Source organism: Pontibacter sp. GD13, assembly GCF_058216355.1.
In genome coordinates this window covers 172,440-230,110 of sequence record NZ_JBYZMQ010000005.1, presented here as the reverse complement: position 1 = coordinate 230,110, position 57,671 = coordinate 172,440, and the positions used below count along the sequence as shown (strand labels likewise).

At 51.2% G+C, this 57,671-nt stretch carries 46 protein-coding genes (2 of these 46 cut by a window edge); 12 read left to right on the top strand and 34 right to left on the bottom strand.

The features are described 5' to 3' along the window. Positions 1–244: the 5' portion of an ABC transporter ATP-binding protein gene (locus AC4BAN_RS09775; protein WP_490564212.1), read on the bottom strand. It extends 668 nt beyond the left edge of the window; only the first 244 of its 912 coding nucleotides appear in the window; it begins with the start codon at positions 242–244; its stop codon lies beyond the left edge, outside the window. Positions 245–500: 256 nt separating this feature from the next. On the opposite strand from AC4BAN_RS09775, the gene AC4BAN_RS09770 reads away from it, so the two are divergent. Beyond that, the gene (locus AC4BAN_RS09770) at positions 501–899 is read left to right on the top strand and encodes a GtrA family protein (RefSeq protein ID WP_490564211.1); all 399 of its coding nucleotides are present in this window, start codon (positions 501–503) and stop codon (positions 897–899) included. A 1-nt stretch (position 900) separates the two neighbouring features. Here the strand turns inward: AC4BAN_RS09770 and AC4BAN_RS09765 are convergent, their stop codons facing one another. Further along, a complete protein-coding gene (locus AC4BAN_RS09765; protein ID WP_490564210.1) occupies positions 901–2,535 on the bottom strand; it encodes a glycosyltransferase family 39 protein in 1,635 nt (544 codons plus the stop codon). Between the two features lie 122 nt (positions 2,536–2,657). Between AC4BAN_RS09765 and AC4BAN_RS09760 the strand changes: the two genes are divergently transcribed. Next, positions 2,658–3,527, top strand: coding sequence for a glycerophosphodiester phosphodiesterase (locus tag AC4BAN_RS09760; protein ID WP_490564209.1), 870 nt, complete (start codon positions 2,658–2,660; stop codon positions 3,525–3,527). A 73-nt stretch (positions 3,528–3,600) separates the two neighbouring features. Continuing rightward, positions 3,601–5,364, top strand: a complete 1,764-nt coding sequence (aspS, locus tag AC4BAN_RS09755; RefSeq protein ID WP_490564208.1) for an aspartate--tRNA ligase — start codon at positions 3,601–3,603, stop codon at positions 5,362–5,364. 403 nt (positions 5,365–5,767) lie between these two features. Here aspS and AC4BAN_RS09750 read toward each other — a convergent pair whose 3' ends face one another. From AC4BAN_RS09750 to nuoK, 4 genes are read right to left on the bottom strand one after another with little or no spacing between them, the layout of a single operon-like run. Continuing rightward, complete coding sequence (locus AC4BAN_RS09750; protein WP_490564207.1) at positions 5,768–7,150, bottom strand: NADH-quinone oxidoreductase subunit N; 1,383 nt, start codon at positions 7,148–7,150, stop codon at positions 5,768–5,770. 45 nt (positions 7,151–7,195) lie between these two features. Then, the gene (locus tag AC4BAN_RS09745) at positions 7,196–8,647 is read right to left on the bottom strand and encodes a complex I subunit 4 family protein (RefSeq protein WP_490564234.1); all 1,452 of its coding nucleotides are present in this window, start codon (positions 8,645–8,647) and stop codon (positions 7,196–7,198) included. A gap of 15 nt (positions 8,648–8,662) precedes the next feature. Beyond that, positions 8,663–10,627, bottom strand: a complete 1,965-nt coding sequence (nuoL, locus tag AC4BAN_RS09740) for an NADH-quinone oxidoreductase subunit L (RefSeq protein ID WP_490564206.1) — start codon at positions 10,625–10,627, stop codon at positions 8,663–8,665. A gap of 42 nt (positions 10,628–10,669) precedes the next feature. Beyond that, the gene (gene nuoK, locus AC4BAN_RS09735; protein ID WP_490564205.1) at positions 10,670–10,999 is read right to left on the bottom strand and encodes an NADH-quinone oxidoreductase subunit NuoK; all 330 of its coding nucleotides are present in this window, start codon (positions 10,997–10,999) and stop codon (positions 10,670–10,672) included. Between the two features lie 244 nt (positions 11,000–11,243). Between nuoK and AC4BAN_RS09730 the strand changes: the two genes are divergently transcribed. Beyond that, on the top strand, positions 11,244–12,287 hold the full coding sequence (locus AC4BAN_RS09730; RefSeq protein ID WP_490564204.1) for a DUF6929 family protein: 1,044 nt from the start codon (positions 11,244–11,246) through the stop codon (positions 12,285–12,287). A 93-nt stretch (positions 12,288–12,380) separates the two neighbouring features. Here AC4BAN_RS09730 and AC4BAN_RS09725 read toward each other — a convergent pair whose 3' ends face one another. From AC4BAN_RS09725 to AC4BAN_RS09665, 13 genes are all read right to left on the bottom strand, one after another. Further along, entirely contained in the window at positions 12,381–12,899 is a 519-nt protein-coding gene (locus AC4BAN_RS09725) for an NADH-quinone oxidoreductase subunit J family protein (protein WP_490564203.1), read from the bottom strand. A 4-nt stretch (positions 12,900–12,903) separates the two neighbouring features. Beyond that, positions 12,904–13,413, bottom strand: coding sequence for a NuoI/complex I 23 kDa subunit family protein (locus tag AC4BAN_RS09720; protein WP_490564202.1), 510 nt, complete (start codon positions 13,411–13,413; stop codon positions 12,904–12,906). A gap of 86 nt (positions 13,414–13,499) precedes the next feature. After that, complete coding sequence (gene nuoH, locus AC4BAN_RS09715) at positions 13,500–14,567, bottom strand: NADH-quinone oxidoreductase subunit NuoH (protein WP_490564201.1); 1,068 nt, start codon at positions 14,565–14,567, stop codon at positions 13,500–13,502. 2 nt (positions 14,568–14,569) lie between these two features. Then, positions 14,570–15,550: an NADH-quinone oxidoreductase subunit G gene (locus tag AC4BAN_RS09710; protein ID WP_490564200.1), complete on the bottom strand. Its 981-nt coding sequence runs from the start codon at positions 15,548–15,550 to the stop codon at positions 14,570–14,572. Positions 15,551–15,714: 164 nt separating this feature from the next. Beyond that, positions 15,715–17,061: an NADH-quinone oxidoreductase subunit NuoF gene (gene nuoF / locus AC4BAN_RS09705; protein ID WP_490564199.1), complete on the bottom strand. Its 1,347-nt coding sequence runs from the start codon at positions 17,059–17,061 to the stop codon at positions 15,715–15,717. A gap of 158 nt (positions 17,062–17,219) precedes the next feature. Continuing rightward, entirely contained in the window at positions 17,220–17,753 is a 534-nt protein-coding gene (locus AC4BAN_RS09700) for an NADH-quinone oxidoreductase subunit NuoE family protein (RefSeq protein WP_490564198.1), read from the bottom strand. Positions 17,754–17,824: 71 nt separating this feature from the next. After that, positions 17,825–19,069 carry an NADH dehydrogenase (quinone) subunit D gene (nuoD, locus tag AC4BAN_RS09695; RefSeq protein WP_490564197.1) on the bottom strand — a complete coding sequence of 415 codons (1,245 nt, stop codon included), beginning with the start codon at positions 19,067–19,069 and terminating at the stop codon, positions 17,825–17,827. 63 nt (positions 19,070–19,132) lie between these two features. After that, complete coding sequence (locus tag AC4BAN_RS09690; protein WP_490564196.1) at positions 19,133–19,639, bottom strand: NADH-quinone oxidoreductase subunit C; 507 nt, start codon at positions 19,637–19,639, stop codon at positions 19,133–19,135. A gap of 4 nt (positions 19,640–19,643) precedes the next feature. Further along, on the bottom strand, positions 19,644–20,195 hold the full coding sequence (locus AC4BAN_RS09685; protein ID WP_490564195.1) for an NADH-quinone oxidoreductase subunit B: 552 nt from the start codon (positions 20,193–20,195) through the stop codon (positions 19,644–19,646). 82 nt (positions 20,196–20,277) lie between these two features. Further along, positions 20,278–20,658 carry an NADH-quinone oxidoreductase subunit A gene (locus AC4BAN_RS09680; protein ID WP_490564194.1) on the bottom strand — a complete coding sequence of 127 codons (381 nt, stop codon included), beginning with the start codon at positions 20,656–20,658 and terminating at the stop codon, positions 20,278–20,280. Positions 20,659–20,870: 212 nt separating this feature from the next. Beyond that, positions 20,871–22,505: an L-glutamate gamma-semialdehyde dehydrogenase gene (pruA, locus tag AC4BAN_RS09675; RefSeq protein WP_490564193.1), complete on the bottom strand. Its 1,635-nt coding sequence runs from the start codon at positions 22,503–22,505 to the stop codon at positions 20,871–20,873. A gap of 124 nt (positions 22,506–22,629) precedes the next feature. Further along, positions 22,630–23,331 carry a YjjG family noncanonical pyrimidine nucleotidase gene (locus AC4BAN_RS09670; RefSeq protein ID WP_490564192.1) on the bottom strand — a complete coding sequence of 234 codons (702 nt, stop codon included), beginning with the start codon at positions 23,329–23,331 and terminating at the stop codon, positions 22,630–22,632. Positions 23,332–23,451: 120 nt separating this feature from the next. Continuing rightward, a complete protein-coding gene (locus tag AC4BAN_RS09665) occupies positions 23,452–23,838 on the bottom strand; it encodes an ArsR/SmtB family transcription factor (protein ID WP_490564191.1) in 387 nt (128 codons plus the stop codon). A 75-nt stretch (positions 23,839–23,913) separates the two neighbouring features. Between AC4BAN_RS09665 and AC4BAN_RS09660 the strand changes: the two genes are divergently transcribed. After that, positions 23,914–24,579, top strand: coding sequence for a peptidase associated/transthyretin-like domain-containing protein (locus tag AC4BAN_RS09660; RefSeq protein WP_490564190.1), 666 nt, complete (start codon positions 23,914–23,916; stop codon positions 24,577–24,579). A gap of 401 nt (positions 24,580–24,980) precedes the next feature. Beyond that, positions 24,981–26,327 (top strand): NAD(P)/FAD-dependent oxidoreductase, encoded by a 1,347-nt coding sequence (locus tag AC4BAN_RS09655; RefSeq protein ID WP_490564189.1) that lies wholly within the window; start codon positions 24,981–24,983, stop codon positions 26,325–26,327. Positions 26,328–26,513: 186 nt separating this feature from the next. Here the strand turns inward: AC4BAN_RS09655 and AC4BAN_RS09650 are convergent, their stop codons facing one another. The 7 genes from AC4BAN_RS09650 to AC4BAN_RS09620 all read right to left on the bottom strand — a co-directional run bounded on the left by AC4BAN_RS09650 (position 26,514) and on the right by AC4BAN_RS09620 (position 35,075). Then, a complete protein-coding gene (locus tag AC4BAN_RS09650) occupies positions 26,514–28,856 on the bottom strand; it encodes a M1 family metallopeptidase (RefSeq protein ID WP_490564188.1) in 2,343 nt (780 codons plus the stop codon). 57 nt (positions 28,857–28,913) lie between these two features. Further along, complete coding sequence (locus tag AC4BAN_RS09645) at positions 28,914–29,507, bottom strand: HupE/UreJ family protein (protein ID WP_490564187.1); 594 nt, start codon at positions 29,505–29,507, stop codon at positions 28,914–28,916. Between the two features lie 182 nt (positions 29,508–29,689). After that, on the bottom strand, positions 29,690–30,088 hold the full coding sequence (locus AC4BAN_RS09640) for a hypothetical protein (RefSeq protein ID WP_490564186.1): 399 nt from the start codon (positions 30,086–30,088) through the stop codon (positions 29,690–29,692). A 173-nt stretch (positions 30,089–30,261) separates the two neighbouring features. Further along, complete coding sequence (gene clpB, locus AC4BAN_RS09635) at positions 30,262–32,880, bottom strand: ATP-dependent chaperone ClpB (protein WP_490564185.1); 2,619 nt, start codon at positions 32,878–32,880, stop codon at positions 30,262–30,264. A gap of 200 nt (positions 32,881–33,080) precedes the next feature. After that, complete coding sequence (locus AC4BAN_RS09630; RefSeq protein WP_490564184.1) at positions 33,081–33,464, bottom strand: GxxExxY protein; 384 nt, start codon at positions 33,462–33,464, stop codon at positions 33,081–33,083. Positions 33,465–33,550: 86 nt separating this feature from the next. Continuing rightward, on the bottom strand, positions 33,551–34,234 hold the full coding sequence (gene nfi, locus AC4BAN_RS09625; RefSeq protein WP_490564183.1) for a deoxyribonuclease V: 684 nt from the start codon (positions 34,232–34,234) through the stop codon (positions 33,551–33,553). 160 nt (positions 34,235–34,394) lie between these two features. Continuing rightward, complete coding sequence (locus AC4BAN_RS09620; RefSeq protein ID WP_490564182.1) at positions 34,395–35,075, bottom strand: hypothetical protein; 681 nt, start codon at positions 35,073–35,075, stop codon at positions 34,395–34,397. Between the two features lie 145 nt (positions 35,076–35,220). Between AC4BAN_RS09620 and AC4BAN_RS09615 the strand changes: the two genes are divergently transcribed. Next, positions 35,221–35,901: a dienelactone hydrolase family protein gene (locus tag AC4BAN_RS09615; protein ID WP_490564181.1), complete on the top strand. Its 681-nt coding sequence runs from the start codon at positions 35,221–35,223 to the stop codon at positions 35,899–35,901. A gap of 148 nt (positions 35,902–36,049) precedes the next feature. Further along, a complete protein-coding gene (locus AC4BAN_RS09610; protein ID WP_490564180.1) occupies positions 36,050–36,688 on the top strand; it encodes a phosphoribosyltransferase in 639 nt (212 codons plus the stop codon). A gap of 2 nt (positions 36,689–36,690) precedes the next feature. Here the strand turns inward: AC4BAN_RS09610 and AC4BAN_RS09605 are convergent, their stop codons facing one another. Continuing rightward, entirely contained in the window at positions 36,691–38,052 is a 1,362-nt protein-coding gene (locus AC4BAN_RS09605) for a GDSL-type esterase/lipase family protein (protein WP_490564179.1), read from the bottom strand. A 387-nt stretch (positions 38,053–38,439) separates the two neighbouring features. On the opposite strand from AC4BAN_RS09605, the gene AC4BAN_RS09600 reads away from it, so the two are divergent. Beyond that, on the top strand, positions 38,440–40,665 hold the full coding sequence (locus AC4BAN_RS09600; protein ID WP_490564233.1) for an NADP-dependent isocitrate dehydrogenase: 2,226 nt from the start codon (positions 38,440–38,442) through the stop codon (positions 40,663–40,665). Between the two features lie 112 nt (positions 40,666–40,777). On the opposite strand, the gene AC4BAN_RS09595 is transcribed toward AC4BAN_RS09600, so the two are convergent. Further along, a complete protein-coding gene (locus tag AC4BAN_RS09595) occupies positions 40,778–40,972 on the bottom strand; it encodes a hypothetical protein (protein ID WP_490564178.1) in 195 nt (64 codons plus the stop codon). A gap of 757 nt (positions 40,973–41,729) precedes the next feature. On the opposite strand from AC4BAN_RS09595, the gene AC4BAN_RS09590 reads away from it, so the two are divergent. Beyond that, positions 41,730–42,278, top strand: a complete 549-nt coding sequence (locus AC4BAN_RS09590) for an REP-associated tyrosine transposase (RefSeq protein WP_490564177.1) — start codon at positions 41,730–41,732, stop codon at positions 42,276–42,278. 182 nt (positions 42,279–42,460) lie between these two features. On the opposite strand, the gene AC4BAN_RS09585 is transcribed toward AC4BAN_RS09590, so the two are convergent. The 3 genes from AC4BAN_RS09585 to AC4BAN_RS09575 all read right to left on the bottom strand — a co-directional run bounded on the left by AC4BAN_RS09585 (position 42,461) and on the right by AC4BAN_RS09575 (position 49,322). Further along, positions 42,461–43,963 (bottom strand): ArnT family glycosyltransferase, encoded by a 1,503-nt coding sequence (locus AC4BAN_RS09585; protein WP_490564176.1) that lies wholly within the window; start codon positions 43,961–43,963, stop codon positions 42,461–42,463. 411 nt (positions 43,964–44,374) lie between these two features. After that, entirely contained in the window at positions 44,375–47,335 is a 2,961-nt protein-coding gene (locus AC4BAN_RS09580) for a M16 family metallopeptidase (RefSeq protein ID WP_490564175.1), read from the bottom strand. Positions 47,336–47,390: 55 nt separating this feature from the next. Next, complete coding sequence (locus tag AC4BAN_RS09575; RefSeq protein WP_490564174.1) at positions 47,391–49,322, bottom strand: DNA polymerase III subunit gamma/tau; 1,932 nt, start codon at positions 49,320–49,322, stop codon at positions 47,391–47,393. A 453-nt stretch (positions 49,323–49,775) separates the two neighbouring features. Here AC4BAN_RS09575 and AC4BAN_RS09570 point away from each other — a divergent pair, with 453 nt between their 5' ends. Continuing rightward, positions 49,776–52,919 carry a T9SS-dependent M36 family metallopeptidase gene (locus AC4BAN_RS09570; protein ID WP_490564173.1) on the top strand — a complete coding sequence of 1,048 codons (3,144 nt, stop codon included), beginning with the start codon at positions 49,776–49,778 and terminating at the stop codon, positions 52,917–52,919. Between the two features lie 108 nt (positions 52,920–53,027). Here AC4BAN_RS09570 and cfa read toward each other — a convergent pair whose 3' ends face one another. The 3 genes from cfa to AC4BAN_RS09555 all read right to left on the bottom strand — a co-directional run bounded on the left by cfa (position 53,028) and on the right by AC4BAN_RS09555 (position 57,022). Next, complete coding sequence (gene cfa, locus AC4BAN_RS09565; RefSeq protein WP_490564172.1) at positions 53,028–54,149, bottom strand: cyclopropane fatty acyl phospholipid synthase; 1,122 nt, start codon at positions 54,147–54,149, stop codon at positions 53,028–53,030. 151 nt (positions 54,150–54,300) lie between these two features. Beyond that, the gene (locus AC4BAN_RS09560) at positions 54,301–55,659 is read right to left on the bottom strand and encodes a sensor histidine kinase (protein WP_490564171.1); all 1,359 of its coding nucleotides are present in this window, start codon (positions 55,657–55,659) and stop codon (positions 54,301–54,303) included. Further along, a complete protein-coding gene (locus AC4BAN_RS09555) occupies positions 55,649–57,022 on the bottom strand; it encodes a sigma-54-dependent transcriptional regulator (protein ID WP_490564170.1) in 1,374 nt (457 codons plus the stop codon). The genes AC4BAN_RS09560 and AC4BAN_RS09555 overlap by 11 nt, the downstream gene beginning before the upstream one ends. A gap of 381 nt (positions 57,023–57,403) precedes the next feature. Here AC4BAN_RS09555 and AC4BAN_RS09550 point away from each other — a divergent pair, with 381 nt between their 5' ends. Next, positions 57,404–57,671, top strand: the 5' end (the start) of a protein-coding gene (locus AC4BAN_RS09550) for an ABC transporter permease (RefSeq protein ID WP_490564169.1). The gene runs 2,084 nt beyond the window's last position; only the first 268 of its 2,352 coding nucleotides appear in the window; the start codon lies at positions 57,404–57,406; the stop codon falls past the right edge of the window.

Here is a 57,671-nt window from a genome sequence, read left to right as displayed (position 1 = left end):
GTGGAAGGTAGCCCAATACTTTTCGCATCTCCTCCTTCTCCTGCAGCACATTCAGGTTGCCGAGCGTAATGCTACCCTGGTCAGCTTCCTGCAAGGTGGCAATGGTACGCATCAACGAAGATTTTCCGGCTCCATTTGGCCCCAACAAGCCAAACATGCCCTTCGGGATGGTCAGGTTGATGTTCTGGAGCGCCTTGGTGCCGTTGGGATAGGTTTTGGACAGGTTCTGTATGACTAATTCCATAATAATGAAGCGTTGAGGTAGAACTTATTACTAATCAAGTAAATAATTCTTTGCAAGCATTCAAAATAAACTATACTAACACAAGCCTTTCCTCGACAAAACACATTTGGGAGCAGGTTGATGTCGATGGAGCGCAGGATTGACTGGATGGAGGGAATACACGCAAGGATTTGGTGGGCTGTGTTCAGTCTGCTATTTTTGCACGATGCTGCACGCTGATCAGGTTTAAAACAGCGCCGCCGCCAACGTACAACCCATGCCGTCACAGTTACAAAGTCTGGTTTTTAAATTTTTTAAGTTCGGGATCGTGGGCTTTTCCGGGCTGCTGCTGGATTTTGGGGTTACCTATGTGGCCAAAGAGAAACTGCGCTGGAACAAATACGCGGCGAACAGTTTGGGTTTTATACTTGCCAGCGCGAGCAACTACTACCTCAACCGCATCTGGACCTTCCATAGCCTGGACCCCGAAATAGGCTGGCAGTTCTCTAAGTTCCTGGTGGTAGCCTTGGTAGGCTTGCTGCTCAACAACCTCATCATTTACCTGCTTACGGAGCGCTTTATGCGGCTTAACTTCTATGTGGCCAAATTCTGCGCCATTGTGCTGGTGTTCCTCTGGAACTTCTCGGTTAATTACCTGTATACTTTTACGCGTTAGTTTACTTCCTTATCGCATAGATCTGTACCCGTTCATCCTTGTGTACGCGCGGGTTGAGCAAATGCAGGAGCTGGTCATACAGAGAGGGCGTAATGGTTTGTGTCAGGGTAAGGGAGGGGAATAAAGTTTGCAGCCGCGCCATGCGCTCTGGCAGGTCGTCGGTGCCCATCACGACCACATAATCCGGTTTCTGAGCAGCCTGCTGTATCTGAGTCGCCAGCGAATCGGTTGTTTTGTCGCCGTTCAAAGTATACACCATCACAAACTCCTGGGGTAATGTCTTTTTGCCTGCTACATAATCGGCCCACACCATGTCTTTGTCCGTTATGTATTCCTCGTACTCGGCACTGATGCGGTTCAGGTAAAATAGTGGGGGAGTCTTTACGCTGTGGTTGCCGAACTCCAGCACGATCCCATCCATGTTCTGTTTTTCCGATAGATACACCAACGGGGCAACTCGGCTTTTCTTGGTATAGGTAAAGGCCAGCCCTACGGCGGCTATCAGGTTTAGCACCCAAAAAAAGCCCCAGCAAGTTGCCAGCAGCTTCCGGCGCTTGTGCCAGAAGCGTGAGCTGCGCACAAAATCCTGCCACCCGATCACACCCAAAATCATGACCAGGGGCAGCAGCGGAAGTATAAAGCGCTCCTGTTTGTTGGGAAAAAGCGAGTGCGCCACAAAAAAGATAAGCCCGCCCCAGAATATAGCCGGGGCCAGCTTAGCCGTTCTGCCGTAGCCAACCAACAGGAAAGCGCTTACCGGAGGCACCAGGAAACCGAGGATCGTGAGCAGGTAGCGGTAAACGGGGCCGGTGCTGTAATTATAGGCATTCTCGGTGTTGTATAAAAAGTAGGCAACGATAGAATGGAAGGGGTAATCAAAGTAGATCACATCGATGGTGCCCTGTATCAGCGTGGCGGCCAGCGCAAAGCCAGCCAGTAAACTGAACGCCTCGCGCCACTGCCGATGGTACACCAACACCAAGCCGGCACCCACACCGAATAGCATGGTGTGATAACGGAACGTGAAGGCCAGGGCAAACAAAGCACCGGCCCAAAAATAAGGCAACAGCTTCTGGCGCTTTTCCTGCCCGGCTTTCAGCATCAGGTAAAAGGCTGCCAGGTAAGGCGGAATGCACACCATTTCCACCAGATTACGCACACTCATGAAGGGCATAAACCAGACCAGCGCCAGCATGAGGCCCACCAGCCGGGCATTCGCCTTATTCGAGAGCCTTTCGGTTAGCTTATACCCGTAGTAAACAACCAAAAGGGAATACAGGCCATGCAGCACGCGCACCACCGTCATTTTAACATCGGGGCTTAAAATGCCGAAAGCTTCCAGCACATAAAAAATAGCGTAGTGCAGCAGCACGTACAGCATGCTGTGGCGCGGCGGCATGGCCTCGTTCAGCCACAGGGGAAGGCCGTCCAGCCAGCCCTGCGCAATCGTGATCACATCAAAGTGGTCGTCGCTGAAAGCATATCCTTTCGAGTAAAAAGCAGCCAGCATGCGTATTATAAAAGCCACTAAAAGTATGACAGACAACGGGATAAGCGGCCGCTCCTGGGGTTGACCCAAGGTAGCCGCATCTGCTGTGAAAACTTTAGTGACCGAAGATCTGGAAGTGCCTGACATAATGCGCGGGTTGAACAGGGCAAATTTAAGGGTATTTAAAAGATTTGGTGTTACCTTCGCTTTTTAATTGTCTGATGTGACTAAAATCAGGTAATAAAATCAGATTATACAGGTGTTTTAAATTGATAAGATCCAAAAAAGCAGGCTTGGGAATAATGGGCGCCGGCATGATGCTTTTACTGGCATTTGGCTTGGGTTACCCGTTTGGGCAGGCGCCAAAGCTGGAGTCGGATGTGTTGGTGCTGGGGCATGCCGGGTCGGGCTTTCTGTACCCGATCAACCCTTTCAACCCGCTTCCTCCTAACAGCATGGGCTCTATTGTAAAGGCGATAGAAACCCATGGCGCCGACGGCGTGGAGGTGGATGTGCAGCTCAGCCAGGACGGCGTTCCCATACTGTACCACGACGTTACCCTGGAGTCGATGACGGCGGCCAGCGGTGTAATTGATACCCTGAAGGCCGCCGACGTGGTGGGCCTGGCGTACCAGGGAGGCTTCTTTTACGAGCTTTTTCATAGTGAGAAGGTCATTTCCATGGAGCAGATGCTGCAGCGGTTCGCCACTTACCCCGCGCTTCCGTACCTGCACCTCGACTTGCGCAACCAGCAGGCCCACCGCAACAAGGCTTACGCTGAAACTGTGATGGCCCTGCTCGCCAAGTATAACTACCCACTCGATAAGCTGACGTTTATCTCGCACGATGCTGATTTTCTGAATGCGTTTCGTGCCGTAGAGCCCCGTGTTAACCTGGTGATGGATGCCGATGCCGGTTTTGAGGAATCGTTGGGTCTGGCGTTGGCTAATCATTTTCAGGGAATTTGTGTCAATGGCAAGGAAATCACACCGGATCAGATGCGACGAGCCACCAAGTATGGCCTGCAGGTGGTGCTCTTTGGCGGCAAAGCCCGGTCCAGGATTGAGAAAATGATCGCCCTGCACCCCCATGCCATTCAGGTGAATAATGTAGAGGCGGCAGAAAAGTTGCTCAAGTAAACAACTTCACCTTTCTTAAAGTAAACGGAAATACAATTAGTACATTTGTAAAACACCATATCTATAATTCACTATGTTTAGATCTCATACTTGCGGCGAATTACGCCAGGCCAATATTGGTGAAGAAGTTATCCTAACGGGTTGGGTACAGCGCCTGCGCGATAAGGGCGGCATGCTGTGGATCGACCTGCGTGACCGCTACGGCATTACGCAGTTGACTTTTGAAGAAGGTATTACTTCGCCTGCCATTCTGGAGCAAGCACGGAACATGGGCCGGGAGTATGTGATCAAAGTGGTTGGCAAAGTGGTGGAGCGCTACTCTAAAAACGACAAGATCCCTACCGGTGACATTGAGATAACAGTACACAAGTTGGAGGTTCTGAATGCATCGAAGCTGCCGCCTTTTATGATTGAGGATGAGACGGACGGCGGCGACGACCTGCGCATGAAATACCGCTACCTGGACCTGCGCCGCGCCCCCGTGCGCCGGAACCTGGAGCTGCGCCACCGTATGATGCGCGAAACACGCGCTTTCCTGGACAGCCACTATTTTATGGAGGTGGAAACGCCGGTGCTCATCAAGTCTACCCCCGAGGGGGCCCGCGACTTTGTGGTGCCCAGTCGCATGAACCCTGGCGAATTCTATGCCCTGCCGCAATCCCCGCAGACCTTTAAGCAGCTACTGATGGTGGCCGGAGTAGATAAATATTACCAGATAGTGAAGTGTTTCCGCGATGAGGACCTGCGTGCCGACAGGCAGCCGGAGTTCACGCAGATAGACTGCGAGATGTCGTTTGTGAAGCAGGAGGATATCCTCAACACCTTCGAGCACTTTATCGCGCACCTTTTTCAGGAGGTTAAAGGGATACACCTGGGCCCATTGCCGCGTATGACCTACGCCGACGCCATGCGTTTTTACGGGTCCGATAAGCCGGACACCCGCTTCGACATGCGTTTTGTGGAGTTGAACCCTTTGGTAAAAGGCCGGAACTTTAAAGTTTTTGACGATGCTGAGCTGGTAGTTGGTATCAATGCAAAAGCATCAGCCTACTATACGCGCAAGCAACTCGATGAACTGACTGACTTCGTGAAGCGGCCACAGATCGGAGCCACCGGCCTGGTATATGCCCGTGTAAACCAGGACGGCAGCATTAAATCGTCGGTAGATAAATTCTATACTGCCGACGACCTGCAGGCGTGGGCCGATGCCTTCGGCGCCGAACCCGGCGACCTGTTGCTGATTATGGCCGGAAACAAGGAGAAAACCCGTAAGGCCCTGAGTGAGCTGCGTCTGGAGATGGGAGAGCGCCTTGGCCTGCGCGACAAGGAAGTGTTTTCGCCCCTTTGGGTTATCGACTTCCCGCTCTTGGAGTGGGACGAGATTGCGCAGCGCTACCATGCGATGCACCACCCTTTTACAGCCCCCAAACCAGAAGACATCGAGCTGATCGATGACCAGCCGGGTGCCATCCGGGCTAATGCCTACGATATGGTGATCAACGGTGTGGAAGTAGGCGGAGGCTCTATCCGTATCCATGACCGCAGGCTGCAGGAAGAGATGTTTCACCTGCTGGGCTTTACGAAGGCCGAGGCTGAGAAGCAGTTCGGCTTTCTGATGAATGCGTTCGAGTACGGCGCGCCGCCGCATGGTGGCATCGCCTTTGGTTTCGACAGACTTTGCTCGCTGTTCGGCGGCTCCGATTCCATCCGCGATTATATTGCCTTCCCCAAAAACAACTCGGGCCGCGATGTAATGATCGACGCTCCTTCTACAATTTCGGGAGAGCAGCTTGATGAATTACACATTCGTATGAGGGATACACCGCACCATAAATAGTTAATACCTACATTTAAAAGCGAAGGCTGCCCCTGTTCTGGAGGCAGCCTTCCTTGTTTATGCACATTTCAACAGTTTTCCAGAGCTATTTGTGGATAAGTCAGGATCTTGCACCCGTTGTTTCAGGCTTTCTCGGATGCTATGCTTACATATCGCGCTTGCGCTGTGGATATGTGGATAACACAGGTTGATAAGCCGTGTGTGTAAGTATAGGAAAGTTATTCGCAAAAGGTTTACAGTTGTTGGGTAGTTGGTTGGTGGGTTTATACAGCATCGTGAACAGAGAGCCTGCTTTTACAATGGCTGCATTGCTTTGCTTTCGATTACTCTAATGAAAGTATAAAAGAGAAGGGGCGACCTAATGCAGGCCGCCCCTTCTGTAAAAGTATGTTTTAAACCGGTCTTACAGGATGTCGCTTACAAGCGCCGGGGCGATCCCAAGTAAAAAAGTCAGCACGGTTATAAAGATCAAAGTGAAGGAGGCAAAACGGCCCACCTTAATTTTTTCGTAGTTACCGGCAGGCTGCATGTACATGGCAATCACCACCCGGAAGTAATAGTAAATACCTACGGCTGCAAGTATAACCGCTATAACAACCAGCCACATCAGGTTGGCATCCTGGAGCACGGAGGAGAACACGAAAAACTTACCGAAGAAACCAGCTGTAAGCGGGATACCGGCCAAAGACATCATGGACACCGTCATGGCAAAAGCCAAGAGCGGGTTGGTTCTGCCCAGCCCGTTAAAAGCCTCGTATTTTTCGGAGCCACGCTGGGCAGCCACCATTTTAAGCACGCCGAATGCTGCCACCGTAGCAACAGAGTAAGCCAGCGAGTAAAACAGGATCGATGCATCAGACTGCTCGTTAAAAGCGATCAGCGACATCAGCAGGTAGCCTGCGTGCGAAATACTGGAATAGGCCAGCATGCGCTTGGCACTGGTTTGGATCACGGCCCCAATGTTTCCTACGATCAGCGTCAGCACCGTGATCGCTATCAGCGTTGGGAACCAGGTTGTGTAAGAGGCGGCAAAAGCGGCAGCCATCAATTTATAAAAAGCGGCCACACCAGCTGTTTTCACTACCGTAGACATAAAGGCTGTGAAGAAGGTGGGAGCACCATCGTACACATCCGGCGTCCAGAAATGGAACGGGGCGGCAGAAATCTTAAAGGAGATGCCAATGACCACCAGCAGCAGGCCCAGCACAAACATGGAGCCCATCACACCATCCGTGGCTATCTGGGCCGCACCTATTTCAGTGATGTTAAAGGTGCCGGTAGCCCCATAGATCATCACGATCCCGAAAAGCAGGATACCGGTAAAAAACGCCCCCATCAGGAAGTACTTCAAGGCCGCCTCGTTAGAGCGCAGGCTCTTCTTATTGCTTCCGGCCAGCACGTACATGGCGATCGAAAGGATCTCAATCCCTACAAAAAGCATGATCATGTTTTCGTAGCTCACCATCATAATGGCGCCCACCAGCGCAAACAACAACAGGCTGTAGTATTCGGCCAGGTTGGCATCACCTTCGTCCACGAAGCGCTGCGAGAAGGGGATAAGCAGGAGCGTGGTAAGGGTCATGATTCCCGTGAAGGCCACCGCATAATTGTCGATGGTGAGCATGTTGTTGAAGTAGCTCTGGGTATCGTTCCAGCTTAGCAGGTTCACACCGAACACCACTAGCAGAAACAGCAGCGCCAGCGGCAAAAGTATCCGCTTTGACTTCATAAAACCTATAAACAGGTTCACAATGCCGAACAGGGATAGAAGTATAATCGAAGTCATGTCGTCGTATTTCTGATAAACGCGTTAATCTTTTCTTTGCTGGCCCTAGCGGTTAATGATGCTCAGCAGGTTCATGACCGCCGGCTCTGAGATGCTCAGGAACATGTTCGGGAACAAACCGATCCAGAACACCATGATCACCAACGGAACCAGCACAGCCTTCTCGTTCAGGGTCAGGTCAGTAAAGCTTTCGGTGTGCTCTGACTTGCTGCCGAACATAACACCCTGGAACATGCGGAGCATATACACCGCCCCCAGTATGATGGTTAAGCCTGCCACAGCGCCAAACCAGGCATTGTATCGGTACACACCCGAAAGCAGCAGGAACTCGCCCACAAAGCCATTGGTAAGCGGCAATGCCACCGTGCCCAGCAGCAGGATCATGAAAAAGATAGAGAGCGCTTTGGCGTTTTGTGTGATGCCTCCCAGGCTGATGATCTCGCGAGTGTTGGTGCGGCTAAAGATAATATCCACGATATAGAACAGACCCACCACATTTATGCCATGGCTAAGCATCTGAATCACACCGCCCTGCAGTCCCTGCTCATTTAAAGTAAAGATACCGGCAGCGATCAGGCCAACGTGGGAAATGGACGAGTAAGCGATCAGGCGCTTCATGTCGCGCTGGCGAATGGCGATAACCGATGCGTACACGATGCCGATGATCGCCAGCACCAGCACCACTTCATCCCATTGGCTTACACCAAAAGGCACGATGGGCAGTAGCCAGCGGATCACGCCATAAATACCCATCTTCAGCATGATACCCGAAAGCAGCATGGTGGCCTGCGTAGGCGATTCGGTGTACGTATCCGGTTGCCAGGTATGGAACGGGAAGATCGGCATTTTAATGGCGAATGCGATAAACAGGAACCAGAAGATCCAGCTCTGCGACTCAGACGAGAGGGCCAGCTGGTAGAAGGCATTGATATCGGAGGTATGGGTACCTGGCGTTTGCAGGTAGAGGTACACAAAAGCGGCCAGCATAAAAAGCGAACCGAAAATGGTGTACACAAAGAACTTGAACGTAACCTTCACCCTGTTTTCGCCCCCCCAGATGGCGGCGATAAAGTATACCGGAATCAGGGCAACCTCCCAAAAGAAGTAGAACAGAAACGCATCCATGGCCACAAACACACCGATCAGGCCGGTCTGCATGAACAGGATCAGCGCATAGAAGGCATTCGGGTTTTTATACTCATGCCTGAACGACGAAAGTATGATCAGCGGCACCAGGAACGTTGTCAGAAGCACCATCAGCAGGCTGATACCGTCCATGCCGATGCTGAAACCGATGCCGGCGCTTTCCACCCACGGAAAGCTTAAGGCCATTTGCGTGCCCCCGTAGGAGATGTTGAAACCAGAGAGCGCAAAAAGAGACAACGCGAATTCGACTAACGCTGCCACAAAGGCCACTTTCTTGGCACCCGTCCCTTTGATTAGCAGCACCAGCAGTGCGGCTAAGGCGGGCCAGAAAAGTATAAGAGCTGTAATTATCATCTTCTTAGAACCTTATCCGATAAAGAAGTTTAAAAATAGGATCAGCACGATGCTGAACACCATCACCAAAATGTAGAACCCGATCACTCCGCTTTGGGCAAAGCGCAGCGTGCGGCCACTCAGCAGCACAAACTTGCCAAAGCCATTCACAACACCGTCTACCACCACCACATCCAGGAACCGGTGAAAGGTAGTTGACATCCACATCAGCGGACGAACGATGATCGCGTCGTACAGTTCATCGATATAATATTTATGGTAGATCAGGTTGTGGACTGGAGACAGACGCTCACCTTCCGGTGCAGGTACTGTTTTCTTGCTCACATACATTACATAAGCAATAACTGCGGCAACAACTGCTACGGCTACCGATATACCCATCAGCATCCATTCTGTAGCATGATCTATGTGCAACGGTGCTACAGCAGCAGCATTAGCAACCTGCGCATAGTTGTAAATAGGAGCCAGGTAATTTTGCAGCACGTGGTTATTCTCTGCGAACACAGCCGGAATTCCCAGGAAACCACCCACCGTAGAAAGTATGGCCAGCACGATCAGGGGCAAGGTCATGGAAAAAGGCGACTCGTGCAGGTGGCTCTTCTGTGAGGCAGTACCCCGGAACGTGCCAAAGAAAGTCAGGAACACCAGGCGGAACATGTAGAAGGAAGTCATGAAGGAGGCCAGCATTCCAAATCCCCACAGGATCTTGTTATGCTCCCACACGTGCGCCAGCAACTCATCTTTCGAGAAAAAGCCGGCAAACGGCGGTATACCGGCAATGGCCAGCGTCCCGATCAGGAAGGTAATAAAGGTAACAGGCAGGTACTTGCGCAAGCCACCCATGTTACGGATATCCTGCTCGTTGCTCATGGCATGGATAACCGAACCGGCCCCCAGGAATAGCAGCGCCTTAAAGAACGCATGCGTTAACACATGGAAGATGGAAGAGGAGAACGCCATCACGCCCAGCGCCAGGAACATGTACCCCAACTGCGATACCGTGGAGTAAGCCAGCACCTTTTTAATATCGTTTTGCGCCAAGCCGATGGTGGCCGCCAGCACTGCCGTCGCCACACCTACAATAGCAATAATCTCCAGGGTGGTGGGGGCCAGCACGTAGAGTACGTTTGAGCGGAGTACCATATAAATGCCTGCCGTTACCATGGTTGCCGCGTGGATCAGGGCCGAAACAGGGGTAGGGCCCGCCATGGCGTCAGGCAGCCAGGTAAACAACGGAAGCTGTGCGCTCTTACCCATCGCGCCCACGAACAGGAGCAGGGTAATGGCAATCATCACGTTAGAGTCGATACCGCCGGCGTACCGGGCAGCCTCTGCAAAAACCTGCGGGTAGCTTACCGACCCAAAGGTGATGAAAATAAGGAAAATGCCCAGCAGAAAGCCCAGGTCGCCGATGCGGTTCATCACGAAGGCCTTCTTGGCGGCATTGTTATAGTTGTTGTTCTTGTTCCAGAAGCCGATGAGCAGGTAAGAGCAAAGCCCTACGCCTTCCCAGCCCACAAACATCAGCACGTAGTTGCCACCCATCACAAGCAGCAGCATCGAGAACATGAACAGGTTGATGAAAGCGAAAAACTTACCGAAATTCTCGTCGTGGCTCATGTAGCCGGCTGAGTACAGGTGGATCAGGAAGCCGATGCCCGTCACCATCAGTATCATCAGCAGCGTGAGCTGATCGATCAGGAACGAGAACCCGATCTGCATTTGTCCCACCGAGATCCAGTTGTAGAAATCCACGGTGTAGGCGCGACTGCCATTGGCCGTGAAGTCTATGAATAGGTAGACCGAGATCAGAAAGGAGGCCAGCACGGTGCCGCATCCGATGAAACTTACCGCGCCTTTAGCCAGTTTGCGGTTGCCTAAGCCATTCAGAATAAAGCCCAGCAGGGGCAAAATCGGAATCAGCAGACAAAGTAGTGCCATTCCCTGGTTGCTAAGCGGCATTACAATTTCTTGCATCTGTGTATTGATTTTAAGCGATTCAGAGTTAAAAAGGGGCTGTTACCACTTCAGGTAATTCAGCAGTTGCACGTTGGTGGAGCGGATGTTGCGGTAGGTCATCACGATAATAGCCAGGCCAACACATACTTCTGCCGCCGCTACGGCCATAATGAAAAACACAAACACCTGTGCGCTGGCATCTGCGCGGTAAGCCGACAGGGCTGTAAGCAAAATGTTCACCGCGTTCAGCATCAACTCTACGCACATAAAAATGACGATCGCGTTTCGGCGCGTGAGCACGCCCGTGACGCCAATTGCGAAAAGCGCCGTGCTGAAGAACAAATAATATTCTAATGGAATGGTTCTGATTACCTCAGGTATGTGGTTCATCTTCTGTGGGACTGAACGAAATATAGTGTACTTACTGTCCAAAAATCAAGTCGCAAAGTTAACCCCCATTTTTGTAAATTCCATAACTTATTTCAGTACTTCTTTTGGTGCCCGCCGTGCCGGTTTTATGCAATTTTCGGGGTAAAATCAGCTGCTGTCCTCTATCCGCCTTTTAATTTGCAAGGGCCGATTCTATACTTTTACCGGGTGTATCCGTAGCTAATTTAAACTTATTCAACTGCTAATGCGCGCGCACTCTTTCTACCTTATTGCCCTGCTGTTGGGCCTGCTCACTTCTTGTAAATCAAGCGAACCCACGGCTTCCTCCGTCGCCAGTGCAACGGCTAACCGACCTGTGAAAAGTATAAAACTGGAAACCGCCACACTTTCCAGAAAATACTATTCTGACTTGCCGTCTGCTTCCGGCATGGAGTTCGCCCTGGGGGCATACCATGTACTAGGCGATGATTCCCCGTTTTTGTACCAACTTAACGAGCAGTATGCCCTTGTGCGCAGGCATGCCCTGTTCGACACCACCAGTTTCAGGGATGGGCGCATACCCAAAGCCGTAAAGCCCGACCTGGAAAGTATGGCCTATTTTATATATGGCCGCGATCACATGCTTCTGCTGTTGGGCTCGGGCGGAGGTGCTGCCCGCAACAAGGGCTTCCTGGTTAATCTTTCAAAAAAGGGGCAGGTGCGGGAGGTGAATCTAAGCCGCTTGTATGCTTTTCTTAAAAAGGTGCTGAAGGTAGAGAGCGAGGGCGTGCTGAACATAGAAGGCTTTGCCATGGACGCCACCTACACCTATTTGTTGCAGCGGCCCCTAGCCACCACCTCAAATGTATTGTTCCGCTTTGAAACCAATGATTTCAAAGACTTCCTGCTCCGCGAGGGGGCAATCCCGCCCGTGGCTGTCTATCATTTTGCTTTGCCGGCAGTAGGAGGCAAGACCGCCGGTTTCTCCGGGGCTTTCTCCTTAAATGGCAAGTTGTTTTTCACGGCCTCGGTAGAGGACACCCCCGATGCCCTGTTGGATGGCGAGGTGCTGGGCAGTTTTATCGGCGTGATCGACCTGCGCGACTTACCCTACGCCTCAGACCCGGCCAATCCGTTTCAGGCATCCGTGGAGCAGCTAAAAAACGAGGATGGCTCGCTTTACAAAGGCAAAGCGGAGTCGTTGGTAGTGCAGGAGATGGCTGAGGGGAGGTATAAAGTGGTCGTGGTGTCGGATGATGACAAAGGCGGATCGGAGTTGCTGGAAGTGGAGTTGCAGGTAGAACAGTAGGAACAAATAGCGCCCTGTCCGCGCAGAACATAAAAGCAAAAGCCAGCACAATTACTGTGCTGGCTTTTGCTTTTCCGGATAGAGGGATGTGTCTTAAAAATGCTGTTCTCCGGCTTCTTTCTTGCCCAGCATCACGGCGCCTACCATGGCTACCAGAAACAGCACCGATGCCAACTCGAAAGGCAGCAGGTATTCCGTAAACAGCACGGCACCCAGGTTCTCTACCATGCCGATCTGCGAATTGTAGGTTTCCGGGTTATAGCCCACGATAACCGAGTCTTTCAGGGCCGCGATCATCACGACGAAGAGTAAGCCGCCGGCGATAGTGCCTGCCAGTTTACTCAGAAGAGCGGTTTTCTCCTTCTTTTCTGCCTGCTTGCCCATGTTCAGGAACATGATCACAAACAGGAAAAGCACCATGATGGCTCCTGCATACACAATGATATTGACCGCCGCCAGGAACTGCGCATTCAGCAGAATGTAATGGCCCGAAATAGTGAAAAAGGTAATGATGAGGAACAGCACGCTGTGTACCGGGTTTTTGGAGATCACCACCATCAGGGCGCAAAGCAGCGTGAGCGAAGTCAGGAAATAAAACAGGTTCTCTGTCATCAGGTTATTTCGTTTCTGTAGTTTTCAGGGGCTCAACCAGGCGGTCTTTGCCGTAAATAAATTCATCCCGCTCATAGCGGGCCGGGGCCAGTTTATCATCCTGCAGAAAGATGGCTGCTTTCGGGCACGCTTCCTCGCACAGGCCGCAGAAGATGCAGCGCAGCATGTTTACCTCGTAGGTGACGGCGTACTTCTCTTCCCGATACAAATGCTCTTCACCCGCCTTGCGCTCTCCTGCCGTCATGGTAATCGCTTCTGCAGGGCAGGCCACTGCACATAACCCGCAGGCTGTGCAACGCTCGGCGCCTGTTTCGTCGCGCTTCAGCACATGCAAACCGCGCCACACATCACTGCGTTCGCGTGTTTGCTCAGGGTACATGATGGTAGCTTTCTTTTTGAAAAAGTGTTTTAACGTTATGCCAAGCCCCTGAGCAATAGCAGGAAGATAAGCCCTTTCAGCAAAGGACATTTCCCTTTTTTGCACTTTCTTGCTTCTATTTGATAGTGGTTCCATTTCTAGTTCGATTATGAATTTGCGTGAGCAGCGTCCTCCCCTTAACAGGTTACCTGCCGGCAACATTCAAATTTCGGTACGATAGTTTAAAATAAATAGTCTTTCAGCAGAATACCGCCACCGGTTAGCAGGATGTTCAGGATAGCCAGCGGAATCAGTATCTGCCAGCCCAGCTTCATCAGTTGGTCGTAGCGGAAGCGCGGAAGCGTCCAGCGTACCCACATAAAGAAGAAGATGAACAGAAAGATCTTGGCAAACATCACTACCACGCCCAGCAGGGTAACAACGTTATTGGCCAGCACGACACTGTCCGTCGCGTTGGCCAGCCACACTTCCAGCTCCAGCATAAACGGGAAGTTGTATGCCCCAAAGTATAGTGTGGCCATCACGGCCGATGCCACAAAGATGTTGATGTACTCGGCAAACAGGTACATGCCCAGTTTCATGGAGCCATACTCGGTGTGGTAACCGCCAATCAGCTCGGCCTCGCTCTCCGGTAAGTCGAAGGGGGTACGGTTGGTTTCGGCGAATGCGCACACCAGAAAAATAAGGAAGCCCAGTGGCTGGTACCAGATATTCCAGTTAAAGCCAGCCTGCTGCGCTGCGATCTCACGCAGCGACAGCGTACCGCTCAGCATCAGCACCGCGATCAGCGAAAGGCCCATGGCCAGCTCGTAGCTGATGTTCTGCGATGCCGCACGGATAGCGCCCAGCAAAGAAAACTTGTTGTTCGATGCCCAGCCTCCTATCATCAGGCCATACACCCCCAGCGATACCACGCCAAAAATGTACAGGACCCCGATATTCACTTCAATGGCCTGCAGGAACACGATGTGCCCATCCACCAGCAGCGTATCTCCGAAAGGGATAACGGCGCTGGACATGGTGGCCACCAGCATGGCAATACCCGGCCCGATAATGAACAGCGCCTTATTTGACATGGCCGGAATGAAGTCCTCTTTAAAGAAAAGCTTACCGGCATCGGCCAGGGGCTGCAACAAACCCATCGGACCAGCACGGTTCGGGCCTACGCGGTCCTGGATAAAGGCCGCGATCTTACGCTCGAAATAAGTTGAATAGGTGGCTATCAGCAGGGTTATGCCGAAGATCACCAGAATGTATATCGCTTTGTAAATCAGGTCTACAGACTCCATAGTTATGACTGCGGAAGGTTTTTCTTGGTAGAAATAGGTAAGTTGGGCACAATGGGGATGTTAACCACGGGCAACTCATAATGGTTAGCTGAGATAACAGAGCTGCTGTCGATGTGGCGCGGGCCCTCGATGGTCCAGTCTTTCACCTCTTTTTTATCGAAGCGGCAGGTATTGCAGATAAACTCCTCTACTTCTGCATACTGGTCTTTGCGCGCTGTTACCCGAAGCACCTCCTCACCGCGGGTCCAGAGGGTTACTTTGCCGGAGCAGGTAGGGCAATCGCGGTGGGCATCCATGGGTTTGGTAAACCACACGCGGTTCTTAAAGCGCCAGGTCTTATCAGTAAGCGCGCCCACAGGGCACACATCAATCACGTTGCCGGAGAATTCGTTGTCGATCACATTCTCAATATAGGTTCCGATCTCCGCGGCATCGCCACGGCCAAGCACCCCATGCACCCGATTCTCGGCAATCTGATCGGCCGTGTACACGCAACGGTAGCACAGGATGCAGCGCGTCATGTGCAGTTGGATGTAGGGGCCAAGGTCTACCTTATCAAAGGTGCGTCGCTTTTCCTCGTAGCGGGTAGCGCTCACACCATGCTCGTACGACAGGTTCTGCAGGTCGCACTCGCCGGCCTGGTCGCATACCGGGCAATCCAGCGGATGGTTGATCAGCAGCATTTCCACAATGCCTTTTCGGGCATTCAGCACGTCTTCGTTGGTGGTGTTCTCCACCACCATGCCCTCCTGTACCTGCGTAATGCACGAGGCGACAAGCTTTGGCATGGGCCGTGGGTCTTTGGCGGAGCCCTGGGCCACTTTCACCAGGCAAACGCGGCACTTGCCGCCGCTGCCTTTCAGTGGCGTATAAAAGCACATGGCAGGTGGCACCACATCGCCCCCAATTTTCCTGGCGGCCTGCAAAATGGTAGTTCCTTCTTCTACCTCTACCTCAATGCCGTCGAAAGTTATTTTAACCATTGGTAAAGTTCGTTGTTCGTTTGTCGTTGTTCGTTACCCAAAAGTATGGAACAAGAAACGTTTTATACTTTGCTGCCCTTTTTTCGGGCTTTATATGATCAATTGGCTGTATCAGGTTGCTCGACAGTTGCCGTGTGTCGTGATACGGACGTCGGGATTCGCAATTAAGCTGTAACAGCATCCAACTGGCCTCTGTATACCGCACCGGGAGCCGTGGCTTCCTGCGGGTACCGGATGTGCCATTCAAACTCATCGCGGAAATGACGGATAGCGCTTGCCACCGGCCAGGCAGCTGCATCGCCAAGTGGGCAAATGGTGTTACCCTCTATCTGCTTGGCAACACTTACCAAAAGGTCGATGTCCTGCTGATGCCCGTGGCCATACTCAATGCGGTGCAGCACGCGCTCCATCCAGCCTGTACCCTCGCGGCAGGGGCTGCATTGGCCACATGACTCATGATGGTAGAAGCGGGCGTAGTTCCACGTGTTACGCACAATGCACTGGTCTTCGTCAAACACGATGAAAGCACCGGAACCCAGCATGGAGCCACTCACGAAGCCACCATCCGACAAGGATTCGTAGGACATCAGGCGATCTTCACCGGCTGCGGTCTTCAGGATCAGGTTGGTTGGCAGGATGGGAACGGATGAACCTCCGGGCACTACGGCCTTCAGCTGTTTGCCTTTCCAGATGCCGCCGCAGTACTGGTCGGAGTAGATAAACTCCTCTACCGGCACGCCTAGCTCGATCTCGAACACGCCCGGGTTGTTGATGTTGCCGCTGGCAGAGATCAGCTTAGTGCCTGTGCTGCGGCCAATGCCGATTTTAGCATACTCGGCACCGGTGTTGTTCACGATCCAGGGCACAGCGCAGATCGTTTCCACGTTGTTTACCACGGTAGGGGACTGGAACAGGCCCTTCACAGCTGGGAAAGGAGGCTTGTTACGCGGGTTACCACGCTTACCTTCCAAAGATTCCAATAAAGCTGTTTCTTCGCCGCAGATGTAGGCGCCGCCGCCCGGGGCCACGTGCAGGTCCAGGTCGTAACCCGAGCCCAGTATGTTTTTACCCAGGAAACCGGCAGCATATGCCTCCGCGATCGCTTTTTCCAGAATACGCAGCACGAACATCAGCTCACCGCGGATGTAGATGTAAGACGTATTGGCGCCCAACGCATAGCTGGAGGTGATCATGCCCTCGATCAGCGCATGCGGGTTCTTCTCCATGAACCAACGGTCCTTGAAAGTGCCCGGCTCCGACTCATCGGCGTTGCACACCAGGTAACGCGGAACGCCTTCTGGTTTCGCTAAAAAGCTCCACTTCATACCCGTCGGGAAGCCGGCTCCACCACGACCACGCAGGCCGGATGTTTTCACCTCTTCCACCACCTCTTCCGGAGACATCGTTTTCATGGCTTTCTCTACAGACTTGTAGCCGCCGTGCTTACGGTATACTTCCAGCGTTTCGATGCCTGGTACGTTAATATGTTCGGTTAATATTTTAAGTCCCATTTTAGCAGGATGTCTATGTGGGCAGCTCCTGTTGCTAGGAGCTAGCCTGTGTTTATCTAATTATATGGACAAAGGATTTTTTGACAAAGAACAAAAGAGATAAACTAAGTATAAAGTCTTTTGTCAAATTGTCTTTTGTCACTAAGTCCAAATCTAAATTACTTTGCCCAGGTTAGCGTTTCATGCTCCTTGTTGCGCATCAACTCCAGGAACATGTCCAGCTTTTCTTCGCTGTCGATGTTCTCGTAGTAAACTTCGCGTACCTGCAGCATCGGGCCGCTACCGCATGCTGCAAGGCACTCTACCGGCTTCAGGGTAAACATGCCATCCGCGGTGGTTTCGCCTTCCGCTATGTTCAGCTTCTCCTTCAGCATGTTAATCATCTGGTCAGCACCGCGCAGGCAGCAAGGGCCGGTGCGGCAAACCTCCAGCACATGCTTTCCAACCGGCTTCAGGTTGAACATGGTATAAAACGTGGCCACCTCATATACTTCGATGGGCTGTATGTTCAGAATCTCGGCGATCCTGTCCATTGCCTCCGGGCTTACCCAGCCACCGAACTCCGCCTGCGCAATGTGCAGGATCGGCAGTAGGGCCGACTTCTGGCGTCCTTCGGGGTAATGGCTTATGTAGCGCTGAATCTCGGCCATGGCCGCATCAGAAAACTTTACTTTGTTTATGGTCTCTGCCATTGTATTCATTTATCCTTTATCACCTGCTAAGGCAACAATGCTTACTGATAACTGATAATTGTACTTTCTATCTATCCGTCGAGCTCGCCAGCAATTACGTTCAGGCTGCTTAGCGTCAGGATCGCATCGGCCAGCTGGCCGCCCACGATCATCTCGGTATAAGCCTGGTAATAGATAAAGCAAGGCCTGCGGAAGTGCAGTCGGTATGGCGTGCGGCCGCCGTCGCTGATCAGGTAGAAACCTAACTCGCCATTGCCGCCTTCCACGCTGTGGTATACTTCGCCAACGGGCGCGTCAATCTCCCCCATCACAATTTTAAAGTGATAGATCAGGGCCTCCATGTTGCGGTACACCTCCTGCTTTGGGGGCAGGTAATAATGTGGCGCATCGGCGTGGTAAGAGCCTTCGGGCAGGTTTTTGTAGGCCTGCTCTATTATCTTCAGACTCTCCCATACTTCGGCGTTGCGCACCAAAAAGCGATCATAGGTGTCGCCTTTAGAGCCTACCGGTATTTCAAAGTCAAAGTCCTCGTAAGAGGAGTACGGGTTCATCACGCGCACATCATAGTCTACGCCGGTGGCGCGCAGGTTTGGTCCTGTAAAGCCATAGCTGAGGGCACGCTCGGCCGAGATAGCACCTACATCGGTTGTCCTGTCGATGAAGATACGGTTGCGGGTGAGCATTTTCTCAAACTCAGCCCATACTTTCGGGAAGCGCTTCAGAAATTCGTCGATCAGATGCAGGGCTTTCGGCGACAAATCGCGCTCCATGCCCCCGATGCGGCCCATGTTCGTGGTCAGGCGGGCGCCGCATACCTCCTCGTAGATATCGTAAATGTGCTCCCGCTCCTGCATCACATACAGGAAGCCGGTGAAGGCACCGGAGTCTACGCCCAGAATAGAGTTGCAGATCAGGTGGTCCGAAATACGGGCCAGCTCCATCATGATCACACGGATGTACTGCGCGCGCTTTGGTATGGTTATGCCCAGCAGCTTTTCCACAGTCATGTGGTAGCCCATGTTATTGATCGGGGACGAGCAGTAGTTCATTCTGTCCGTCAGGGTAGTGATCTGGTAGAACGGCCTGCGCTCCGCTATTTTCTCGAAGGCACGATGGATGTAGCCGATCGTAGGCACTGCGTCCATGATCTTCTCCCCGTCCATTTGCAGGATGTTCTGGAAAATGCCATGCGTGGCCGGGTGCGTAGGCCCCAGGTTCAGCGTGGTTAAAGGCCGTTCCTCCTGCAGGGCAAGTCCGTGGTCTTTACGGAACTGCTCCAGGTCAGTAAGTTCAGCTGTCTTATTTTCAGTAGCCATGAGTATCTCCTTAATTGTTTGCCGCAACGTCGCCTGTTACCCAGGGAGCGCAGCAGAACCGGCTTATCGTCCGAAAAATGTATTAATTTTATCTTCCCTGGTCTGGTCTTCCAGTGGGTATTGCTTTAGCATGGGGTGGTACTCCATCTCCTCAATGTTCAGGATCCTGGTCAGGTTCGGGTGCCCGGTAAAAATGATGCCGTAGAAGTCGAAAGTTTCACGCTCCATCCAGTTGGCGGCAGCGTAAAGGTCGGTAACCGTGGGCATTACCGGGTCGGTGGCAGGCATGTACACCTTAATGCGGATGCGGTAGTTATGGCGCAGGCTGTGCAACTGGTACATGGTGCACAGTTCCTTGTCCTGACGACCGGGGAAGTGTATGCCGCACATCGTGGTCAGAAAACGGATCTGCATTTCCTCGTCGTCGCGCAGGAACCGGATCAGCTCATGAATCGATTCGCGGTTGGTGGTGATGGTCATGATGCCATCCGGGTTCAAGGCGTCCCAGATGTTCTCTTCCCCAAACTTACTGATGATCTTGCCGAGTACGTTTTCGTTGGTAAGCTCCATTTGCTTATTTAATATTGTAAGAGGCTAGCAGCTCCTGGTATTCCGGTGAGTTGCGGCGGCGCAACGATTCGTTCGCGGCCAGGTCCTGCACCCGCATAAGTCCGTCCAGAATCTGCTCGGGGCGGGGCGGGCAACCCGGCACGTACACATCTACGGGCACCACGCGGTCGATGCCCTGCAGCACCGAGTAAGTATCAAAAATACCGCCCGAAGAGGCGCAGGCGCCCACGGCGATCACCCAGCGGGGCTCTGACATTTGCTCGTACACCTGTTTCACCACCGGGCCCATTTTCTTGGCGATCGTGCCCATTACCATCAGGATGTCTGCCTGGCGCGGCGAAAAGCTGGGACGCTCGGAGCCGAAGCGGGAAATATCGTAGTTGGAGCCCATGGTGGCCATAAACTCAATACCGCAGCAGGAGGTGGCGAAAGGCAGGGGCCAAAGCGAGTGCTTGCGGGCCAGGCCGATCACCTTCTCAAAAGAGGTGGCAAAGAAACCAGCACCTGAAATGCCATCCGGTGCCTCTGCTATTTTTATATCTGTATTTTCGCTCATTTCAATATGGTTGTTTGTGTCTTGTCGGGCGCTGTTAGGCCGCCTATGTGCAACACAAAAGCCCTCAGAAAAGTTTATTGGCTTATTCCCATTTCAGGATGCCCTTCTTGATCACATAAAAAAAGCCTGCCAGCAGGATGCCCATGAACACGAGCATCTGCAAAAAGCCGTCAGCGCCAAACGACCGGAAGTTTACCGCCCACGGGTACATGAAAATGATCTCCACATCGAAGAGCACAAACAGGATGGCCGTCATGAAATATTTATAGGAGATAGGGGTGCGGGCATCGCCCACCGACTCGATGCCGCTTTCCCAGGCGGCTCCCTTTACCGCACTGTTGCGTTTAGGGCCCAGCAGGTGGGTAAGCGTCAGGGCAAAAATCACAAACCCGAGCGCTGCCGCAAACTGAATAATTATCGGCAGGTAATCCGACGGTACATACTGATCTACAGTTGGTTCCATATCGCTGTAATCCTTTGTTCAAATTAGGGAGCAAAATTAGGTATAAATAGGCATTAATCAAAAGTATAAATCCAATGTAAAATACTTCTGAAAGTGGTGTGTGCGTAGCAGTTAGCCTGGTAAATGGCGGGAATAAGCTTTTAAAGTATAAAAAAGCAAGGGCCGCCCCGGTCTGGAGCGGCCCTTGCCACTATATACTCGTTCAGAAAGGCTTACTTATTCTCGCCCAGGAACGGGTAACGGTAATCTACCGGAGGCACAAAAGTCTCTTTAATAGAGCGGGCAGACACCCAGCGCAGCAGATTCAGCATAGAACCGGCCTTGTCGTTGGTGCCTGAAGCGCGCGCACCGCCAAATGGCTGTTGCCCCACCACAGCTCCCGTAGGCTTGTCGTTGATGTAGAAGTTACCGGCCGCATTCTGCAGTTTTTTAGACGCGTACTCGATAAAGTAGCGGTCCTGGCTGAAGATGGCGCCTGTTAAGGCATATGGCGAAGTGGAGTTAACCAGTTCCAGGGTCTCGTCGGCGTTGTTCTCGTCGTACACGTACAGCGTGATCACCGGGCCGAAGATTTCCTCGCACATGGTCACATACTGCGGGTTATGCGCCAGTAGCACGGTAGGCTCAATAAAGTAACCAGTCGACTTATCATAATTACCTCCGGCAACAACCTCCACCTCATTGCTCTCCTTAGCGTTATCGATGTAACGGGCAATCTTATCAAAAGATTTCTCGTCGATCACGGCGTTGATAAAGTTGGAGAAGTCCTCGGGCGGTCCCATTTTGAACGACTTCAGGTCTTCGATCACATAGCCTTTCACCTCTTCCCAGATATTGCTCGGGATGTAGGCACGCGAAGCGGCTGAGCATTTCTGCCCCTGAAACTCAAAGGCGCCGCGCGTAATGGCCGTGGCCAGCACTTTGGCATCCGTGGATTTATGCGCGAAGATAAAGTCCTTGCCGCCTGTTTCGCCTACAATACGCGGGTAGGTTTTATACTTGTGTATGTTTGTGCCAATCTCTTTCCAGATATGCTGGAACACCCCGGTGCTACCAGTAAAGTGAATACCGGCAAAATCGGCGTGGTTAAAGATCACGTCGCCGGCTGTTGGGCCATCGACATACACCAGGTTAATTACCCCATCCGGCAGGCCGGCCTCACGGAATAATTCCATGATCATTTGTGCGGCATAAATCTGTGTGTTGGCAGGCTTCCAAACGATCACGTTGCCCAGCATGGCTGCCGAAGAGGGCAGGTTGCCGGCAATGGCGGTAAAGTTGAACGGCGTAAGGGCAAACACAAAACCCTCCAGCGGACGGTGCTCCATGCGGTTCCAGATACCCGGCGATGATTCAGGCTGCATCTGGTAGATCTCCGTCATGTATTGCACGTTGTAGCGCAGGAAGTCGATCAGCTCGCAGGCAGCGTCAATCTCGGCCTGGTAAGCGTTCTTCGATTGCCCCAGCATGGTAGCGGCATTCAGCCTGGCTCTCCAGGGGCCGGCTAACAGGTCGGCGGCCTTCAGGAAAATGCTGGCGCGGTGTTCCCAGGCCATGTTCGCCCAGTCCTCGCGCGCAGCCAAGGCCGCGTTTATCGCCTGTTCCACATGCGAGGCATCGCCTTCGCTGAAGTGGCCCAGGATGTGCTTGTGGTCGTGGGGCTGCAGCATGGGCTTTTTCTTGTCGGTATAAACCTTGTCGCCGCCAATGTACATCGGCACATCCAGCTCTTTCGACTTCAGCTCTTTATAGGTGCGCTGCAGCTCTTCACGCTCCGCAGATCCGGGGGCGTAAGATTTTACAGGTTCGTTGATGGGAGTGGGTACTCTAAAAAATCCGGTTGCCATTTTTTTATAGTTAAGGATTCAGAATTAGATTTTCATGGTCTGACAAGCCCTTTGCAAGGCCATCTGAACAAAGGTAAGGCTTATTATTTGATTTTTTGGTATCAGCGAGGCCTGAGGTCAGGGCTTAGAGTATCTGCTTGAGCTCGCTCAGGCAGCTAATTTCGTAGGTGGGCTTGGGTCGCTTGCGCCCTTTTAGCTTCTCCGGGTTAAAGTATACCTGGTCTATGCCGGCATCGCGGGCGCCTTCCACATCGCACTCATAGTTGTCACCTATCATCAGGCAGTCTCCCGGTTTTACGCCAATCCGGTCCAGCAGGTGCTCAAACATGCGGCGGTCGGGCTTCTTAAAGCCACAGCACTCTGATGTGATGATCTCCTTAAAGTAGCCGTGCAGCTCCGAAGAGGCCATTTTGATGTGCTGCACTTCTTTAAAGCCGTTGGTTATAATGTGCAGGCCATACTTGGGCTGCAGGTACTGCAGCACCTCGTAAGTGTAAGGGAAAACCGCTTTTTTGGTCGGGCAGAGGTCTGTGTAAGCTTCTGAAAGTCCGGCGGGTACCTCATGCTCCTGGAGCCCAAGCCCCAGCAGTGTTTTGGAGAAGCGGTCTTCGCGGAGCTGTTTCTGGTTGATCTTACCTTTGTTGTAGAGGTCCCACAGGCGGGTATTGATGAACTTATACTTCTTGTAAAAGGAATCGCTGTCGAATTTGCCGAAGCTGGCCAGTTCAAAATGATCGTACAGGGTGTAAAGGGTTTCCTCGGAGTTTTTCTCGAAGTCCCAAAGGGTATGATCGAGGTCGAAGAGGATGTGGGTGTAGGTTTTCATGAGCAGCGATAGGTAAAAATGGTTATAAGAACGATAGAAAAGGGGTGAGGCTCAGCGCTTTTCTGTCTGCTGAACAATGCAATAAACGAGAGGTTTTACTGTTATGGAGCAGTGCACCTGCTAAGGGGCAATCCAGCGACGCGCCTGCTGCTTGTTAGTGGCCAGTTCCCGGTTAGAGTACAGGATGTCGTAGGTTTCAACATCTTTGAGTAGTTGGGCGTCCCGCTCCAGGTAGGTAAAGATCTGGGATACAAAGTCGGCGGCCTCCTCTTTGATGGAATAAAACACCCACTGGTCGGTTTTGCGGGAGGTAACCAGGCTGGCGTTGCGCAGGTAGGCCAGGTGGCGGGAGGTTTTGGTTTGCGTGAAGTCGAGCACATGCTCCAGGTCTGAAGTGCACATTTCTTTGTTGTGCAGAATCAGGTGCAGGATACGGATGCGTGATTCGTCGGCCAGCGCTTTTAGAATCTGCTCGCCAAAGGTTATGCTAAAGTGTTTGAGCCTCATAAGTTGCTGCGAAAGCGTAAACAAAATTAGGTAAAAGCTGCCATTATAAAATATTAAATCCTATAATTGTATTGAATGAATTCATTTTTGCTGAAATATAGTTTTCCCCGTTTGGCAGGTAAGCGGCTTCTGATGCCTTTGCTGGCCATGGTGCTGTTCTTTTGCGCCATCCCCGATCAGGCAGCCGCGCAGGGCAAGCAGCGCGTGGTGCAGTTGTCCGGCTTTGTGGCCATCGGCGATAGTTTGTATGGCGTTGCCGGGGTAAGCGTGTTTGTGCCCGGCACCAGCCGCGGTACCCAGAGCAATGCATTCGGCTTTTTCTCGGTGCCGGTGCTCACCGGCGACAGTGTACTCTTCAAGGCCCTGGGCTACAAAGCACAGTACCTGATCATCCCTGAAAACTATAGCAGCCAGAGTTATTCCATTATCATGCAGCTGCAGGAAGACCCCAGTCAACTGCCGATTGTAGATGTTTTCCCGTGGCCTACCGAGCGCGATTTCAGGGATGCCGTGGCCAGTGTAAAACTACCCGACGAGGGCCGGGCCATTGCTACCCGCAACCTGGACCCCGAACGTTTGGAGGAGCTTTTCAAAACCACCCCGATGGATGGGGCAGCCAACTTCAGATTCTGGAACCAGCAACAGATACAGCAGCAGCAGAACCGCATCATGTACCCTACCATCAGTCCGTTCGCCATTCCGGCCTTACTCAACTCTATCTTTAAGGGCAACGATAAATAAAGGCCTCTATTTTGTGGATGTTGATTGATGAGTCAATGGACGGAAGTCCGTGTTTTATCTCCTTTTCCGAGCGCAGCTCTTTGCCCTCACCCCAGCCCTATCCCACGGGAGAGGGAGTTTCTTTGGGTTACTCCGCCTCATGCGAATAAATGTTTTTTTTTAATGTTCCCTATCCCTTCGGGGGCGTTAGGGGGAGGGCTTTTTATCTCGCTACCTGTAAAAATAGCCAAGCAAAGATAAAACTGAGACTGTACTTCCAGGCATCTGTGTGCTTAAATAAATACCCCGAACTCCTTAAAAGTAACTAACACCGGCCTGATTCGTTATTTTCCAGAGTAGGCGCACGTTAAGTGCGTTTCGTAAAGGCAGCTTTTGCCTTGCTACAGCTAAACCATCGACCTATGCTTGAACCCGATAAGCTATCGCTTAATATACCAGACACTACCAAACCCCGTGTAATTATAGTGGGGGGCGGATTTGGCGGCATCAACCTGGCCAAGAAACTCTCAGAGACTAATTTTCAGGTGGTGATGTTCGACAAACAGAACTACCACGGTTTCTGGCCGCTGCTGTACCAGGTAGCCACCGCCGGCCTGGAACCGGACTCCATTGCGGAACCCTTGCGCAAGATGTTTGGCAGCGACGATTTCGAGGATTTTCACTTCAGGCTGGTGAAAGTAACGGGTATCAACCCGGACGCCAAAACCGTGGACACCCTGGTAGGCGCCCTGCCCTATGATTTCCTGGTAATTGCCACGGGCACGAAGATCAACTACTTCGGAAACGAGAATGTGAAGAAGTACGCCTTTCCGCTAAAACAGATCCCGCAGGCGCTTAACCTGCGCAGCCAGATGCTGCAGGCCTTTGAGCAGGCCAACATGACCAAAGACCCTGCGCTACGCCAGAGCCTGATGAACTTTGTGATTGTGGGTGGCGGACCGACCGGGGTGGAGCTTGCCGGCGCACTGGCCGAGATGAAACGCCATGTGCTGCCAACCGATTACCCGGGGATGGATTTTAAGCAGATGAACATTTTTTTGATTGAGGGCCTGGACAGGGTGTTGCCCCCTATGTCGCCGGAATCGAGTGCCAAAACCCAGAAGTACCTCACCGAGCTCGGCATCGATATTCGGCTGAATACACTGGTGCAGGACTACGATGGTAAAACCGTGACCCTGAAAGGCGGGGATCAGATCAACGCGCATACCCTGATCTGGGCTGCCGGGGTGTCGGGGGCCGTATTGCCCGGTCTGCCAGAAGAGGCCGTGGAGCGGGGCCGTATACTGGTGAACGACTATAACCAGGTGCAGGGCTACAACGATATTTTTGCCATAGGCGATGTGGCGATGATGAAAACGCCGGAGTACCCTAAGGGGCACCCAGGCGTTGCCCAGCCCGCCATTCAGCAGGGCAAACTGCTGGCCAAAAATCTTACGCGCTTGCTTAAGAGGGAGCCGCTGGAGCCTTTTAAATACTTCGATAAGGGCTCACTGGCCATTATTGGGCGTAACCGCGCTGTGGCCGACCTGCCCAACAACATTCATCTGGGTGGGTTCTTTGCCTGGGTCATCTGGCTGTTTGTGCACATCATGTACCTGATCGGCTTCCGTACAAAGCTGGTGGTGCTTAGTAACTGGATCTACAAGTTCTTTACCTACGAGAACGGCACCCGCCTTATCATCAGGCCTTTTATCCGAAAGGGAGACAAAGTGACCCAGGATTTTATCAATAAGTATAACTCGGATTGAGGTTGCTTCAGGCCTTTGCAGATCATGAACTAAACAGAGCCAGACAAGGATATAATGCTGGAAGTTTTTAAATACTGTATAGTATGACTAAGCTAACACAGCCCTGAAAAGCTGTTGCAAAAAGGATATAAAACAGAAACAGCCCCGGATATTCTCCGGGGCTGTTTCTGTTTTTAATAAGGCAGCTTACTGCCCTGAATTGTTTTTGTTGCCGTTCTTGGTTGTGGAACGTTCGCGCTGCATCGGGTTTGGCTGCTCGCGCTGCTGCTGCTTGTAAATATCGAAACGTGACGGCGCCAGACGACGCGGGTAGAAGTTGTTAGACAACTCTGTGTCGGCCGTTTGCAGGAATGGATCCAGCTCGAAGCCTACTACAGGCTTTTCCGTGATAAATACCTTCGTGATCTCCTCGTTGTTATGGCGCCAGATCTCGGCAGGGATGTTCACGATCTCTTCCGAGCCATCCTCAAAAGACATGCGCACGATCAGGGGCATTACCAAACCGCCCTGGTTCTTGAAAGCAACCTCATAGAAGTTCAGGCCTGAGTCCAGTGCTTTTTTCTGCTCAGCCGACAGGTCCTTTACAAAGGACTGGTAACGCTGCTGGTCAGTAGATGAAGTAGCCAACGGGTCGTAGCTGTTGTAAAAATCCTTTAGTTCCGGCTTCTGATCTACCAGCGTTTTAGGGATATCGACCAGGTTGCGCTGCTCCGATAATGTTTTCGGGGTCTTGTTCTGCTGCTCGCGCAGGTGTGCATTCACAAACTCCGGGTTCTGTGAGTCGATGCTGTACCACTTCACGTTCTCGATAGAGATATCGGTGTGGTCGGTGGTATAGAACCAGCCTCTCCAGAACCAGTCCAGGTCAACGCCAGAGGCATCTTCCATGGTTCGGAAAAAGTCGGCTGGCATCGGGTGCTTAAAGGCCCAGCGGGTGGCGTATTCTTTAAACGCGTAATCGAAAAGCTCGCGGCCCATTACAGTTTCGCGCAGGATGTTAAGCGCTGTGGCCGGCTTGCCGTAAGCGTTGTTACCAAACTGCAGGATAGATTCTGAGTTTGTCATGATCGGTACCATGGTGCTTGGCGCGCCTTTCATGTATGCTACAATGTCAGCCGGCTCTCCGCGGCGCGAAGGGTAGTTTCTTTCCCACTCCTGCTCTGCCAGGTACTGCATAAAGGTGTTCAGGCCTTCATCCATCCAGGTCCACTGGCGCTCATCCGAGTTTATGATCATCGGGAAGAAGTTATGGCCTACCTCGTGCAGGATCACTGAGATCAAGCCATACTTGGTGCGGTCAGAGTAGGTGCCGTCCGCCTCGGGGCGATAGCCGTTGAAGGAGATCATCGGGTACTCCATGCCTCCTACGGGGCCGTGTACCGATATCGCCACCGGGTAAGGGTAATCGATGGTGTGCTTGGAGTAAACTCTTAACGTATGCGCGACTGCCTCGGTAGAATACTGCCCCCAAAGTGGGTTCGCCTCTTTCGGGTAATACGACATGGCCAGTACATTTTTACCGCCCACGTTTACGTTCATGGCATCCCAGATAAATTTACGCGAACTGGCCCAGGCAAAATCGCGCACGTTTTTAGCGGCAAACACCCAGGTCTTTTTTGCTGTGGCAGGCGTCTTCTCCGCTTTCGTGGCATCCTCCTGCGATACGATCACCATCGGCTTTGCGCTTTTGGCGGCATCGGCCCATCGCTTTTGCTGTGCAGAGGTAAGCACCTGGCTTGCGTTCTGCAGCTCGCCGGTAGCGCCCACCACATGGTCGGCTGGTACGGTAATGCTTACTTTGTAGTCGCCGAAAGGCAGGGCAAACTCACCGTTGCCCAAAAACTGCTTGTGCTGCCAGCCGTTCACGTCGTCGTACACGGCCATGCGCGGAAACCACTGCGCCATTTCGTACAGGTAATTGCCGTCCTCCGGAAAATACTCGTAGCCGGAGCGGCCGCCCAGTGTTTTCTGGTCGTTGATGTTGTGGTGCCAGTCAATGCTGAAGGCAACGTTTTGCTTTGGCTTCAACGGCGCGGGCAGATCGATGCGCATCATGGTGTTGTTGATGGTGTATTTCAGGGCCTTGCCGTTACGGTCTTTGATGGCGTCGATCTTAAAGCCACCGTCAAAATCAGCGCGGGTAAGGTATTCGACGGCCTGCACCGGCATTTTATCGTTTAGCTGCCCGGTTCGGGTCAGGTTGCTGGCAGACTTCGGCTCAAAGATATTCTGGTCCAGCTGTACCCACAGGTACGAAAGCACATCGGGCGAATTGTTTGTGTAGGTGATGTTCTCAGAACCTTTGATAGACTGATTCTTGTCATCCAGCTCTACTTTGATGTTATAGTCTGCCCGCTGCTGCCAGTAGTCGTGCCCCGGGGCGCCGGAGGCAGTGCGGTAGTTGTTAGGCGTGGGCAGCTCCTGCTGCAGTTGCTTAAACTTAGACTTATCAGTATTGTCCTGGGCCTGTGCAACTACAGGTCCGGCAAACAAACCGAGAAGGGCTAAGCCGGTTAAGAGGTTTCTCATTATAGGAAGAAGTAAAGTGTAAGGTTAGATTTATCGTTTAATTTGATGTTATGCGGTTTAAAAAGTACTGGTTTGTATCATTAGCACCAGCGCCACACCTGCTGCTGCGCTGGAGAGCACCATAATCCAATCGCGTTTTTTGGCGTGCAAAACATTCAGCACAAGGAAAGCGATCACCAGTAAAAGCAACACAATCAGCAGCTGTCCTAGTTCAATACCCACGTTAAAGGCCAGCAATTGCAGCCAGGTATCAGTGCTGCGGCCTAACAACGCTTTCAGGTAATTAGAAAAGCCCATGCCGTGTATCAGGCCAAACAGAATGGCCATTGCGTTGTGCAACGACAAAACAGTGGCCTGTTTCGGGGTGGCGCCTTGCAGCTTAAAAAAGTTGGCAACGCAGGTGATAAATATAGTGACCGGAATCAGGAACTCGATGAGAGCGGTGTTAAAGCTGATCAGGTTGAACGTAGACAGCGCCAGGGTAATGGAATGGCCGATGGTGAAGCTGGTAACCAGCGCAATTACTTTCCGTGTGTCGTTTAATGTGTAAATAGCGCACAGGGCCAGTAAAAACAACATGTGATCGTAAGCCCCAATGTTAAAGATATGGTAAAAGCCTAACTTTAAGTACGTTGAGAAAACAGAAGACACAGCTGTTGAATAAGTAAATTACAGGAAAATGTTAAGGGGCAAATTAAGTGTTTAAACTTGTAGATACAATAGTTGTGCCGCAGATATACCCTGAAAAGCCTGAATGGAAGGCATTATTCGACAAAAGTATGAATTATCTCGACTAACGTGCCCAGCTTTCCCGTGCATTTCCCGTAGTTCGTTTACTTGATGATGCGCTCGAGCACGGTCTGTGTTTTGCCGTCTGTGGTTTTGTGGATCATCTTGTTGCTGTTCACCCAACTGACCAGGGCCGTGTCGATCTGGGTGCCATACTTTATGCTGAGGATGTTCGTTTCGGGGTTGTACAGGTAACCGCCCTGCAGGCCTCTGCCATCGGAGCCGAGTACCATTCTAAACCGCCCCGACTGCTCGTATACAAACAGCGTTTCGCTTTGTACCAGGGCTTCTTTCAGGTTCGTTACGCCCTCGTTGCCGTCTAACTGCATCCCAACGAGTTTCCAGCTTCCGACAATAGAGTAGGTGCTCTGCTGTACCGGAGCGGTGCAGTGGGTGAAGGCTACCAGGAGTAACAGGGCAATAAGCCGGAAGTATGTTTTCATGGGTAATGCTTGGGCCAGGTTGATGTACTAAAGCTAGGGATTTTTGTTGAAATTACATGCAGCTTTTGCTAATCGCCATTTTCCTGGCAAATAGTTGCAGTACCAACAACAAACAAAAACGGCCACCTCAAAGGCAGCCGGTTTTTTAAATATCCAGGGAAATAATATTATGCCTACTCCCCCGTCGGTATTTCCACATCCACGTTGTTGAACCGGATCTTTCCGTCTTCCATCACAGCCTCAACCACAGAATCTTTGCTGATCTGGCCAGACAGGATCTCCTTCGAGAGTTCGTTGAGCACCTGGCGCTGGATCACGCGCTTGAGAGGACGGGCACCGAACTGCGGATCGTAACCCTGCTCACCCAAATGGTCCAGCACCTCGTCGGTGGCGATCAAACGGATGCCGGCGTCTTCGAGGCGGTTCTGAATCTGTCGGAACTGGATGGTCACGATCTTGCGGATGTCGCCACGGCTCAGCGGACGGAACATTACCAGCTCATCGATTCGGTTGAGGAACTCCGGCCTTACGGACTTTTTGAGCAGGTCAAACACCTGTTCCTTGGTCTCCTCAATTACCTCGTCGTGGTTAAATTCATTCATCTTCTCAAAGTTCTCCTGAATTATACCGGAGCCAATGTTCGAAGTCATGATGATGATGGTGTTCTTGAAATTGACCACACGGCCTTTGCTATCCGTTAAGCGGCCATCGTCTAGCACCTGCAGCAGGATGTTGAACACGTCCGGGTGCGCTTTCTCTATTTCGTCGAGCAGCACCACAGAGTAGGGCTTGCGGCGCACGGCCTCAGTCAGCTGGCCGCCCTCATCGTAACCTACGTATCCCGGAGGCGCCCCCACCATGCGGCTAACGGCGTGTCGCTCCTGGTACTCGCTCATGTCAATGCGCACCATGGCGTTCTCATCGTTAAACAGATAGTCGGCCAGCGCTTTGGCCAGCTCGGTTTTTCCCACGCCTGTAGTGCCCAGAAAGATAAACGAACCGATCGGCCGCTTCGGGTCCTGCATACCGGCGCGGCTGCGGCGCACGGCATCCGAAATGGCCTCAATCGCCTCTTCCTGGCCGGCTACTCTGCGGCCCAGTTCCTGCTCCAGGTGCAGCAGTTTTTCGCGGTCTGACTGCAGCATTTTGCTAACCGGAATGCCCGTCCACTTCGCCACGATACTGGCAATGTCTTCGGAGGTAACCTCTTCCTGCAGCATGGGGTTCTCGCCCTGCATCTCGTGTACCTGCTCCTGCAGCGTTTTCAGGTGGGCTTCTGCCTCCTGAATTTTGCCGTAGCGCAGTTCTGCCACGCGGCCGTAGTCGCCGGAGCGTTCGGCCTGGTCGGCTTCCAGTTTATACTGCTCAATATTTTCCTTCTCTTTCTGGATGCCTTCAATGATCTGTTTTTCATTCTGCCACTTGGCTTTCAGGTCATCGCGCTTGCCACTCAGGTCGGCGATCTCCTTCGATAGCACCGTTTCCTTATCCTTGTCGTTCTCGCGACGGATGGCCTCGCGCTCAATCTCCAGCTGCATGATGCGGCGTTGCAGTTCATCCAGCTCAACGGGCAGCGAATCTATCTCGATGCGCAGTTTGGCGGCGGCTTCGTCCATCAAGTCAATGGCTTTGTCTGGTAGAAAGCGGTCGGTAATGTATCGGTTCGAAAGCTCTACTGCAGCTATAATTGCATCGTCTTTGATGCGCACCCCGTGGTGCACCTCATACTTGTCTTTGATACCGCGAAGTATAGAAATGGCGTCGGGCACACTTGGCTCATCCACCATCACCGCCTGGAAACGACGCTCCAGCGCTTTATCCTTCTCGATATACTTCTGATATTCCTTTAAGGTAGTGGCACCGATGGCGTGCAGCTCCCCACGCGCCAGAGCGGGTTTCAGCAGGTTGGCAGCGTCCATGGCGCTCTCGCCCCCTGCGCCGGCGCCGATCAACGTATGAATCTCATCGATGAAGAGAATGATGTCCCCTTCCGCGTCTGTCACCTCCTTGATCACGGCCTTCAGCCGCTCCTCAAACTCGCCCTTATACTTTGCCCCTGCCACCAGCAAGCCCATGTCGAGGCTCATCAGCGTTTTGTTTTTCAGGTTCTCGGGCACGTCGCCGTTTACCATGCGCTGCGCCAGACCTTCCACAATAGCGGTTTTACCCACGCCAGGCTCACCCAGCAGCACAGGGTTATTTTTGGTGCGGCGGCTCAGGATCTGCAGCACGCGCCGTATCTCCTCGTCGCGACCAATTACAGGGTCTATTTTACCGGACCGGGCCATTTCGTTCAGGTCGCGGGCGTAGCGCTTGAGCGAGTTATACTTTGCCTCGGCGTTCTGGTCTGTTACCTTAGATCCACCGCGCAATTCCTTGATTGCCTTTTTCAGGTCTTTCTCATTAAAGCCAACGTCCTTCATCAGGCCAGCCACTTTGTCGCGGCCCGCCAACAGGCCCAGTAGCATGTGCTCGATAGCGACATACTCATCTCCGAACTCCTTTAAGTAGGATGTTGCCTTTTGCAGGGCTGCATTTGCATCGTTAGCCAGGTACGGACTGCCACCGCTCACCTTGGGGTAAGCCGCCACAATATCGTCCAGCTTGCTGTGCAGAATATTGCCATTGATGTTCAGCTTCTGCAGCAGGAAGTTGGTCACATTCTCATCCGTTTCCAGGATCGCTTTTAAAATATGGCCGGTTTCAATCGCCTGCTGCTGGTTGCCGCCAGCAATCTCAGTAGCCTTCTGAATGGCCTCCTGGGCTTTTATAGTATAGTTGTTAAAGTTCATGTGGATGCTTGTTTTCTTACCATTTCACGTCTAATGCTATACTAGCAACTTACGCACCAGTGGTACTTTTGGGTGAGTAATATGTAACTTTGGCATGTTTTAAGATTATGGGTTTAGCTTTTCAGGACAAAATGTCTGAATCAGGATTTGCAGGATAGGGAAGGATGTACAGGATGACTGGGAGCTTAAAATTAGGAAGATTATGAAGGTGATTTATAGCTATTATTGAACACCTTTTTATATTGAAGACTGATCGCACCGAAATTGATAAGGAGACCAATTGGAAAGTTGTAAGCAACTGTATAGTTTTTGGCTTGCGCTAAATGAATGTCCTCCAAATTTATCAACGCCTTCAATTCGACTACAATATTATTTTCAACTATAAAGTCTGCTCTTCTGCTTCCAACTTCTACACTATTATAGTATATAATCTGCTCCTTTTCACGCTCAAAGTTGAGCCCAACTTGTTTCAGTTCAAGGGCTAGACACCGCTGGTAAATAACTTCCTGAAAACCACTACCCAACGTGTTATGAACTTTCATTGCACAGCCAATTATTTTAAAAGTTATCTCATCCAACTGCATCGCTTAATTATTAATTCTATAATCTTTTAAATCTACCCATAATGAAAAAAATCCTGTTTATCCTTCTCTATCCTGCAAATCCTGATTCAGACATCCTTCTTAAAAACCGCCGCATAATGGTCCGCCAGCCGGGTTGGCTCGGGTAGTTTGTGCTTTAGGGCACAGGCCATTGCTATTTCCGTAGCTGCATCCAGGTCCATCAGGTGGCCGGGAGATACGAATACAGGCTTCACATTATCCTTGGTGCGCAGCACGTTGGCGATAATTTCTCCTTTAAACTCCAACGGGGACAAGGAGCCTTTGGTAGGGGCAGGCTCTTTATACTTGCCCACCAGCACTTTCTTGGCCACGCCCATGGTAGGCTTCTCTAGTTGCAGGCCCAAGTGGGTGGCGATGCCCAGTTTACGGGGGTGCGAAATGCCATGGCCATCCACCATGATCAGGTCGGGCTTCTGCTGTAGTTTCTGGTAGGCCAGCAACAGGTTGGGCGCTTCTCTAAAAGAAAGAAAGCCAGGAACGTACGGCAGCTCCACGGGGCCATGGTGCCATACTTTTTCCAGCACTTCCAGGGCTGGGTAATTAAGCAGTACGAACACCGACAAAATCGTGTCTTCCCCGATAAAAGAGGAGTCGCAGCCGGCGATCAGCTTCAGGTCGAAGTCGGGTTTCTGAATAAGCACGCGCTCCTGCATTTTTGTTTGGAGCACTTTTAGCTCCTGCATAAGCGCCGGATCAGGAGGGGGAGCATCGAATCTTCGGTAGTAGGCCATTTTTTTAAGTTTGACTTTTGAGTAACTGCTTGATTGAGCGAATGATCGAATCTTTTTGATTTAACTGGGGCAGGTACGAAAGCTGCAAGGTTCTGCCTTGCTATGTGCTATATCCGGACTTGACCTTTATTTAACCCATATTGAATCAATGAATGTTTGCTTACGCGCTGCAGGGGTAAATGAGCTTAGCAAACAGCAGGCGCCAGTTTTTATCTATGTAGCCAAAATGAAACTCGAAGGAGGTGTTGGTGTGCAGTACCGATTTTTGAACGCGGGGCAACGTGGTCTGGATGCGCTTGATCTCCTGCATGGGTAAGCTGGCGTAGTTCCAGTACCCGCTTTTCTGAAACTTTTCGGGTGTCCACACAAAACAGCCATCTTTACTGTAGCCGCTTGTGCCGGCCTCATAATCCACATTGTTGCAGCTAAAGGCAGGCCATGGTTCCTCTTGCAGGTTGCACGTTTTTACTTCCTGGGCCACCGTGAAAAAAGAGCGGTCCAGGTATTCCCGTTTAAAATCCCTGATGTCGGTGAAGTAGGTCATTTTGGGCACGGCACCGGGCTGCTCAATAAACCAAACACCAAATTGAGGATGGATAAACTGATTTAAGGCAGCAGTGTCGGCGTTTTGCAAAGCCTGGAAGAACCGGTTAAAGACACTGGTGAAGTCAGCGGAATCAGGGGGCGCGGTTTCATTTTGCGGCATAGCCGATTTGCCTGCGCTCAGCGCTGAATCTGACCTGACTGCTTCTGAATTGGCCGTATCGCCGGAATGAGAGGTATCAGGGGTGCAGGAAAAGGTTGTAAGCAGCAGTAAAAGCAAAAGGGCAAAAATGCGCATCGTAAAATATAGTTGTTTGTATACTTTACGCAGACAGGCAGGCTGGGATATGGCTTCGCTGAACTTTGGCCATGGCAGGTCGTAACTTTATATAGACCTATTATGAACCTAAGCTGACCCGAACATCAGCCTAAAATACAAAGCTATGACAAACTATACTTTTAACGACAGCGTGCAGCTTACCCTGCAACAGGTGCAGCTAACCGGCGACTTGGCAGTGCCTGAACAGGCGAAGGGGCTGGTCATTTTTTCGCATGGAAGCGGGAGCAGCCGCCTGAGTCCCCGCAACCGTTATGTGGCCGAGCACTTGCAGCACAGCGGCTTTGCCACCCTGCTTTTCGATCTGCTAACCCCCGAGGAAGACCAATCAAGTGAGAGTCGCTTTGACATTCCGCTCCTGACCCGGCGCCTGATCGAAGCCACACACTGGGTTGAGGAAAACGACAGGATCAGCAACCTGAATATCGGCTATTTTGGGGCCAGCACCGGGGCGGCTTCGGCCCTGGGGGCTGCCGCCGCTCTTGGCGACATTATTAAAGCCGTGGTAAGCCGTGGTGGCCGCCCCGACCTGGCCGACAGCGTGCTACCCGATGTTCAGGTACCAACTTTGTTAATTGTAGGAGGGAAGGATGAAGAGGTTGTGGGCCTGAACCTGCGGGCCCATGACAGGTTGCAGTGCCTGAAAGACATGGAAATAGTCCCCGATGCCACCCACCTGTTCGAGGAGCCCGGCGCTTTGGAAATGGCGGCACAACTGGCCACCGACTGGTTCCGGAAATACCTGGAACCTGGCAAGCAGCACCCCCTGCATCAGGACAAGCCATAAGATTCATTTGCAAACCTGAAGTTTCAGTAACTGAATGGCATGTGTAGATGTGGAATGTCCGACGAGTGGAATTTTGAAGCTGTTTTTTGGGGGGGTAATATTATGCCAAAAAATTCAGTGATTCACTTAATCAAAATCATAAAATGCAATGGAAAAGATACCGAGCCGGGAAGCAGCTGCCTGGTTGCTGGCCGACCGCTTAGAAAAGTATAAAGGGCGGCCGGGGGTGGTGCTGGCTATTCCGAGGGGAGGCGTGCCTGTGGCGGCCCCGATCGCGAAAAGGCTTGGCATGCCACTGGAGGTGACTGTCTCCAAAAAAATAGGGCACCCGCTAAACAGTGAGTTTGCAATAGGCGCTGTAAGCCTGGAGAGTGTGACAGTGGATGACCGGGCGGATGTGACGCCTGCGTACATCGCCGGCGAAGCGAAAAAAATCAGGGAGAACCTACAGCAAAAGTATAAGCTCTTTATGGGCAACCGGAAGCATGTGCCCCTTAAAGGCAAGGTGGTGATCATTGTGGATGACGGCATTGCCACCGGTAAAACACTGGAAGCAACGATTGAGCTTGTAAAAAAGGAACAGCCTGCTGAGGTTGTAGTGGCAGTACCTGTGGCACCTTACGCGGCCATAGATCATTTCCGGATGCTGGTTGACGAAGTGGTGTGCCTGTTAGTGCCCCCGTTTTTTCAGGCAGTAGGCCAGTTTTACGAAACGTTTACGCAAACCTCGGATGAAGAAGTGATCCGGTTAGTGAAAGAACAGGAGGATGCAGGTGAATCCGAATAAGCCTAATGCGCCAGGATGAAACTGTTGTGCATGACCTGGTCCTCAGCATGCACCTGCACCAGGTATACGCCCGACCTGTCTGAAGCCTGCATGCTGACGCGCTCATTCAAGCTGCCATCCAGGGTGCAGCGTGTACTGAACTGCCTGACCAGTTTTCCATCGGTGCTGTAAATGCTTACCCTGATCTCTGTAAACGGCTCCTGCGCCCGAAGTTCCAGCATCACCGTTCTGTTAGTGCTCAGAGTGGGGTAGATATGTAAAAGGCTCTGGCTGTCGGCGCTTACCCCGGCAGCGTGCAACACCTGGGTTTTCTCAATCTGAATGGTTTCGGAAGTACTGCTGCTGCCGTTTTTACTCACCTGTTTTAACTTATACTTTAAGATGCCAAAAGGCGCCGTCTGGTCGGTATACGTATATGTTTTGGCTGTTTTTGAGTTGCCCGTACTCTCTGTTATTCCAATTGGCACGAACGCTTCGGAGGCGACTGCCCTCAGAATTTCAAAATGTTTGTTTTCATTCTCGGAGGAGGTCTTCCAGGTTAGCAGCACTTCGTTGGTTTGGGTAAGCTCAGAGGTGAACTGCGTGTAAACAACCGGCGCCTCCTCCTCCATGGCTCCCATCAGGGCATCGTACCATTTCAGCGCCATCTTTTCCTCTCCGGCGGCATTCGGGTGCACGCCGTCCCAGGTATGCACGCCGGTGGTAGGGTCGAAGCCTTCGTGCTGCTCTACCAGCGTAACCGGCGACGAAGCGGTGTGCAACTCCTTTGCCAGGCCCGGAATTCTGTCGTTCAGCATGCGGATGTTGGCTGCCGCCTGGGGGCCCACTTTTTGGTCGTAGGCCGGTATAAGGCTGGCCATAAGAATTTTTACGTTGGGGTTATCGGCCCTTACCAGCCGCACTACTTCCCGCAGTTCATCAATTGTTTCGGCTACAGGCTGGTTGCGGAACATATCGTTGGTGCCCAGGTGCAGCAGCACCATATCGGGAGTGTAGCCTTCCAGCCATTCGCTCAGTTTGCCTTTTGTGGGTTCCTCGTTGTGGCCGTACAAAACCTGGTCTGCGCTCCAGCCCCAGTGGCCCTCGTTGTCGGGGTCAAAGTGCTGGCCTTTGTGCTTGGGCCAGTCGGGGTTGCCGTTTTGCTGCACACCATGCGACCCTACATAGTCTATCGCAATGCCTGCGTCAATCAGTTTCTTCCAGAGGTTATACCTGTAACTGTAATTTTCTTTATTGGATTGGGTGATGGAGTTACCCAGGGCCATAATTCGGAGGGGCGCTGCTGCAGCGGTAACAGCCATGCACAACGCAAAAAAAAGGAAAGGTATGATCCTGATTGAAATCAGCGTAAAGAAAGATGCCATAGCAAAGTCGTTTTTGGAACACTTGAACTTTAAGTAGACGATCAAGTGAAATAAATAGTTATAAGTTATACTTTTTTTGTGTCGCTGCGCCTTGCTGAACGCTGCAGAGGCAGTATGTTATTGTATACAAAGCTGCGCACAGGGAGCAGGCACGGTGTAGCCTGACTGACAGCAGCAGCCCTCAACCTACATGACTAAAAACTGTAAATTTGACGATGTTTGCGCGGGTAAGCCCTGTGCCGGGCTGTGTTGTGCTGGAACATAAGCGCGGGGCAGGAATGTGGTTATTTCCCTGACCAATATCAAAAAGACTCTTATATTTGCTACCATGATCTTTAGTCGCTCCCTTAAAAAGGGAGTAGTATGTTTTTAACCTATCAGAACGACATGACCAAAACAGCCAAAATAGTTTATACCATAACCGACGAAGCGCCTGCCCTGGCCACGCGCTCTTTTTTACCTCTTGTTGAAACGTTTACCAAAGCTGCCGGTATCGAGGTAGAAACCAAAGACATCTCGCTGGCGGGCCGTATCCTGGCTGCCTTCCCGGAGAAGCTAACCGGGCAGCAGCAGCAAAGCGACGACCTGGCTTACCTGGGCGACCTGGCTAAAACCGCTGAAGCAAACATCATTAAATTACCCAACATCAGCGCCTCTGTTCCGCAGCTGAACGCGGCTATTAAAGAATTGCAGTCGCAGGGGTATAACATTCCTGATTACCCTTCTGACCCTAAAAACGAGGAAGAGCAGGAGGTAAAGGCCCGCTATGCCAAAATATTGGGCAGCGCCGTGAACCCGGTGCTCAGAGAGGGCAACTCGGATCGGCGCGTGGCCGATGCCGTGAAGCAGTATGCTAAAAAGAACCCACACTCGATGGGTGCCTGGTCACCGGATTCTAAAACGCATGTGGCGCACATGGAAAGCGGTGATTTTTACGGCAGCGAGAAATCGACTGTGGTAGAAAACGCCGGCAATGTGAAAATACAGTTCGTGACGGCAGACGGAACCACTAAAACACTCAAGGAAAAAGTTTCCCTTTCGGCGGGTGAGGTGATTGATACGGCCGTGATGAGCCGCAAAGCGCTGCGCGCTTTCTTAGAAAAGGAGATCGAAGACGCCAGGAAGAACGACGTGCTGCTCTCGCTGCACCTGAAGGCAACCATGATGAAGGTCTCAGACCCGATCATGTTCGGCCATGCCGTTACCGTTTTCTTTAAGGATGTGTTTGAAAAGCACGCCGACACTTTCAAAAAGATCGGTGTGAACCCTAACCATGGCTTGGGCGATGTGTATGCCAAAATTCAGAGCCTGCCAGCCGACCAGCGCGAGGAGATTGAAGCCGACATTAAGGCGGAGTACGAAAAGCGACCTGAGCTGGCCATGGTAAACTCCGATAAGGGCATCACCAACCTGCACGTGCCAAGCGATGTGATCATTGACGCCTCTATGCCAGCCGCTATCCGTTCGTCGGGCAAGATGTGGGGCACAGACGGCAAGCTGCACGATACCAAAGCCATTATACCGGACCGTTCTTATGCCGGTATTTACCAGGAGACAATCAATTTCCATAAAGAGAACGGTGCGTTTGATGTAACCACCATGGGCACGGTGCCGAACATCGGGCTGATGGCCCAGAAGGCCGAGGAGTACGGCTCGCATGACAAGACTTTTGAAATGGCGGAGGCAGGAACCGTGCAGGTAGTGGATGCTGCCGGTAACACGCTGCTGGAGCAAAAGGTAGAAGAAGGCGATATCTTCAGAATGACGCAGACAAAAGACCTGCCTATCCAGGATTGGGTGAAGCTGGCTGTAACCAGGGCACGAATCACCAACACGCCAGCTATTTTCTGGCTCGACCCACAGCGTGCCCACGATGCCAACCTGATCAAAAAAGTAGACCGTTACCTGCAAGACCACGACACGGCGGGGCTGGAAATAAAGATCATGTCGCCGGTAGAGGCCATGCGCTATACACTGAAGCGCGCCAAGGCAGGCAAAGACACCATATCGGTAACCGGCAACGTACTGCGCGATTACCTAACCGACCTGTTCCCGATTATTGAGCTGGGAACAAGTGCTAAAATGCTCTCAATCGTTCCGTTGCTGGATGGCGGCGGTTTGTTTGAGACAGGTGCCGGCGGGTCGGCACCAAAGCACGTAGAGCAGTTTACAGAAGAGAATTACCTGCGCTGGGACTCGTTAGGTGAGTTTCTGGCTTTGGCCGTGTCGCTGGAAGACCTGGCTCAGAAAACCGGTAACGAGAAAGCCGAAGTGCTGGCCGAGGCGCTGAACAAAGCCAATGCCGAGTTCCTGGAAAAAGACAAGTCGCCATCTCGTAAAGTAGGCGGCATCGATAACCGCGGCAGCCACTTCTACCTGGCACTTTACTGGGCGCAGGCACTTGCCGAGCAGACCAAAAACCAAGAGCTGAAAGAGAAGTTCTCGAAGCTGGCCAAAGCGCTGACAGATAACGAGCAGAAGATCGTGGACGAGCAGATTGCCGCGCAAGGCAAACCCGTTGACATCGGCGGTTACTACCACCCGGATGCTGAAAAGGCTAGCAAAGCGATGCAGCCAAGCGAAACGCTGAATCGTATTCTGGCTGAGTTTTAATCAGAAGTATAAAGTATAAAATTGGAAAGGCTGCCTGAGAGATTGGGCAGCCTTTTTGGTTTTTGAGTATTTACTACAAAAGTACTAGTAGTAGTTAACTTTAAACGACCTTTCATTTACGAACTCTTTGGCCTCTTAGATAAAAGATTATCGTACCTGCCAGACCAATTGCAGCAGTAGTATAACCATAGCCGATAAGGAAACCATAACCTTTTGAGTCTGTGCCAAACACTACAGACAAAGCGATTGCTAATAGTCCTGAAATCATCACAATTATCATCTTGTGATACTTTGTAAGATTTTTCATAAGCTATTATATCTGTCCAATAAAAACATGCTTATCCATTCCGCAAAAATTTGCTACCTGCTATTTTTAATATTTTCCGGGCTTTGCATTGCCGGTTATGCTAGTACCAATATAATAAAAGCTTCGCTTAAACGCATTTAGACAGGATGCAAATTATACCAACTGAAGTTTTTATCAGACAGATTCCTTTGTTCTCTCTAAGTTCTGCAATACAGTAATTGAGATGGCAAGTATATTTTTTTAGCTATGCGAAACGTTTTATTGCATTTCGATTGACATGCCGCAAGTTTTGAGCAAGCGCAACTTAAGGCTTGTTTATGAGCTTAGTTTGTGAACGCTTACAATTACAAACTACACATTCGCCTTTACAAACTGGCGCTATTTCTAACCACCAGTTACCGCTTCGCTACAACTGGCAGTATGTATTTATTATACTTTATGAGATTGGCTTTACAAACAATCTCATCCCATTCTAGAGCATTTGTGTAGAAATTCTCCCCTTGAGGGGAGTTAGAGGGGGGGTACATTTATAAGTAATTTGTAGCAACAGAAGCAGGAAGCGTAGCGACCGTTTTTACCCTATATGCCGCCCCTATATGCCGCAAGTTTAGCGTGAGCGTAACTTGTGGCTATCTATGAGGCCAGTTTGCAACTGGCGTATTCCATAACCATACTTACGCCAGTTACAAACTGGCCCTACTTTCCACCACCAGTTACCGCTTCGCTCAAACTGGCGGTATGTTCGTATAGTAGTGGCATGAGCCGAAACTTTAAGATCAGCGACCAGAGCAAGTTGCACTTTATCTCGTTTGCTACTGTAAATTGGATAGACGTTTTTACCAGACCTGCTTATAAGGACATTGTTGTTGATAGCCTGAACTATTGCATCAAGAACAAAGGGCTGGAAGTATACGCGTGGTGTATCATGTCAAATCATATTCACCTGATAGTTGGCTCGGCAGTAGAAAATCAGTCTGGTATCATTCGCGATCTGAAAAAACATACTTCCAAAACCATAGTAAAAGCCATTTTTGATAATCCACAGGAAAGTCGCAAAGAATGGATGCTTTGGATGTTTGAGCGTGCAGGTAAGCTAAATTGCAATAATCAAACTTTCCAGTTCTGGCAGCAGCACAACCAGCCTATCGAGCTAAACACAAATTTCCTGATGGAGCAGAAGCTAAATTATATTCACAGCAACCCTGTAGAAGCTGGTTTTGTGCGGGAACCGCAGGACTATCCCTATAGCAGCGCCATTGACTATGCTGGAGAAAAGGGTATGGTGGAAATTATACTTCTCCACTAACCATACCGCCAGTTTGAGCGAAGCGGTAACTGGTGGTGGAAAATAGGGCCAGTTTGTAACTGGCGTGTTCCATAATTTTACTTTCGCCAGTTACAAACTGGCTTCATGGATAGCCACAAGTTACGCTGTCGCTAAACTTGCGGCATTAAATGCTTAAAGTATAGATATACTATAGTAAAGGATTACATACTGTCTTTTGCAGAGGCTTGCTTTACTTGCCTGGCGCGTAATACATAAATAGAATAGATATACAACGTCTCTCCCCTGTACCTGATCGGTACTGATTGCTTAGCTAGCACATCGTACTGCAGCTTTACCTCCCGAGGGAGCTGATCTGTTTCCAGAACCAGCAATGTATTGACCGGGGCTGGATTCCATCCGCTGGCAGACCAAACTATAAATTGATCATATTTCTTGTCTTCGCTGAGGCAGCGCACATATTTGTTGCCCGAATAAAAGGCAAGTTCGGAGGCAACCTGGTAGTTTGTGGCTACTAGTTCAAATGGAGCGAGAGCCTTGTAGGTATGGCTCAGATCATTTACTTGCTGGCCCAGCTGCTGCCACCCCACCAGCCTTTTTAAAGGATCGGAGCGCACCGGCATAATCCGGTTCATACTGGCGAAATCCTGCACGGCAGGAAACAAAAAAAGTACCAGCAAGCCGAAAGTCAGGTAAAAAGGGAGGCGGATTTTCAGTAAACGCTCTTCCTTTACAACAAGGTAAGCAATAGCGATTGGCAGCAGCATGCAACCCGTGTTGTACCAGTTTACCTCTACGTGTTTGGTAATGGCAATGCAGGCGAAGAGCAGCAGGCAACATAGCGCAGGAACCGTGATCAGGGTTAGCTTTTGTTTGTCGCTAGCAGGCAAAGGCAGCCTGCCATGGAATGTGACGCGCAAGAGCAAGGGGAAAAAGAAAGGGGAATTGACCAGGATAAAGCCCCCAAATAATTCCGTCAGGTTTTTCATGGATTTGAAGGCTTGTGTTTGATGCTGCGCCCCCGCCAGGTGAAGCAAGTGTTGCACCATCATCCAGTGGTGTTGGTAATTCCAGAGGAGCAGGGGCAGGTTAAAAAGCAAGACGATCGAAAGCACCAGCGCTTGCCCACTTGCATAGCGTTTTCCGTTTTGCCAGAACAGTGGCCATACTAAAGGTACTATAAAAAACAGCATTGCCTGTTTCGAGAGGCAACCCAGGCCAAAGCCTAGCCCTGTTGCTAACCAATACCACGGCGTGTTCTGGTCCAGAGCTTTCAGAAACAGGTAAAAAGTGCAAACCCAGAAGAACAGCAACAGCGAATCGGTGGTGAAGAACGTGGAAGCCAGCACGAAGTAGGGCATTACACTAAGTAAAACGGTAGCCAGGTGTGCCAGTTTCCTGCTGGCAAACAGAAGCATACTTACTTGATAGAACACGTAAAGCGTGGCCGCCCCAAAAGCAAGGGCTGTGAACCTGATCACCAGTTCGTGGTCGCCAAAAAGGCTGCTGGTGGCGTAATTGACCCAGGCAATAAGCGGTGGCTTAGAGTAATAAGCCCAGGCCAGATGCTTGGACCAAAGCCAATATTGCGCCTCCTCTGAAAACAGGTTGTACCCCGAAATCAGAAAACCTACTTTTAAACTGGCGTACGCACACCAGTAAACAATACGATATGCAGCCGCAGGTATGGCAGAACTTTTTAACATCTTGATTGCTGTTAACCACACAACATTCTTAACACCTTAAGCCATTAAGCGAGAACACTTTTAACTAGTAACCTGGGTGCTCTATTTGCTACGTAGGCTGTTGCAAAGGTTTTTGATTGTGCGGTATTCTTGGTGTGAGCTCATAAAAAGTGAGCAAAAGTATGAACTGCCTTGCCGGGTAGGTAAACAACCGGGGTGTCATTTTTAACGCCATTGCAAAGGTCCATACATGGCATAAACAGGCGCAATGCTTATAATCTTTTCATCAACTGCGGCATTCATGCTTCTGCCTGCTTCATGGAGTAACAAAAGCAATATCCGTTTACAGCTGGAAGGGATAAAACAGAAGGGGCAGCCAAGTATGGCTGCCCCTTCTGTTTTATCCTGATAAATAAGTATTATCTCCAGGTCTTAGTACCCGAACAAGGTCTTCAGATCCAGTTGCTTCACTTTGCCGTATTTTTCCAGTGCCTTAAAGTTAAGCTTGTCTTTCGAGCCAATCACAAGTATAACCTGCGGCTGGCCTTTTACATACTTCTGCTGGAACTCCTTCAGTTGGTCAAAGGTCATGGCGTTGGCGCTCTGGTACACATCCTGACGGATATCATAGTTAAGGCCCAGTTTCTTGGCGCGCTCGTAGTCGAACAGGATGCCGGCTTTGGTAATGCGCTCCGTAGAAATACTGTTGCGCAACGAGGCGCGGGCATTCTGGAAGTTCGCATCGGCCAGTGGCATGTCCGTTAACAGGGTTTGCATACCGGCCATGGCCTCAGCCAGCTTATCAGACTGTGCCCCGATGTAGGAGATCAGGTAGTTGGCGCGGTCTTTTTTGGCAGCGGGGCTGTAAAAAGAATAGGTAGAGTAAGCCAGGGCCTTCGATTCGCGCAGGTCCTGGAACACAATGCCGCCCATGTACTCGTTATAAAGCCTTACCACCGGAACAATGTCCTTGTTGTAAGGAACAGACTTGCTCAGGAACAACATCTCGGCCTGTACCATGTCATAATCTGCCCAGTAAACGGTTGGCTCCTTAAAATCAATCTCGGCGTACTCTTTCTCGGCAGGTACTGGCTTTAACGTGGCGGGCACCATGTGGCCCTCATTCAGGGTAGCTGCCAGGTTTTCTGTTTCACGTGGACCATAGTATAGCACGCGATGCTCGTAGGTTGGTATGCTCTTGATGATGCTCACCAACTCCTGTGGTTTCACGGCCTTCAGCTCTTTCTCGCTCAGCAGGGTATTGAACGGGTTCTTCTTGCCATACTTGGCATAATTCACCATGGCCTGCTGCAGGATAACGCCTTTGTTCTTCTTGGCATCGGCACGGGCTTTTAAAATACCCGCTACCATATCGTTCAGGGCTTGCTGATCGGGTTTGGCGTTGGCCAGCACACTCTCAAACAGGTTCAGGCCTTTCTCGAAATTTTCATCCAAACCGGTCAGGCTTACATAAACCTGGTCGCCGGAAGAGAACACATCAAACGAGGTGCCTAGCTTAAAGAATTCCTTCTGCAGTTCCTCGGCAGTATACTTATCGGTGCCCAGGTACTTGAGGTAGTTCACGGCCATACCCAGTTTCTGGTCGTTGTTGGTGCCCATGTCCAGGATATAGTAAAGCTGGAACAGGCCGTTGTCTTTGTTTTTCGTGTACAATAGCGGGATGTCCTGCTTCAGTTTGGTTTCTGCAATATCTTTGCTGTAATCCAGGAATACCGGCTGAAGCGGCACCACCTCTTTGGCCATAAATCCCTTGTAGTAATCGGACTGCGCATCGCGGTTCACGGCTACGGGTGTAATGGTAGGCTTTTCCACTTTCATGGCATTTGGGTCTTTGCCGTTGCGCTTGTACACCAACACATAATTGTTGTTGAAATACTTGTTGGCCACGTCCATCACATCTTGCTTGGTAATGCTGGCAAACTCCTGCTGGCGGCTCACAAACTTTTTCCAGGGCATGTCATAGATAAAAGCGGTCACGAAGGCATCCGCACGGTTGCTATTGTCCTCGTAGGCCTTCATGGTGTTAATCTTGTCGTTGTTGACCACGGCCTGTATCAGCTCTTCATCAAAATCGCCTTTCTTTACCATGTCCAGCTGCTTCAATAACAAATCGCGCACCTGGTCCAGCGACTGCCCCTGGCGTGGCATGCCCGTCATCCGGAACGTGCCGTAGTCTTTCATGGGCGTATCGTAGGCGTAAGCTTGCAGCACCTTCTGTTGTTGGTTCAGGTTCAGGTCAACTAAACCGGCCTGGCCGTTATAAAGCAGGTTGCTGATCATCTGCACTACCAAAGCATCCTTAGAGTTGATGCCCGGTGTGCGGTAGGCAATGGAAACGTTCTCTGCATCCGGGCCAAGCACCTCTTTCACGATGGGCTTCTGAATCGGCTGCTCCTGCGCTACAGTGAAACCCGGTACCTGGCTTTTCTCAATGCCTCCCCAATATTTGTCGATCAACCGGATGGTCTGATCGAAGTCGATGTCGCCGGACATGGCGATGGCCATGTTGTTGGGCACATAATACTTATCGAAGTAGTTTTTTATTGCAGTGATAGATGGGTTTTTCAGGTGCTCGATGGTGCCGATTGTCGTCTGCGTACCGTACTGGTGTGTTGGGAACAGTTCGGTATTAATCACCTCTGCTACCTTGCGGCCATCGCTGTCCAGGGTGCGGTTCTTCTCCTCGTACACTGCCTCCAGCTCGGTATGGAACAGGCGCGGCACCATTTCCTGGAAACGATCCGACTCCAGTTCCAGCCAGCGCTCCAGCTGATTGCTCGGAATATCGTTGGTGTATACGGTCTGGTCTACCCAGGTATAGGCGTTGGTGCCTTTTGCGCCAATAGCCGTGAGCAGCTTGTCGTACTCGTTGGCAATAGCAAAGGTGGCGGCCACCCCGGAAACAGAGTCTATCTGGTGATAGATTTTTTTACGCATGGCTTCATCAGAGGTGTTTCTGTATTTTTCGTACAGGGCTTCAATTTTGGCCAGTTCCTCCTTTTCCTTCGGCCAGTTGGCAGTGCCTAGTTCGGTTGTGCCTTTAAACACCATGTGCTCCAGGTAGTGCGCCAGGCCAGTGGCATCGGCGGGGTCGTTTTTGCTGCCTGCCCGCACGGCAATGAACGTCTGAATGCGCGGTGCCTCCTCGTAATCTGAAAGATAAACTTTCAGACCGTTACTTAAGGTATAGATACGTGCGTTCAGCGGATCATCGGGCGCTGTTTCGTATATATACTCTTTTTCGGCAGTGGCCGCAGTGGCTGTAGCGGCCGTTTCGGTGCTGGACTGTGTCTGATAGGCTTCGTTTTTACACTGCGTGAGTGTAAATGTTAAGGCAACCAAAAACAGGGATGACGCTCTTTTAAGGATCATAGTTTTTTTGTTGTTAGTGATGATAGAACTATACGAACGTAATATATAACGGACACTAAAAATCAGTGTCAAGACCAAATCGTTGCTTTAAATCGACGATCACCGGAAATTTTTCTGCCAGATAGTTAAACTTATCCTGCGAGGTATAGAGTTTGCGCCCTTCATCATGTGCCTCCATCACCTCTGCCAACAGCTTTATACTTTTGTTGCCGGTTTCCTGCTTTAGCTCCCGCAAGATGGCAGGGCGCAGCGCCGTAAACTGGTCCATCATCACATGGTTTTCCAGGTGAAGTATAACTTCGTTTTCAGGCCCAATGTGGTACTGCCGGTTCAGGAGCGTGTACTCCATCATGTTCTCGGCTTTCTTGCGGCGCAGAATGGCATGCCACACGGTTTTTAGTTTGGCCTGATCCACGGGTACGGCAGCGCCATAGGTCGTATCTTCCTCCTCTTCGGCAAGGGCCACTTCCGCTACGGCAGCCTTTTTGTTTTGCAGGTCTTTCAGGCTGGGCAGCTTGCCCAGTTTTTTGGGCGGCGGCAACTGTACGCCCACGCGGGGCTTATCCGGACCCCGTTCCGGCCCATGGCCCGGGGGCGTTTGTGGGTTGGCAGGTGCAATGTGCGCGTCCGGTGTTACCTCTTGTGGCATAGGGGGCTGCTGCAATCCCTCCGATGGTACGCTGTCCGGGGTAGTGGGCTGCTGCAAGCGCTCAGAAGGTACACTCTCTGGCGTAGGCTGCTGTAACTCCTCGGACGGCACTTTGCCGGGCGGGTTTGCCGGCTGCAGAGCTGCCGAGGGCGCAGCTGTGGCGCCTGTTGTAACGGTAGGGGCTGGCGCCGGAGCCGCTACCTTAGCTTTTTTTGATGTGTCACCGGTCTGCGCGAAACGCAGGGCTGCATTCAGGTGCGCCATTTTCATCAGGCACAGCTCCACGTGCAGGCGCTGGTTCTTGCTGCTTTTGTAAGTGGTGTCGCAGGTGCCTACCAGGTTAAGGCCCGAGAGCAGGAACGACACGCTGGAACCAGCCGATTGTTCGGCATAACGGGCTCTGATGTTGTCCGACACCTCCAGCAGTTGCACTGTCTGGGGGTCTTTGCACACCAGCAGGCTGCGGAAGTGCTCGCCGATCCCGATCAGGAAGTTATGGGCATCAAACCCGTTCTTCAGAATCTCATCGAAAAGCAGCAATGCCCCCGAAAGGTTCTGCTCCATCAAGTGGTCCGTTAACCGGAAGTAGTAATCATAATCCAGGATGTGCAGGTTTTCAACTGTGGCCTTGTACGTAACATTGCTGCCCGAGAAGGTTACCATCTGGTCGAATATGGAGAGGGCATCGCGTAGGGCGCCATCCGCTTTCTGCGAGATCAGGTGCAACGCGTCAGGCTCGGCCTCTATACTTTCTTTTGTGGCGATACTGCCCAGGTGGTGCACCATGTCCTCTATCCTGATCCGGTTGAAATCGAAGATCTGGCAACGCGAAAGAATGGTGGGGATGATTTTGTGGCGCTCGGTGGTGGCCAGTATGAAAATGGCGTAGGAAGGCGGCTCCTCCAGCGTCTTCAGGAAAGCGTTGAAGGCCTGGTTGGAAAGCATGTGTACCTCATCGATGATGTAGATCTTATACTTGCCCGTTTGGGGTGCATAGCGCACCTGCTCCACCAGATTCCGGATATCCTCCACAGAGTTGTTAGACGCGGCATCGAGCTCATGGATGTTAAAGGAGCTGTTGCTGTTAAAGCTCCGGCACGACTCGCACTCGTTGCAGGCCTCGGTGCCGGCAGTGATGTTCTGGCAGTTGATGGTTTTGGCCAGGATACGGGCACAGGTGGTTTTACCCACCCCGCGTGGTCCGCAAAACAGAAAGGCCTGGGCCAAATGCTTGCTGCTAATGGCATTTTTAAGGGTATTGGTTATATGATGCTGCCCCACCACGCTGTCGAACGTGGTCGGACGGTATTTACGCGCTGACACTACAAAATTTTCCATTACTACAAAGATAATCAATCTGAAGCTGAATTGGGAGTGCTTTTTATTGGGTTTTATCTACTTGAAAAACTACCGGAAGTCATGCTTTAACATAAGTTGGAGCCTGTTTTAAAAAAATTGATTCATTTATTTTTCACGGTAAATATAGTTTAGCTGGCTTCATGGCCAAATTCGCAGAGCAATTGAATTAAAAATCAGAGCCTGCAAAAGTAAGTGCCTACAAATGGAATGCTGCATTTGTTCTTATGGGTTTTATAATGAGGCCATTATATTTCATTAAAAGGTATTATTTTATGTATTTATATATAGCCATATTCTTTTACCATTTGCAATATAAGTTTATTTAGTTGAATAATAAAAATATATAAATTTACTTTTTTTTATATAACTTATTATTATTCAGGGCGTAACTAGTGTAATTATTTCCTAAACAATTTTAAATCTAGTTACATTATGGGCAAAAGACTACGCATTAACATGCAGCTGGCTATTGTTATGGCTATGCTGCTTGGAAACTTTGTTTCCTACGGACAGGGAAACAGTAAAAACGGTAAGAAGGAGGTGCCCCTGGCTGCGCTGGAGCACATAAAAAAGAACAAGCAGCAGCTTGGCCTTGAGGATGCAGATTTTGCAGAGCTGGAACTGAGTAGTGCCACTGAAAGCAAGAAGAGTGGCGTGAAGCACCTTTATATTAAGCAGCTTTACCAGGGGATAGAAATTTATGGTGCTCTTACAAACATCAGCCTTGATAAAAATGAGCAGGTAGTTACCATGGGCAACCGTTTACACGGCAAAGTCAGTAAAAAGGTGAAAGGCAACCAGGTAAGTCTGGATGCCCAGAATGCTGTGGCAACCGCAGCCCGGTATCTCAATACCACGTTTAAGGAGCCGCTCACGGTGAAGGAAAAAGCAAACGGCAGAAACAGAGAGGTGCTGTTTTCGACAGGGGGTATTTCGCTGGAGCCGATTCCTGCTAAACTGGTGTATCAGCCCATGGAAGACGGAAGCCTGCGGCTTGCCTGGGAGGTATCAATTTATGAGCTGGATGCCCAAAATTGGTGGAACATCCGGCTAGATGCCAGCACCGGACAAATACTGGACAAAGATAACATGGTGGTACACTGCCAGTTTGAGAACAACGGTGCCGGGGGCACGTTTTTGCACGATAGCCACATCCATGCCTTGCTGTCGCCTAATGTGGCGAGCCCGAAAGCTGCGGTTCAGCGTGTGGCTGAATTAAGCGGTTTTAACGTGTTTGCCATGCCCCACGAAAGCCCGAATCACGGATCTCGTTCCATTGTAAGCACCTCAGCTGCCAATCCGTCCGCCTCACCTCTAGGATGGAACATTGAAACCAGAACCCGTGGTAATAACGTGTTCGCTTATGAGGATCCAACTAACAATAACAGTTTTGCAACTAATTACAGCCCTGACGGTGGCATTAACGCTAACTTTAATTTTGAGGTTGATTTTACAAAAGAACCTGTTAACTCGCGCGATGCTGCCATCACAAACCTTTTCTATTGGAATAATGTGATACACGATGTTTGGTATCAGTATGGCTTTGATGAGGTTAGCGGAAGTTTCCAGCTCAATAACTTTGGAAAGGGCGGTTTAGAAGGAGACCCGGTACTGGCAGAAGCACAGGATAGCAGAAACATAGCAACTACGCGTAATAATGCCAACTTTGCAACCCCGCGCGATGGATTTGCGCCCCGTATGCAAATGTACCTGTGGAGTTCCAAGACAGATCCTGAGGCATTTACTGTTGTCTCTCCAACCTCTTTAGCCGGAACCTATCCGATTGCAGGCGCCAGTTTCGGACCTAAACTTACGCCGACTCCCATTACAGGTAAATTAGTGCTGGCCCAGGACAATGTGAACAACGAAGGGTGTAACGCATTTACCAATGCAACCGAGATCAGCGGCAATATTGCCGTGGTGTACAGAGGTACCTGCGCATTTACCGTTAAAGTGCAAAATGCACAGGCAGCGGGTGCGATTGCGGTTATCGTGATCAATAGCGTTTCCGGAGCACCTACCAGCATGGGGGGCACGCCAACTGTGCCTATCACCATACCCGCTGTGATGGTGAGCAACATAACCGGGGCCTCTATCCGCGAACAGCTGAATGCCGGTGTGGAAGTTGTGGTAAGCCTGAAAGATGTAGGAAACCCTGAGATGGATGGTGACTTTGACAATGGTATTATCGTGCACGAGTATGGCCACGGCATCTCGAACCGCCTGACCGGCGGACCCAATGTGTCTAACTGCCTGCCGAGCGCGTTTCAGTATCCTAACGGAGAAATTCTTTATACAGAACAAATGGGCGAGGGCTGGAGCGACTGGTTTGGACTGATGATGACCATGAAGCCAGGAGACACCCGCGAGAAAATAAGGGGGATTGGCACTTACGTGAGCAACCAACCAATCGATGGCGGTGGCATCAGACCTGCGCCTTACAGCACGAGTTTCGCCACTAATAGCTTTACCTATGCCGCCACAAACAATCCGGCCATCTCTGCGCCGCACGGCGTGGGTTTTGTATGGGCCACTATACTTTGGGATATGACCTGGGATCTTGTTGACAAGTATGGCTTTGATGCAGATTTGTACAACGGGAAAGGTGGGAATAACATGGCGATGCAACTGGTAATTGATGGTTTGAAAATGCAGGTCTGCCGACCAGGATTTGTGGATGGACGCGATGCCATACTTCTGGCAGACCAGGCGCTATACAACGGAGCCAACCAGGAACTGATCTGGCGTGCCTTTGCAAAGCGCGGCCTCGGCTTTAGTGCCAGCCAGGGCTCCAACCTGAGCAGGTTCGATCAAGTGGAAGCCTTTGAAGTGCCGCCTCTGTATGCCTGCGAGAAACCTGTTGTGGAGGCAGTTGCCATGTCTTCGGTTTACACTGGGGGAGTTGCCTCTAACCTGTACATCGGTTATGGTCCGCAAAGCGTGAAGCTGCGTGCATCCGGCGATGCCACGAACCGTTACACCTGGAGCGGTGCTTCCGCGTCAGCGCTGAGCAATACCTCTGTTGCGGATCCGGTATTTACACCGACAAGGGCCGGAAGCTATACTTTTACCGTAACATCTGTTAACCAGTTTATGTGTACGCGCCAAGAGTCTATCACTATTACTGTTGTGGATGTACGCTGTGGCGACAAGAAGAAGCGTGATAAAGTGCTGGTGTGCGTTGATGGCGAAAACAATTGCGTAGATCCTAAGGGGGTAAGCGCTATGCTGACAAAAGCAGGTGGCAAGTTAGGAGACTGTAGCATGAACCTGAGTGCGACAGCTACGGCCATTGCCACTAGCCAGGAAGCAGCCGATGACCTGGCGCTTAATTATCCGAACCCGTTCTCTGATCATACAACCATTAGTTTCAAGGCGAAGGAATCGGGTTATACCGTGCTAAAAGTATATGACATTACTGGCCGCGAGGTTGCTACGTTGTTCGAAGGAAATGCTGAAAGCGGGCTGACGTATAACCATGTCTTCAAAGCAGGCGACAAACAAAGTGGTATTTACATTTATAAGCTCATAAATGGAAACACCACCCGTTCCGGCACAATGCTTTTGATCAAATAAGCGCTACAGCGTAGAATATCATAAAGAATTTGGAATTTGGGTTGCAGCTATTTAGTTGCAACCCAAATTTTTTGTGGTGTGGGTATTAAACAAATATACTACACCTACTCAACGCACCGCTTCATACCCGCCCAACACGCCCTTCTTCGAAAGCACCACTTGCCAGAGCTGGTTGTTGCGTGCCCTGAATGAACCGGCGCTGGATAACAAATAATACTTCCACATCCGGTAAAAGCGCTCGCCATACTGTTCCTGTAACTTGCCCCAGTTGGCATCGAAGTTATGGAACCACGCCATAAGGGTATAATCGTAATACGGGCCGAAGTTGTGCCAGTCTTCCATCACAAAAACGTTCTCCATGGCCGAGCCCAGCTGTTTAATGGAGGGGATAAGGCAGTTGGGAAAAATATAGGTATCCGTAAACGGGTCGGCAGAGGTTCTGGAGTAGTTCACCCCGATAGTGTGCAGCAGGAAAAGGCCGTCGTCTTTCAAACAGCGTGCAGCGGTTTGCAGATAGGTGCGGTGGTTTTTATACCCTACGTGCTCAGCCATGCCCACCGACACCACATGGTCGAACTGCTCGTTCACGTCGCGGTAATCCTGGAGTCGGAGCTCCACGGGCAGGCCCTTGCACATTTCCCGGCCCAGCTTCACCTGCTCCTCAGATACCGTTACACCCACCACTTCGACGCCATACTTCTCGGCTGCGAATTTAGCGAAGCTGCCCCAGCCGCAGCCAATATCGAGTACCCGCTGGCCGGGCTGGAAGCTCAGTTTCCTGCAGATCAGGTCCAGTTTGTTTTCCTGTGCCTGGTCCAGGTTTTGGGCGTTTTTCCAGTAACCGCAGCTGTAGGCCATGCGCTTGTCGAGCATCAGTTGGTAGAGGTCGTTGCCAATGTCGTAGTGGCGTTGCGCATTGTGGGCCGCCTTGCCCTTCGACTGCATGTTGAGCAGCTTGGCCAGCAGCATTTGAAGTACGGTTTTCCATCCAAACCGGGCCTGCTTGTAGAGGTCAGCCCGGATTACCCGAAAAGCAAACGCATCTATCTGGGCACAGTCCCACCAGCCATCCATGTAAGACTCCCCCAGGCCCAGGGTGCCCTGGGTAAGCACGCGCTTGTAAAACCTGTCGTCATGCACCTGCAGGTCCCAGGGGTCGGGGCCGTTTATCTTAACATCGGCGGTTGCTAAAATACGGACTACTTGCTGTTGTAGACTGGTTGCGCTCATGGTGCAGACATGGGTATACGTTGCTGTAATGGTATACTTCTATTTGCCTTGAACGCGTGTTAATATGAATGGTTAGTTTGGAGCCTGGCTGGTTTTACTGTCAGTTAAAAGACATGCATTGTACTGGAAAAAGAATGCGATAAGGGTACAGCTAAAATACCAACTTGAACACGGTGCCCACGCCCATTTTGCTTTCTACCTGTATGCTGCCTTTGTGCAGCAGCATGATGTGTTTGGCCAGACTCAGGCCAATGCCGGAGCCCTCTTTGTGAGAGGTAAAGAAGGGAATGAAAATACTCTCCAGCAGCTCTTCGGGTATTCCTGTGCCGTTGTCCTGCACCTCGATCACTGTTTTGCCGTTTTCCTGCTCCGCTGTCAGTGTCACTTTTGGGGCAGGGTTTTCCGCTACTGCTCGGCGGGCATTTAAAACCAGGTTTATAAGCACTTGCTCCAGCAGGTTTACATCACCGTTCAGGGTAAGGTTGGAGGGGTGTACATGGCAATCCATTGCTATGCCCTGCGCTTCCAGTTGCGGGCGCATCAATCCGTTTATACTCTTGAAAAGCTCCTGCACATACACGGTTGTCCGCATCACCTCCTGCGACTTGTTCAGGTTCCGGTAAAAGTGTGCGAAGCGCAGCAGGCCCTCACTGCGTTTTTTTATGATGGAGATGCCCTCTTCCGTGTCCTGTAACAGTTCAGGGTCGGGCGCTACACCCGGGCCTTGCGCTACCCGTTCCCGTTCCTGGTGCAGGTGGTGCCCCAGCGTATCAGCCAGCGAGGCAATGGGCGCCACAGAGTTCATGATCTCATGCGTCATCACGCGCAGCAGTTTTTGCCAGGCCTCGGTTTCAGTGGCGTCTACGGTGGCACTTACGTTTTTTAGGGCGAAAAGCAGTAGGTTGCGGTGCTGCAGCGTAAAAGCCGAAGCAGAGAGCAGCAGCTGGGTTTGGCCGTCTGGTAGCTTTACCTTCAGAAGCTGGCTTTCGCCGGCTTTGCTATGTTGCATGGCCTCTTGCAGCACGGGGTAGCGCAGTGCCAGGCTATCCAGGCTTTTGAGGTAAGGCAGGTGCAGTATTTTCTTGAAAGCCTCGTTTACCCATTCCACCTCTCCTGTCTCTTCATCCACGGCCATAATGCCCGTGTCAATTAGTTGCAGGATGGTTTGCATGTAAAGGAACTGGGCTTCTTTCTCGATATGTAGCTGTTTAAAAGTATCGTTTATGAGGTTAAAGGCCACATGCAGCTGGTGTAAAGAACTGTTGGTGGTAGACGCGTTAAAGCGTTGTGAGAAATCGCGCTGCTTTACAGCCTGCAGAAATTTAGCCAGCTCATTGTTGCTTCGGGTTACATAAACGGCCAGTTCCCATACCTGTGCCAGCATGATGAGTATGCCAGAACCTACCTGCAGCCAGGTAAAGCGCGGCAGGTAATGCACGGTGAGGTACATGACCCCCAGCAAAAGTATAAACCGGACCAGGAGCCCGAACTCAAGGCGCTTAAATATCATGCTTGTCCAATCGGCGGTACAGGGCGGTGCGGGTGAGGCCCAACTCCTTAGCGGTTCTGGAAATATTGCCCTTGTTGTTTTCTAACGCACGCACAATGGTTTCGCGCTCTATCTCGTGCAAAGGTTGAGGCTTTTCAGGCGTGTGCGCGGCCGCGGAGGCGGCGGCAGCCATCTCTACGGGGGAGAAGCTAAAATCCCTGGGTTCCAGCACAGGGCCTTCTGCCAGAATAATGGCGCGCTCCACGGCATGCTGCAATTCGCGCACGTTGCCCGGCCAGCTGTGCTGCTTCAACTTTTGTAAGGTGGCGGGGGCGAAGTCAGGCGCTGGCTTGTGGTTCTTATGCGCATATACTGCGGCAAAATGGCGTGCGAGCAGTTCCACATCGCCATACCGCTGGCGCAGGGGCGGCAGGGTGATTTCTACTGTGTTGATGCGGTAAATGAGGTCTTTTCGGAACTGGTTGCGCGCTGCCAGGTCGTAAATAGGCTCGTTAGTAGCTGATACGAGCCTGATGTCCACTGGCACAGGCACATTAGAGCCCAGGGGCGTTACCTGCCTGTTTTGCAGCACGGTGAGCAGCTTGGCCTGCATGGCCGGCGAGATATTGCCAATTTCATCCAGGAACAAAGTGCCTCCGTTTGCGGCCTCAAACCTGCCTGCGCGGTCTTCGCGAGCATCTGTAAAGGCCCCTTTTTTAGAGCCAAACAGCTCACTCTCAAACAAGGAGTCGGTTAGGGAGCCCATGTCTACGGTTACAAACGGCTTGCTGGCCCGGAACGATTTCTCGTGCAAGGCCCTTGCCACCAGCTCTTTGCCGGTGCCGTTCTCGCCAAGTATAAGTACGTTGGCCTCGGTTGGGGCGATCTTCTCAATTTTGTACAGTACGTCCTTTATCGCTTCCGATTCCCCTAAAATGCTGGTACTCTGGTTTTTTTTAGGAGTGGGGCCAGCGCCTCCCTTTACCCGCTGGCGCCTTAGCTCCAGGGTCTGGTGCAGGGTTTCCAATAGCATTTCGTTACGCCATGGCTTCACGATAAAGTCAGCGGCGCCTTCTTTCAACGACCTGACAGCCAATGCCACATCCCCGTATGCCGTTATCAGTATCACTGAAGCCTCCTTGTCTTTCTCCAGAATCTGCCGCAGCCAGTACAAACCCTCGTTGCCCGTGTTCAGGGCACTCTTAAAGTTCATGTCCAGGAAAATGACATCGAATGACTGCTTCCCTAAAAGGTTAAGCAGGTTATCGGGGTTCTTCTCGGTAACTACCTCTTTTACTTCGGACTTGAGCAGCAGCTTCAGCGCAAAAAGCACGTCCGCTTCATCATCAACAACAAGGACACGGGCATTTTTTACAGCAGCCATAGGTAAGAAAAAGTGTTGTTCATAATTCGAATATAAACATTCTATTTGAAATTGTCAGAATCAGGATTTACGGCGTGAAAACGCGCGTAGGAGGGAAGGGGTGCGAGTGCGCTTACTTCCTCTAAATACTTCTGCCCAGAGAGAAATCGAACCTGTCCTTCAAATGATGTATTAGATTCTGAATCTGGCAATTGCCTGTACCGAAAGCGAACATGTGCGCACAGGAAAGTTGTAACAAAAGCGGACACATTAAAATAGGTTTTTTGTTTTAAATCAATGAAAATCAAGTATTTATGTTTTTGGCATTTTAATTTCTAAAGAGCTTTGTATGGAAAATAATAATATCCAAAATAATTAGAGCCGCTTTACAACTCCTGAACTATGTATAAGAACTACTTTAGAATGGCTTACCGCAACCTGCTGCGCCACAAGGTATTTTCGCTCATCAACATACTGGGGCTTGCACTGGGCCTTACCTGCAGCATTCTGATCTTGCTTTGGGTGCAGGATGAAGTGAATTATGACCGTTTTCACGCCCATGTGGACAACCTGTTCCGCGTAATGGAAGTGCAGCATTACCCTGGCGCTGACGACCTGACTACAGATGCCACCCCGGGGCCGCTGGCCGAAGTGCTGGAAGCGGAACTGC

What these genes read in the sequence shown, in the direction of transcription:
- clpB (WP_490564185.1), bottom strand. Translation starts at nt 32,880, where the DNA reads ATGAACTTTAACAACTATACTATAAAAGCCCAGGAGGCCATTCAGAAG.
- AC4BAN_RS09650 (WP_490564188.1), bottom strand. Translation starts at nt 28,856, where the DNA reads ATGAGAAACCTCTTAACCGGCTTAGCCCTTCTCGGTTTGTTTGCCGGA.
- AC4BAN_RS09725 (WP_490564203.1), bottom strand. Translation starts at nt 12,899, where the DNA reads ATGACAGAGAACCTGTTTTATTTCCTGACTTCGCTCACGCTGCTTTGC.
- AC4BAN_RS09730 (WP_490564204.1), top strand. Translation starts at nt 11,244, where the DNA reads ATGCGCGCGCACTCTTTCTACCTTATTGCCCTGCTGTTGGGCCTGCTC.
- AC4BAN_RS09595 (WP_490564178.1), bottom strand. Translation starts at nt 40,972, where the DNA reads ATGAAAAATCTTACAAAGTATCACAAGATGATAATTGTGATGATTTCA.
- AC4BAN_RS09585 (WP_490564176.1), bottom strand. Translation starts at nt 43,963, where the DNA reads ATGTTAAAAAGTTCTGCCATACCTGCGGCTGCATATCGTATTGTTTAC.
- nfi (WP_490564183.1), bottom strand. Translation starts at nt 34,234, where the DNA reads ATGGCCTACTACCGAAGATTCGATGCTCCCCCTCCTGATCCGGCGCTT.
- AC4BAN_RS09610 (WP_490564180.1), top strand. Translation starts at nt 36,050, where the DNA reads ATGGAAAAGATACCGAGCCGGGAAGCAGCTGCCTGGTTGCTGGCCGAC.
- AC4BAN_RS09670 (WP_490564192.1), bottom strand. Translation starts at nt 23,331, where the DNA reads ATGAAAACCTACACCCACATCCTCTTCGACCTCGATCATACCCTTTGG.
- AC4BAN_RS09640 (WP_490564186.1), bottom strand. Translation starts at nt 30,088, where the DNA reads ATGAAAACATACTTCCGGCTTATTGCCCTGTTACTCCTGGTAGCCTTC.
- AC4BAN_RS09750 (WP_490564207.1), bottom strand. Translation starts at nt 7,150, where the DNA reads ATGACTTCGATTATACTTCTATCCCTGTTCGGCATTGTGAACCTGTTT.
- AC4BAN_RS09630 (WP_490564184.1), bottom strand. Translation starts at nt 33,464, where the DNA reads ATGCAGTTGGATGAGATAACTTTTAAAATAATTGGCTGTGCAATGAAA.
- cfa (WP_490564172.1), bottom strand. Translation starts at nt 54,149, where the DNA reads ATGAGCGCAACCAGTCTACAACAGCAAGTAGTCCGTATTTTAGCAACC.
- AC4BAN_RS09720 (WP_490564202.1), bottom strand. Translation starts at nt 13,413, where the DNA reads ATGGAACCACTATCAAATAGAAGCAAGAAAGTGCAAAAAAGGGAAATG.
- AC4BAN_RS09765 (WP_490564210.1), bottom strand. Translation starts at nt 2,535, where the DNA reads ATGTCAGGCACTTCCAGATCTTCGGTCACTAAAGTTTTCACAGCAGAT.
- AC4BAN_RS09560 (WP_490564171.1), bottom strand. Translation starts at nt 55,659, where the DNA reads ATGATATTTAAGCGCCTTGAGTTCGGGCTCCTGGTCCGGTTTATACTT.
- AC4BAN_RS09555 (WP_490564170.1), bottom strand. Translation starts at nt 57,022, where the DNA reads ATGGCTGCTGTAAAAAATGCCCGTGTCCTTGTTGTTGATGATGAAGCG.
- AC4BAN_RS09620 (WP_490564182.1), bottom strand. Translation starts at nt 35,075, where the DNA reads ATGCGCATTTTTGCCCTTTTGCTTTTACTGCTGCTTACAACCTTTTCC.
- AC4BAN_RS09605 (WP_490564179.1), bottom strand. Translation starts at nt 38,052, where the DNA reads ATGGCATCTTTCTTTACGCTGATTTCAATCAGGATCATACCTTTCCTT.
- AC4BAN_RS09680 (WP_490564194.1), bottom strand. Translation starts at nt 20,658, where the DNA reads ATGGAACCAACTGTAGATCAGTATGTACCGTCGGATTACCTGCCGATA.
- pruA (WP_490564193.1), bottom strand. Translation starts at nt 22,505, where the DNA reads ATGGCAACCGGATTTTTTAGAGTACCCACTCCCATCAACGAACCTGTA.
- nuoF (WP_490564199.1), bottom strand. Translation starts at nt 17,061, where the DNA reads ATGGGACTTAAAATATTAACCGAACATATTAACGTACCAGGCATCGAA.
- AC4BAN_RS09655 (WP_490564189.1), top strand. Translation starts at nt 24,981, where the DNA reads ATGCTTGAACCCGATAAGCTATCGCTTAATATACCAGACACTACCAAA.
- nuoL (WP_490564206.1), bottom strand. Translation starts at nt 10,627, where the DNA reads ATGCAAGAAATTGTAATGCCGCTTAGCAACCAGGGAATGGCACTACTT.
- AC4BAN_RS09700 (WP_490564198.1), bottom strand. Translation starts at nt 17,753, where the DNA reads ATGGCAGAGACCATAAACAAAGTAAAGTTTTCTGATGCGGCCATGGCC.
- AC4BAN_RS09690 (WP_490564196.1), bottom strand. Translation starts at nt 19,639, where the DNA reads ATGGAGCTTACCAACGAAAACGTACTCGGCAAGATCATCAGTAAGTTT.
- AC4BAN_RS09685 (WP_490564195.1), bottom strand. Translation starts at nt 20,195, where the DNA reads ATGAGCGAAAATACAGATATAAAAATAGCAGAGGCACCGGATGGCATT.
- AC4BAN_RS09770 (WP_490564211.1), top strand. Translation starts at nt 501, where the DNA reads ATGCCGTCACAGTTACAAAGTCTGGTTTTTAAATTTTTTAAGTTCGGG.
- aspS (WP_490564208.1), top strand. Translation starts at nt 3,601, where the DNA reads ATGTTTAGATCTCATACTTGCGGCGAATTACGCCAGGCCAATATTGGT.
- AC4BAN_RS09710 (WP_490564200.1), bottom strand. Translation starts at nt 15,550, where the DNA reads ATGGTTAAAATAACTTTCGACGGCATTGAGGTAGAGGTAGAAGAAGGA.
- AC4BAN_RS09665 (WP_490564191.1), bottom strand. Translation starts at nt 23,838, where the DNA reads ATGAGGCTCAAACACTTTAGCATAACCTTTGGCGAGCAGATTCTAAAA.
- nuoK (WP_490564205.1), bottom strand. Translation starts at nt 10,999, where the DNA reads ATGAACCACATACCTGAGGTAATCAGAACCATTCCATTAGAATATTAT.
- AC4BAN_RS09615 (WP_490564181.1), top strand. Translation starts at nt 35,221, where the DNA reads ATGACAAACTATACTTTTAACGACAGCGTGCAGCTTACCCTGCAACAG.
- AC4BAN_RS09580 (WP_490564175.1), bottom strand. Translation starts at nt 47,335, where the DNA reads ATGATCCTTAAAAGAGCGTCATCCCTGTTTTTGGTTGCCTTAACATTT.
- AC4BAN_RS09590 (WP_490564177.1), top strand. Translation starts at nt 41,730, where the DNA reads ATGAGCCGAAACTTTAAGATCAGCGACCAGAGCAAGTTGCACTTTATC.
- nuoD (WP_490564197.1), bottom strand. Translation starts at nt 19,069, where the DNA reads ATGGCTACTGAAAATAAGACAGCTGAACTTACTGACCTGGAGCAGTTC.
- AC4BAN_RS09575 (WP_490564174.1), bottom strand. Translation starts at nt 49,322, where the DNA reads ATGGAAAATTTTGTAGTGTCAGCGCGTAAATACCGTCCGACCACGTTC.
- AC4BAN_RS09570 (WP_490564173.1), top strand. Translation starts at nt 49,776, where the DNA reads ATGGGCAAAAGACTACGCATTAACATGCAGCTGGCTATTGTTATGGCT.
- AC4BAN_RS09660 (WP_490564190.1), top strand. Translation starts at nt 23,914, where the DNA reads ATGAATTCATTTTTGCTGAAATATAGTTTTCCCCGTTTGGCAGGTAAG.
- AC4BAN_RS09600 (WP_490564233.1), top strand. Translation starts at nt 38,440, where the DNA reads ATGACCAAAACAGCCAAAATAGTTTATACCATAACCGACGAAGCGCCT.
- nuoH (WP_490564201.1), bottom strand. Translation starts at nt 14,567, where the DNA reads ATGGAGTCTGTAGACCTGATTTACAAAGCGATATACATTCTGGTGATC.